At 46.6% G+C, this 57,671-nt stretch carries 45 protein-coding genes (1 of these 45 cut by a window edge); 29 read left to right on the top strand and 16 right to left on the bottom strand.

The genetic code is table 11. The features are described 5' to 3' along the window. The 6 genes from BM607_RS15120 to BM607_RS15095 all read left to right on the top strand — a co-directional run. Nucleotides 1–677, top strand: partial view of a porin gene (locus tag BM607_RS15120; RefSeq protein ID WP_071940101.1) — the 3' portion only. Its footprint begins 604 nt before the window's first position; only the last 677 of its 1,281 coding nucleotides appear in the window; its start codon lies beyond the left edge, outside the window; the stop codon is at nt 675–677. A 12-nt stretch (nt 678–689) separates the two neighbouring features. Continuing rightward, complete coding sequence (locus BM607_RS15115; protein ID WP_071940102.1) at nt 690–1,643, top strand: tripartite tricarboxylate transporter substrate-binding protein; 954 nt, start codon at nt 690–692, stop codon at nt 1,641–1,643. A 10-nt stretch (nt 1,644–1,653) separates the two neighbouring features. Further along, nucleotides 1,654–2,121 carry a tripartite tricarboxylate transporter TctB family protein gene (locus BM607_RS15110; RefSeq protein ID WP_071940103.1) on the top strand — a complete coding sequence of 156 codons (468 nt, stop codon included), beginning with the start codon at nt 1,654–1,656 and terminating at the stop codon, nt 2,119–2,121. A gap of 2 nt (nt 2,122–2,123) precedes the next feature. Then, entirely contained in the window at nt 2,124–3,644 is a 1,521-nt protein-coding gene (locus tag BM607_RS15105) for a tripartite tricarboxylate transporter permease (RefSeq protein WP_071940104.1), read from the top strand. A gap of 15 nt (nt 3,645–3,659) precedes the next feature. Continuing rightward, nucleotides 3,660–5,273, top strand: coding sequence for a sensor histidine kinase (locus BM607_RS15100; RefSeq protein ID WP_006085946.1), 1,614 nt, complete (start codon nt 3,660–3,662; stop codon nt 5,271–5,273). 100 nt (nt 5,274–5,373) lie between these two features. Continuing rightward, on the top strand, nt 5,374–6,054 hold the full coding sequence (locus BM607_RS15095) for a response regulator (RefSeq protein WP_071940105.1): 681 nt from the start codon (nt 5,374–5,376) through the stop codon (nt 6,052–6,054). A 38-nt stretch (nt 6,055–6,092) separates the two neighbouring features. Here the strand turns inward: BM607_RS15095 and BM607_RS15090 are convergent, their stop codons facing one another. Further along, the gene (locus tag BM607_RS15090) at nt 6,093–7,712 is read right to left on the bottom strand and encodes an insulinase family protein (protein ID WP_071940106.1); all 1,620 of its coding nucleotides are present in this window, start codon (nt 7,710–7,712) and stop codon (nt 6,093–6,095) included. After that, complete coding sequence (locus tag BM607_RS15085) at nt 7,709–9,127, bottom strand: pitrilysin family protein (protein WP_071940107.1); 1,419 nt, start codon at nt 9,125–9,127, stop codon at nt 7,709–7,711. The genes BM607_RS15090 and BM607_RS15085 overlap by 4 nt, the downstream gene beginning before the upstream one ends. 216 nt (nt 9,128–9,343) lie before the next feature. On the opposite strand from BM607_RS15085, the gene BM607_RS15080 reads away from it, so the two are divergent. Beyond that, nucleotides 9,344–10,171 (top strand): M14 family metallocarboxypeptidase, encoded by an 828-nt coding sequence (locus BM607_RS15080; RefSeq protein WP_006082905.1) that lies wholly within the window; start codon nt 9,344–9,346, stop codon nt 10,169–10,171. Nucleotides 10,172–10,265: 94 nt separating this feature from the next. Here BM607_RS15080 and BM607_RS15075 read toward each other — a convergent pair whose 3' ends face one another. Then, nucleotides 10,266–11,180 (bottom strand): L,D-transpeptidase family protein, encoded by a 915-nt coding sequence (locus tag BM607_RS15075; protein WP_006082904.1) that lies wholly within the window; start codon nt 11,178–11,180, stop codon nt 10,266–10,268. 920 nt (nt 11,181–12,100) lie between these two features. Here BM607_RS15075 and BM607_RS15070 point away from each other — a divergent pair. After that, complete coding sequence (locus BM607_RS15070; protein WP_006082903.1) at nt 12,101–13,831, top strand: potassium/proton antiporter; 1,731 nt, start codon at nt 12,101–12,103, stop codon at nt 13,829–13,831. 143 nt (nt 13,832–13,974) lie between these two features. On the opposite strand, the gene BM607_RS15065 is transcribed toward BM607_RS15070, so the two are convergent. Then, nucleotides 13,975–14,901, bottom strand: a complete 927-nt coding sequence (locus BM607_RS15065) for an LpxL/LpxP family Kdo(2)-lipid IV(A) lauroyl/palmitoleoyl acyltransferase (RefSeq protein WP_006085939.1) — start codon at nt 14,899–14,901, stop codon at nt 13,975–13,977. 103 nt (nt 14,902–15,004) lie between these two features. Between BM607_RS15065 and hldE the strand changes: the two genes are divergently transcribed. The 4 genes from hldE to BM607_RS15045 all read left to right on the top strand — a co-directional run bounded on the left by hldE (nt 15,005) and on the right by BM607_RS15045 (nt 18,631). After that, nucleotides 15,005–16,435, top strand: coding sequence for a bifunctional D-glycero-beta-D-manno-heptose-7-phosphate kinase/D-glycero-beta-D-manno-heptose 1-phosphate adenylyltransferase HldE (gene hldE / locus BM607_RS15060; protein WP_006085938.1), 1,431 nt, complete (start codon nt 15,005–15,007; stop codon nt 16,433–16,435). After that, nucleotides 16,432–17,259 carry a hypothetical protein gene (locus BM607_RS15055; RefSeq protein WP_012088380.1) on the top strand — a complete coding sequence of 276 codons (828 nt, stop codon included), beginning with the start codon at nt 16,432–16,434 and terminating at the stop codon, nt 17,257–17,259. Before hldE ends, BM607_RS15055 begins: the two co-directional genes overlap by 4 nt. A 151-nt stretch (nt 17,260–17,410) precedes the next feature. After that, entirely contained in the window at nt 17,411–17,890 is a 480-nt protein-coding gene (locus BM607_RS15050) for a TetR family transcriptional regulator (RefSeq protein WP_006082899.1), read from the top strand. A gap of 156 nt (nt 17,891–18,046) precedes the next feature. After that, on the top strand, nt 18,047–18,631 hold the full coding sequence (locus tag BM607_RS15045) for a hypothetical protein (RefSeq protein ID WP_071940108.1): 585 nt from the start codon (nt 18,047–18,049) through the stop codon (nt 18,629–18,631). 197 nt (nt 18,632–18,828) lie between these two features. On the opposite strand, the gene BM607_RS15040 is transcribed toward BM607_RS15045, so the two are convergent. The 3 genes from BM607_RS15040 to BM607_RS15030 form a co-directional block, all read right to left on the bottom strand. Beyond that, entirely contained in the window at nt 18,829–19,209 is a 381-nt protein-coding gene (locus BM607_RS15040; RefSeq protein WP_011847649.1) for a hypothetical protein, read from the bottom strand. Between the two features lie 219 nt (nt 19,210–19,428). Continuing rightward, on the bottom strand, nt 19,429–20,913 hold the full coding sequence (gene pntB, locus BM607_RS15035) for a Re/Si-specific NAD(P)(+) transhydrogenase subunit beta (protein WP_071940109.1): 1,485 nt from the start codon (nt 20,911–20,913) through the stop codon (nt 19,429–19,431). An 11-nt stretch (nt 20,914–20,924) separates the two neighbouring features. Then, the gene (locus tag BM607_RS15030; protein WP_006082895.1) at nt 20,925–22,451 is read right to left on the bottom strand and encodes a Re/Si-specific NAD(P)(+) transhydrogenase subunit alpha; all 1,527 of its coding nucleotides are present in this window, start codon (nt 22,449–22,451) and stop codon (nt 20,925–20,927) included. Between the two features lie 419 nt (nt 22,452–22,870). On the opposite strand from BM607_RS15030, the gene BM607_RS15025 reads away from it, so the two are divergent. The 6 genes from BM607_RS15025 to BM607_RS15000 all read left to right on the top strand — a co-directional run bounded on the left by BM607_RS15025 (nt 22,871) and on the right by BM607_RS15000 (nt 30,861). Beyond that, nucleotides 22,871–24,670 carry an assimilatory sulfite reductase (NADPH) flavoprotein subunit gene (locus tag BM607_RS15025; RefSeq protein ID WP_071940110.1) on the top strand — a complete coding sequence of 600 codons (1,800 nt, stop codon included), beginning with the start codon at nt 22,871–22,873 and terminating at the stop codon, nt 24,668–24,670. Between the two features lie 99 nt (nt 24,671–24,769). Then, entirely contained in the window at nt 24,770–26,467 is a 1,698-nt protein-coding gene (gene cysI, locus BM607_RS15020) for an assimilatory sulfite reductase (NADPH) hemoprotein subunit (RefSeq protein WP_071940111.1), read from the top strand. Next, nucleotides 26,460–27,242 (top strand): phosphoadenylyl-sulfate reductase, encoded by a 783-nt coding sequence (locus BM607_RS15015; protein ID WP_071940112.1) that lies wholly within the window; start codon nt 26,460–26,462, stop codon nt 27,240–27,242. Before cysI ends, BM607_RS15015 begins: the two co-directional genes overlap by 8 nt. Nucleotides 27,243–27,542: 300 nt before the next feature. Further along, nucleotides 27,543–27,686 (top strand): hypothetical protein, encoded by a 144-nt coding sequence (locus BM607_RS15010; protein ID WP_226059344.1) that lies wholly within the window; start codon nt 27,543–27,545, stop codon nt 27,684–27,686. 312 nt (nt 27,687–27,998) lie between these two features. After that, nucleotides 27,999–28,784: a monofunctional biosynthetic peptidoglycan transglycosylase gene (mtgA, locus tag BM607_RS15005; RefSeq protein ID WP_006082890.1), complete on the top strand. Its 786-nt coding sequence runs from the start codon at nt 27,999–28,001 to the stop codon at nt 28,782–28,784. Between the two features lie 340 nt (nt 28,785–29,124). Continuing rightward, nucleotides 29,125–30,861, top strand: coding sequence for a hypothetical protein (locus BM607_RS15000; protein ID WP_071940114.1), 1,737 nt, complete (start codon nt 29,125–29,127; stop codon nt 30,859–30,861). Between the two features lie 88 nt (nt 30,862–30,949). Here the strand turns inward: BM607_RS15000 and BM607_RS14995 are convergent, their stop codons facing one another. Further along, nucleotides 30,950–32,506, bottom strand: coding sequence for a S41 family peptidase (locus BM607_RS14995; protein ID WP_071940115.1), 1,557 nt, complete (start codon nt 32,504–32,506; stop codon nt 30,950–30,952). 193 nt (nt 32,507–32,699) lie between these two features. Further along, complete coding sequence (locus BM607_RS14990; protein ID WP_006082886.1) at nt 32,700–33,584, bottom strand: phospholipase A; 885 nt, start codon at nt 33,582–33,584, stop codon at nt 32,700–32,702. Between the two features lie 445 nt (nt 33,585–34,029). On the opposite strand from BM607_RS14990, the gene cobA reads away from it, so the two are divergent. From cobA to cysC, 5 genes are all read left to right on the top strand, one after another. Then, entirely contained in the window at nt 34,030–34,875 is an 846-nt protein-coding gene (gene cobA / locus BM607_RS14985) for a uroporphyrinogen-III C-methyltransferase (protein WP_071940116.1), read from the top strand. Between the two features lie 118 nt (nt 34,876–34,993). Next, nucleotides 34,994–35,902, top strand: coding sequence for a sulfate adenylyltransferase subunit CysD (gene cysD / locus BM607_RS14980; RefSeq protein WP_012586925.1), 909 nt, complete (start codon nt 34,994–34,996; stop codon nt 35,900–35,902). Between the two features lie 83 nt (nt 35,903–35,985). Then, on the top strand, nt 35,986–37,428 hold the full coding sequence (gene cysN / locus BM607_RS14975; RefSeq protein ID WP_071940117.1) for a sulfate adenylyltransferase subunit CysN: 1,443 nt from the start codon (nt 35,986–35,988) through the stop codon (nt 37,426–37,428). A 3-nt stretch (nt 37,429–37,431) separates the two neighbouring features. After that, nucleotides 37,432–39,156: an SLC13 family permease gene (locus tag BM607_RS14970; protein WP_071940118.1), complete on the top strand. Its 1,725-nt coding sequence runs from the start codon at nt 37,432–37,434 to the stop codon at nt 39,154–39,156. A 64-nt stretch (nt 39,157–39,220) separates the two neighbouring features. After that, nucleotides 39,221–39,838, top strand: coding sequence for an adenylyl-sulfate kinase (cysC, locus tag BM607_RS14965; protein WP_071940119.1), 618 nt, complete (start codon nt 39,221–39,223; stop codon nt 39,836–39,838). Between the two features lie 272 nt (nt 39,839–40,110). On the opposite strand, the gene BM607_RS14960 is transcribed toward cysC, so the two are convergent. The 4 genes from BM607_RS14960 to BM607_RS14945 all read right to left on the bottom strand — a co-directional run bounded on the left by BM607_RS14960 (nt 40,111) and on the right by BM607_RS14945 (nt 46,643). After that, on the bottom strand, nt 40,111–42,009 hold the full coding sequence (locus tag BM607_RS14960) for a sensor histidine kinase (protein WP_071940120.1): 1,899 nt from the start codon (nt 42,007–42,009) through the stop codon (nt 40,111–40,113). After that, nucleotides 42,006–44,240 carry an EAL domain-containing protein gene (locus BM607_RS14955; protein ID WP_071940121.1) on the bottom strand — a complete coding sequence of 745 codons (2,235 nt, stop codon included), beginning with the start codon at nt 44,238–44,240 and terminating at the stop codon, nt 42,006–42,008. Before BM607_RS14955 ends, BM607_RS14960 begins: the two co-directional genes overlap by 4 nt. Before the next feature lie 142 nt (nt 44,241–44,382). After that, the gene (locus BM607_RS14950) at nt 44,383–45,222 is read right to left on the bottom strand and encodes a TIGR03899 family protein (protein ID WP_071940122.1); all 840 of its coding nucleotides are present in this window, start codon (nt 45,220–45,222) and stop codon (nt 44,383–44,385) included. Between the two features lie 212 nt (nt 45,223–45,434). Then, on the bottom strand, nt 45,435–46,643 hold the full coding sequence (locus BM607_RS14945; protein WP_071940123.1) for an MFS transporter: 1,209 nt from the start codon (nt 46,641–46,643) through the stop codon (nt 45,435–45,437). Nucleotides 46,644–46,909: 266 nt separating this feature from the next. Here BM607_RS14945 and BM607_RS14940 point away from each other — a divergent pair, with 266 nt between their 5' ends. The 6 genes from BM607_RS14940 (at nt 46,910) to BM607_RS14915 (ending at nt 54,240) form a co-directional block, all read left to right on the top strand. Next, a complete protein-coding gene (locus BM607_RS14940) occupies nt 46,910–48,316 on the top strand; it encodes a hypothetical protein (protein ID WP_012088395.1) in 1,407 nt (468 codons plus the stop codon). 41 nt (nt 48,317–48,357) lie between these two features. Beyond that, on the top strand, nt 48,358–49,518 hold the full coding sequence (locus BM607_RS14935; RefSeq protein ID WP_006085915.1) for an imelysin family protein: 1,161 nt from the start codon (nt 48,358–48,360) through the stop codon (nt 49,516–49,518). A gap of 155 nt (nt 49,519–49,673) precedes the next feature. Further along, complete coding sequence (locus BM607_RS14930) at nt 49,674–51,299, top strand: di-heme oxidoredictase family protein (protein ID WP_071940124.1); 1,626 nt, start codon at nt 49,674–49,676, stop codon at nt 51,297–51,299. Nucleotides 51,300–51,689: 390 nt separating this feature from the next. Beyond that, on the top strand, nt 51,690–52,211 hold the full coding sequence (hemG, locus tag BM607_RS14925; RefSeq protein ID WP_071940224.1) for a menaquinone-dependent protoporphyrinogen IX dehydrogenase: 522 nt from the start codon (nt 51,690–51,692) through the stop codon (nt 52,209–52,211). 125 nt (nt 52,212–52,336) lie between these two features. Beyond that, on the top strand, nt 52,337–52,864 hold the full coding sequence (locus BM607_RS14920) for a cytochrome b/b6 domain-containing protein (RefSeq protein ID WP_071940125.1): 528 nt from the start codon (nt 52,337–52,339) through the stop codon (nt 52,862–52,864). Between the two features lie 365 nt (nt 52,865–53,229). After that, nucleotides 53,230–54,240 carry a DUF4382 domain-containing protein gene (locus BM607_RS14915; protein WP_071940126.1) on the top strand — a complete coding sequence of 337 codons (1,011 nt, stop codon included), beginning with the start codon at nt 53,230–53,232 and terminating at the stop codon, nt 54,238–54,240. A 108-nt stretch (nt 54,241–54,348) separates the two neighbouring features. Here BM607_RS14915 and BM607_RS14910 read toward each other — a convergent pair whose 3' ends face one another. The 3 genes from BM607_RS14910 to nfsB all read right to left on the bottom strand — a co-directional run bounded on the left by BM607_RS14910 (nt 54,349) and on the right by nfsB (nt 57,103). Beyond that, a complete protein-coding gene (locus tag BM607_RS14910; RefSeq protein ID WP_071940127.1) occupies nt 54,349–55,104 on the bottom strand; it encodes a DsbA family protein in 756 nt (251 codons plus the stop codon). A 353-nt stretch (nt 55,105–55,457) separates the two neighbouring features. Continuing rightward, nucleotides 55,458–56,102, bottom strand: coding sequence for a DNA-J related domain-containing protein (locus tag BM607_RS14905; RefSeq protein ID WP_071940128.1), 645 nt, complete (start codon nt 56,100–56,102; stop codon nt 55,458–55,460). 347 nt (nt 56,103–56,449) lie between these two features. Then, a complete protein-coding gene (gene nfsB, locus BM607_RS14900; RefSeq protein ID WP_071940129.1) occupies nt 56,450–57,103 on the bottom strand; it encodes an oxygen-insensitive NAD(P)H nitroreductase in 654 nt (217 codons plus the stop codon). Between the last annotated feature and the right edge of the window lie 568 nt (nt 57,104–57,671).

Raw genomic sequence — 57,671 nt, 5'->3', positions numbered from 1 at the left:
TTGGTAGCGATGGCAAAGATGAAACCGATGATTTGAACTATGCCCTGAGCTCGCGAGTGACTTGGTCACAGGCCAAAGAACCGGGCCGAGTGCTGCATGCTGGCTTGTGGTACTCAGCGCGTCAAATGGGCGGCGATGACTTGTCAGCCAGCTTTGCTCGCGGCGAACTGCGCGAGACTAATACTCGCCTGATTAACTATGTTGCGGGTGGTGAAACCGCAGCGATTGATCGGCTAAACCAAGCGGGTTTAGAGCTGGCATTTCAACATAAGGCTTTGTTACTACAAGGCGAATACGCTCAGCGTAATTTAACGACTCAAGATCCTCAGTCAGTGCTCGATGGTGAGCGTTATCAGGCGTATTACCTGCAGGCGAGTTATTTCTTAACGGGCGAACAGCGCAGCTATTCCAAGGGCAGCGCGGTGTTTTCCCAGCCTAAGGGCGTAACCGATGCATGGGAATTGGCGGCACGTTTTTCTAGCGTGGATGCAAGCTCCGACTTCCAAGGTACTAAAGCTCAGACCTATACCTTAGGCGTGTCTTACTACTTTAATCCAAAAATCAAAGTGATGGCTAACTACATCCATTCTTCCGTCGATGGCGCTGGCACGATTGCCTTAGTCGGCAATGAAGATGTGGGTGATGCCTTTACTGCCCGTTTGCAATACGTGTTTTAGGAGTAATGAATCATGTTGAAAATGAAATCTTTAGTCATGAGTGCGCTGTTACTTGGTGCCTCTGGCATGGCGAGTGCTGATATCCACTTTATCATTCCTGGCGGTCCAGGCGGTGGTTGGGATACCACGGCTCGCGGCGTCGGTGAAGCCTTAGTGAAGTCGAAAATTGATGGTAATGCCTCTTTTGAGAACCTCTCGGGCGGCGGTGGCGGTCGTGCGATTGCCTCTATGATCAAATCGAAAAACAAACAGGGTGATATTTTACTGGTTAACTCGACTCCGATTGTGCTCCGTGCACTTTCTGGGCAAATCCCGTTTAGTTATCGTGATTTAACGCCGGTTGCTGGCATAGTCGCCGATTACGGTGCCTTTGTGGTGCGTAACGATTCACCGTTGAAAAACTGGGACGATGTGTTGGCGGCCTTTAAGGCGGATCCACAAAGATTCAATATCGCTGGCGGCTCAGCGCGCGGCAGTATGGATCACTTAGTTGCGGCGCAAGCGATTGCGGCGGCGGGCTTAGATGGCGGTCGTTTACGTTATGTTCCATACGATGCGGGTGGTCAAGCTAAGGCTGGCTTACTCTCGGGCGAAGTCGATTTACTGTCGACGGGATTCAGTGAAGCGTTAGAAATTGCAGGCAGTGGTCAAGGGCGGATCCTTGCTATGACTGCACCTGAAATCGTTGCCGAGCATCCAGAGGTTCCGACGATTAAATCTCTCGGTTATGACATGACGTTTACTAACTGGCGCGGTTTTTTTGCGGCACCTGATACGCCTAAAGCCAAAGTTGATGAGTATGTGGCCAAGTTTGCGGCGCTGATTAAGACGCCTGAATGGGAACAAGTGCGTGCCCGTAATGGGTGGATCAATCTGTTTGAACCCCAAGCCGAATTCATTAAGTCATTGGAAGCACAGGAGCAGCAGCTTAAAGCCACTATGTTGCAACTGGGCTTTATTAAGTAAGGAGTGACAGATGTTGAATCGTGATCTGATTGGTTCCTTGCTATTTGTCGCCGTGTTTACCGGATATGGCGTGCTGGCATTGCAAATTCCCTTATTGCCGTTTGAAGAATTTGAAGTCGTGACGTCTTCCACTATGCCGAAGATTTATGCTGCCATGGGGCTGATGTTTAGTCTGTTCTCTCTGGTTGCTGTCTTGCTGAAAGGAAACACGGTTCAACAGCGGGGGGCGCTGCTGACTAAAGCCGCCTTACAACAAACCGCGGCGCTGATTGTGCTGATGGTCTTGTATGCCGCCGGACTCGAACCGTTGGGGTTTGTTGTCGCTACTTTATTGTTTTTGGTCGCTGGATTTTGGTTGATGGGAGAGCGCCGCTTTAAGATTTTGCTGCTCGCCTCTGTGCCCGTGGTGTTGGTGTTCTGGGTGTTGATGACGCAAGTCTTAGGTATCTACTTGGCCTCAGGTTCTCTTTGGAGTTAACTATGTTCGATGCAATGTTTATTGGTCTATCGACCGCGTTTGAATTGCAAAACCTCATGTATGTGGTCTTAGGCTGCTTGGTTGGCACAGTGATCGGTATGCTGCCGGGATTAGGGCCGATCACAGCGATCGCTCTGATGATCCCTGTGACTTACAGCATTGGCCCCAGTTCAGGCATGATCCTAATGGCGGGCGTGTACTACGGCGCTATTTTTGGTGGGTCGACTTCGTCAATTCTGATCAACGCCCCGGGCGTGGCAGGAACGGTTGCGACGTCATTCGATGGTTATCCGATGGCGCAAAAAGGCATGGCAGGTAAAGCATTAGCGATTGCGGCCTATGCTTCGTTTACCGGCGGCACTATCGGCGCCATCATGTTGATGGTCGCGGCGCCATTATTAGCGCAAGTATCACTGAGCTTTCAATCGGGCGATTATGTGGTCTTGATGTTCCTCGGTTTGACGGCCATTGCAGCGTTTTCGAATCGTGGCGATTTCCTCAAGGCCATGATGATGACTCACTTAGGTTTGTTGCTCTCGTCAGTGGGGATCGATCCTTTCTCGGGGATGGAACGCTTCACCTTCGGTCAGCCAGATTTACTCGATGGCATCAGTTTTCTGTTAATCGCCATGGCGACTTTTGCCCTGTCGGAAGCGTTAATGAATGTGATTAAGCCGCCGAAGTCGACCGAAAACATCAACTTTTCAGCGCAGCCTATTGGTAGCACTCGCTTAACCAAAGAGGAAGTGAAAGAGATAGCGCCTGTGATTGGTCGTTCGTCGATTTTCGGTTTCTTGATTGGGGTATTACCGGGCGCAGGCGCAACCATTGCCAGCTTTATGGCCTACGGCACTGAGCGTAATTTATCCCGCGGCGCGAAACGCGAGGAGTTTGGTAAGGGCTCGATTCGCGGTGTTGCGGCGCCTGAGTCGGCTAACAATGCGGCCTGTACTGGCTCATTTGTCCCGTTATTGACCTTAGGTATTCCGGGGTCTGGTACCACGGCTATCATGCTTGGTGCATTGATCGCTTATGGTATTCAACCTGGCCCTATGTTGATGCAAGAGCGTCCAGACGTGTTTTGGTCTGTGATTATCTCTATGTATTTCGGCAATATTATTCTGCTGGTGCTGAATTTACCGCTGATCCCTTATTTTGCCAAAGTGCTGGCTTTGCCTAAGTCGATTTTGACTGTGATGATTTTGTTCTTCAGTTTGATTGGGGTGTATTTGGTCTCGTTTAACACCTTCGATCTGTTCTTGATGATAGGTTTTGCGATTGTCGCTGTCGTGCTACGTTTGCTGGCATTCCCAATGGCGCCGCTGCTACTGGGCTTCATCCTCGGTGATATGATTGAGCGTAACTTCCGCCGTGCTATGATCGCCTCCGATGGTTCTTTGAGCTTCCTGTGGGAACGCCCGCTAACACTGACTATCTTGATTGTGGCGATCGCTATGCTGGCTGTGCCATTGATCGGTTTTATTCGTAGTCATCGTAGTGATAAATTGGCGAAAGCCTCTTAATGTAAAGGTACGCTAATGAGACGCCCTAAGCGCTTAGAAACGTGGTTAATCAGTGGGGTGACTTGCCTGAGTTTGTTGCTGTGCGCCTTATTTGGCGGCATCAGCTATCAAATTTTGAGTCGCAGTATTACTGAGCAATCGGGCGCTAAGGCATTAGGGCTGGCCCATGCGGTCGCGACACGGACCGATGTGATTACGGCTTTGCAGACTGGGCATTCGAGCCCACAATTGCTGGCCGCGATAGAAGGAATACGTCTAGCATCTAAGGCCGATTTTATCGTGGTGGGCGATACTCATAAATACCGTATCGTGCACCCAGATTCAGATAAAATTGGCAAGAAGATGGAGGGCGGTGACAGCCAAGCGGCATTAGAAGGGGAGTCTTATATCTCCGAGGCGCAGGGCAGTTTAGGTCGTTCTATTCGCGGTAAAGTGCCAGTGCTGGACGAGCAAGGTCAAATTATCGGCTTGGTTTCCGTGGGCTTTTTGAGTCAGTCCGTGGGCGCGTTAATCGATAAGCGTATTCCTGAAATCATCATGACAGTCCTAGGAGTGTTATTGATGGGCGTGCTGGTGGCTTTTTGGATGGGGCGGCAAGTACGGGAAATGTTGTTCGGCTTGCAACCTGCGGAAATTGGCCGTTTATTCGTCGAGCAGGACGCGATTCTTAACACAGTGCGAATGGGTGTGGTGGCATTGGATGCCGATGGTCGTATCCGCAAGTTGAATCAAAGGGCGCGGGAGATCTTAGCCTTATCTCCGACCTGCCAACCTAATACTCTGATGTTGAGTGATTTATTGCCGCAGCACGCCGATTTTCTACTGACGAACCAAAACAAAACCATCAGGGGATTCGAGTTATTTGCCAATGAGCAATGGCTGGTGATGTCGCGGGTGCCGTTTCAGGTACGGGATCAAAATGATGGCTTACTACTGACGATGCGCCCCGCCGATGAAATTGAGCGCTTGAGCCAACAACTGGCAAAAGTACAAGAGTTTGCCGAAATGCTCAGAGTGCAAACCCATGATTACTCGAATAAACTCCATACCCTAGGCGCATTATTACAGCTCAAAGCCTACGACAAAGCGGTCGAATTTATTGGCCAAGAAAGCCAAGGTTGGCAGGCTCAAATCCATTTATTACTGTCGCAAATCCATGAGCCGACGATCGCGGGATTACTCTTGGGTAAGTATCACAAGGCGAAAGAGCTCAATATTGAGTTTCAAATCAGCCCTGATAGTCAACTCAGTGATGTGCAAGACGCTATTATGCTTGAGCGGATGGTGTCGATTATGGGCAACCTTATCGATAATGCCATTGAGGCTGTGCACAGGGCGAACAATCATAAGCCCCGCCGCGTGGTCGTAACTTTAGATGAAACTGCCTCTAACCTGATTTTTGATGTGGAAGACAGTGGCGATGGGATTTCTAAAACCGAGTACAGCACGATATTCGATCCAGATTACAGCTCTAAGCAGGGGGCGCAGCATGGTGTGGGCATGTATATCGTTAATACTTACCTGTGTGCCTGCCATGGCAGCTTAGAGTTTGCCGACTCAGATTTAGGTGGCGCGCGTTTTTCTGTGTATATTCCCACTAAACCTTTACCTGAAGTAGGTACCGTTTAATGCATACCGTCATGATTGTTGCGGACCAAGTTGTGTGTGTTGCTGAGTTAACCGCACCGTATTTGTTTCCTGAACTTCTGCCTGAAGTAGGTACTGTTTAATGCATACAGTGATCATCGTCGAGGATGAAGTCGAAGTCGCCCATTTGGTTGCGCAATATTTGTTCTCGACTAATCGTTATAAAGTGATTGGCATGGCTAGCGATATCAGTACTGCGCGATCTTTGTTGGGCGCCATCACGCCGGACCTCTTACTGTTAGATGTGTATTTACCCGACGGTAATGGTTTGAATTTACTGGCAGAATTACGCAGCCAAGGGATCCGTAGCGAAGTGGTATTGCTCACTGCAGCCAAAGAAGTGCAGATTTTAGAAAAAGCCATGCAGCTCGGCGTGTTCGATTTTCTGGTAAAACCTGTACTCTTGAGTCGGTTAGACCAAGCCTTGAGTCGATTCGAGAGCCGCCAGCTCAAACTTTCTGCCACCGAAGAGCTGACTCAATCCGTGGTCGATGCCTTTATGGAAGTGCCGACAGGGACGACCAAGGCTGCTGCTCGTTTGCCAAAGGGGGTCGATCAATTGACCCTACAGAAAATCCGTGAAGTGTTTGATACTAAGCCACAAGATAAACTCACAGCGCAAATGGTGGGTGAGAAGCTAGGCGTTAGCCGTTCTACCGCGCGGCGTTATTTAGAGTTTTTGTTGGAATGTAACGAGTTAGCGGCGGATCAGAGTTATGGTTCCATCGGTCGCCCCGAACGTTGCTATCACAGAGTGCGCTAGTCTTACTATTCAGCTTTTAGCTTTTCTATCTTAAGAATTTAGTCCACCTTGACCCTTTCAAGCTGCCACTCTGGCAGCTTAGAGGTTAAGTCTGGGATTATTCTATCGATATCGCCCCGCAAGATAATCAATGGCTCACCGCTAAACGCCCCGTTGGCTAACTGCTGCAGCCTTTTTGGCGTTAGCGCCTGCAACTCTGCATTCAGCTTTTGCACATCAACTTGAGTTAATCCTGTCGCAAGTTGTTGGAGATATTGGTTTTCACGCTGAATGCTGTTGTCTTGGCTGAGTAAATCCTCACCTATCAAATAGGTTTTAAGTGCATTGATTTCGCCTTGGCTGGCACTTTGGGTTTTAACGAGCGCGAGGTGATCAAGTATGCCCACCACAAACGCGCCCGTATGTTCTATGGCTGTACTGCCGTAAAACTTGATGCTGCTGGACAGCGGCGCATTGGCACACTGGCCGTAAATGCCATAGGTGAGACCGCGTTTTTCCCGCAAATCATAATAGAGTCTACCCGAAAAACTGCGCCCCATCAGCGCGGATAAACTGCGACAGCTTAAGGTGACTTCCTGTGAACTGAGTTGATTCGTCTCGGACATATCGCCTAATTCACTATCAACGGTATGACCTATGGCATGATTTATGGAATGGTCTATGCGATAGTCTATGCGATAGCCTAGGCGGACTTGGGTCTGCACACTGCCCGGCGCATCGATAAGGAAAATCTTCTTGGTTTGCTTAGGTGTGGTTGTTTCTAGCTTATCTGCTTGCGGTGACGACTTAGGAAAGGATGTCGTCAACAGAGGCCACAGTTTTATGCTGGCTTGAAGATCAAATTCGGCGTTTTTAGCCTGCATATTGGGTAGAAACAGATGCCATTGTGCTTGCGATGCCGCCTGCTGCTGGATCTGTTGCAGCTGCTTTAGGCTGAGCGTATCGAACAGTGCATCATTATTGAGTACTTTATTGTAGGGATGTTCAGGTCCGAGCAGTTTTTCGCGCCACTGTTTATCTATCTCGGCGCCACTAAAGGCATTTAAGTGCTTATTGAGCTTGAGTTGGCGGCGAATATTATCAATATCGACGGGAGCGGTTGTCGCATCAATAAAGGTATTGGGCTGCCAAAATTGCACTAGCAAACCGTAGATATGATTAACATCGTCAGGGCAGGTGAGGCTTAGATTTATGCTATGTAAGCTAACGCGAATACTGAAGGTCTCAAGGCAGGGATCTGCGAGGCTAATCGCCAGTGCGCGGGCTTTCTCTTGCAAGGCAATCTGTAAAATATCGGGATTATTGAAGGGAGTCTGCGGACTTATCACCGCTAAACTGACCCTGTTGCTTAGACTGTTACTGCTTAGATCATAAGTGCTTTGCACTGAAGCAAGTCTATGTAACTGATAGGGTAAATCCAACTCGGTATGAACTTCATCGCTAAACATTGGATCCGTTGCGGGGATGATGACACCGCTTTCGGGTAAATGATTGTCTAGTGGATAGGGTATTTCAAAGCTGGCTAAGCTTGGCGGTTCAGTCGGCGTAAAGACTATTTGTGTTTGCTGGCAGGCGCTCAGTAATAACGCCACAACGCAGCACATTAAGCCTTGTAGTTGTTTAGGTCGTCCATGAGCTACAGGAGTTAGATTCATCATAATACCGCATCCTCTAGGCTGTTACTCATATCACTAGGTAGCCATTCCAGCAGTGTTTTTCCCCAGCGAATATACCAAGGTGGCAGTAGGTCGACCCGTACATAGTTTTGAGTAAAATACTGCGCTGCAACTCTTTGGATATCGCCTGCCGTGACTGCGTTAATCCGCTGCCACTGTGCGCTAAAGGGATGGTCTTTATCTTGAACTGAGGTCGCCGAAAGCTGCGTGGCTAGTGCTTGGGTGTCACTGAGTTGTTGTAATCGATTGTTTAACCACACTTGTTTAAGTGCGCACAGGCTGGTTTCATCCAGAGTCTCTTGCTGTGTTTGTGCGACAAGTCCCAGCACTTTTTCCACTAAGGCATCGAGTGAAGTGCGAGCTCGCGGAACCAAGACAATATTGGCAATCCCATGATTTTCTAACTCAAAGGGCAGGGAATAACTGAGCATTTGCGCAGGATTATGCTGGCTCATTCTAGTAATTGCACTGGCGGTATTTTGAAATAAATAGCCTTCGAGCAGTTGAATCGCTGCCGCATCGGGATGATCTTTACCTACGGTATGCCAAGCGAGCAGTAATCCAGGCCAAGGTCCGCGCTCATCGACTAACTCAGCATGCACTTGTTTAGGCTGGATGTTCAGCTCAGTGAATCTAGGCTCTGTCGTCGCAGGTTTAGGCCAAGTCGCAAAATCTTGCTCGATCCATTGCAGGGTTTGTGGACTTAACTTACCGACAAGGGAAAGCTGCATCGCGTCGGGGCGATAATAAGCACGGTGAAAAGCGGTTAGGCTTTCAGGTGTGGCTTGCAAGATATCTTCACGACTACCAATAATACCGTGGCCGTAGGGCGTGCCTTGCACTTGGTCGAGTAAGAACGCCATCGCGCTGCGGACATAGGGCTGATTATCTATGGTTTGGGCCATTTCCTGCAGTACGGTTTCCTGCTGATTTTTAACGGTTGTGGCATTAAGGCTTGGACGGATAAAGCGGTCGGCTTCGAGATACAGCCCCAGTTCTAATGCTGGGCTTGGCAGCGTCACATAGTAATTGGTGTAGTCAAAATGTGTGCTGGCATTAAAACGTGCACCTAAGGCACTGAGCTGCTGGGCATAGGTATCGCTGGGGGCATTTTCGCTGCCCTTAAATAACATGTGCTCAAACAGATGGGCATAACCGCTCTGACCTTGGGCTTCGTTGCGGGCGCCTAAATTAAATTGGCTGGCGATTGTAACTGTCTGTTTATCAGCCATGGGCAGTAAGCGCACCGTCAGGCCATTTTCGAGAGTGTAGGTTTTTAGGTTCGCTTCGAGCGCGTATAAGGCTTGTGCATCCTGCTCGGCGCGACATTGTGCCAGCAGCGAATTGCTAAAAGCACTGGTCGCAAGGGCGATAAAAAAGACGATGTGAGTTCTCATAAGTGCATCCTGCCGAGCATATTTTTGAATTCGTTAAATAACTCATCGAAGCTGAATGCCGTTACCAAGTGGCGATTAACCCATCAACAGGTATCGATACCGATTGCGATGTTGTTAGCAACTGCTCGGATTTCATCGAAATCAGTTGAATAGCATTCAGTTTTTAAAAAGAACTGCTATGATGGCACAGTTCTTTTTCTGGCATAAGTACAAGATATGGTAAGCAGATCCCCGTTCGAATCCTTTCAGTGGAAAAGCGATATTTTTAACTGTGAAAGCACTGATATTGATAATTTTTATCTGCTGCTTGAGCAGGAAATGACCCGTTTGGGCATGGTTGAGAAGAATTTGGGTGAAGTCGGTAAATACAAGGTTAGCTTGTATCAGTCTCCCGCCGCTAAGTCAGGCTTACCTTCTTTATTGATCAGCGCAGGATTTCATGGCGAAGAATCTGCAGGCCCTTGGGGTTTGCTGCATTTTTTGAGTGAAGCGTCAGCAGACCTATTTGAACGGGTGAACTTGAGTTTATTGCCCCTCGTTAATCCAACCGGATTCAGCCGCGGCCATAGATTTAACAAATACGGTGAAAATCCAAATCGCGGTTTTGTATTTGAGAATGGTAAACCTAAAGCCAACGAACATACGTCGGTGGAAGGTAAGTTGTTGTTAGATCATGCGCAGTTACTGATTGCCGCTTGCCGTGACGGTATTTTAACTTGCCACGAAGATGTCTTGAGCCGTGAAGCCTATGTGTATTCTTTTGAGCCAAGCCAAGTGCCAGGACGCTTTAGCCTAGATTTGCGCGATACCTTAGGCGGTTATTTCCCGATTGCTGTGGATGGCGAGATTGATGCGTGTCCTGTGAAGGATGGCTTGATCTTCAATCACTTCGATACGTCGTTTGAAGCGTGTTTAGTGCGAAGTGGTGCCCGTGTCGGTGCTTGTACCGAAACGCCAGCGCTGCAAAACTTCGACCAACGCGTATTGGCAAACAGTGCTGCTATGACTCACTTCTTAGCCCTATGTGCACCTTTATGTGATTGATCTTGTTATTCTATTAGGTGTTTAATCATCTAATAAATGACAAAAAAATACCCGCTGATAGCGGGTATTTTTTTAGGTGATATTTACCAGTGAATTATTGATTAATTCGCATCGGTACACCAGTACGTTCATCGAGCAGCTTTTTGATCACAGAAGAATTAGTGTCAGCTTTAGCGATAAACTTGGCGATATCTCTAGGTAATGAAATCGCGACTGGCTCATTGGATTCAAACTCAGCCACAGTGCGAGACAGAGGTTGATGCACTGCTAAGTAGCGCTTACCGTCTGGCTCTTCGGTTGCTTTAATCGGCTGGTTCACGAATTGTACGCGGGTGCCCACTGGGACATTCTTGAACAAGTGCTCGATATCTTCATGGCGTAAACGCACACAACCTTGGCTCACACGTAAACCGATACCGAAACTCGCGTTAGTACCGTGAATCGCATACAAGTTGCCTATATACAGTGCATACAGTCCCATAGGGTTGTCTGGACCCGCTGGCCATACTGCTGGCAGGATTTCACCCTTAGCAGCATATTCTTTACGAATGCGTGGCGTCGGTGTCCAAGTTGGATTGGCACGCTTACGTTGTACTGAGGTCACCCAGTTTTCTGGCGTGTCTTTACCAATCTGGCCAATACCAATAGGCAGGACTTCAACTGTCTTTTTGCCTTTTGGATAGTAGTACAAACGCATTTCGGCCACGTTGATCACTATGCCTTCACGGGGAGCGTTAGGCAGGATCAGTTGTAATGGAATTAACAGTTGGCTACCTGGCTTTGGCAGAAATGGATCTACACCTGGGTTAGCTTCGAGTAAGTTACTGAGACCGAGCTGGTATTTGGCAGCAATATCTTCGAGAGTGTGTTTACCCTCTGGAACCGTATAATACTGGTTCTCGCCAATTAGCCTGCTTTGGGCGGCTGGTAAAGGATATTCCGTTGCTAAAGCGGACAGACTAGGGAAAACCAAAGTCAATAATAAAGCTGTGGTGCGAAGCATACTCATAAGCGGATACTACGATTCCTGTTAATAAAAAAGCGTGTTTAACGCAGCTTTCTCTCTTAAAACGAGAGCGGCAATTTGACGAGCAAAATGCACTGGCGCGCGAAGCTCGCATCCTTCCTTATTTTGGACATTATTTCAACTGAAATATGATCCGTACAGCGTATTTATCGCTTAATTTTTGTTTTAACGGTTTTCATCGGCGACTAAGATTGTCAGTATTTCGGCTTATCGTTAAAACCTGTGTCTGTACAATTGCCCTATGTGCTGCAAATCCCTGATCTAAGCAGCTGTGTTGCAACGCTTCTATGGTGATCGCTCAGTCTAAAATGTTGGCGTTATGCATAGTGTCTTCTTTGATGGCGAATTAAGGGTGGCTGAATTGATTGGTTTTGCGAAAACAGCGTTTGCGAGATTTTTTAAAGTACTTTTCTAACGGGGTGATGCTCAACCTGACAAAGTCCGCCTAGCTGAGCCGATTGTCGGATAAATGGAGTGAAAACAATCGGCTTGAGGGTGATGTTCGAATATTCGCCGTTTCAGTCGACATTGTTTTGTCTGGTACTGAATTCACTATGATAACCCTAGTTTATACAGGTTTATGAGCTTAATTTTGCTTGAATGATTTAAGTTTACGTTTAGTTTGTTATTTTTAACTGTCTGATATTTATTTATTTTAATTTTTATAAGTCGTGTGAAAATGTTCTGCGGTTCTTTAGGTTTTACGTTAGCCTTTATCTCAAGGTTAATGCAAAGTTACATTTATGGCGTTTTCTATGTAGATGATTGAAATTTAATATTTAACGCTCCAATAATTCGCTATTTTTGTGCTAATATAAAATCATAAAATTGTAAGTTGAGTCATTTTTAACCTCGGTGATTTGTCTATCGTTTAACTAAACAACCTGTATAAGGAGGCGTTTGTGGATGCAAATTCCATCAATAGTTTTTTTCTGATTGGCGCCTTGCTAACTGCAGTGAGTGTTTTACTCAGTCCCATGTCTTCCCGTTTGGGTATCCCGATTCTTTTAATCTTCCTCGCCGTGGGTATTTTGGCCGGTGAAGATGGCCCTGGCGGCATACTGTTTGATGATTATTCCACCGCTTATTTAGTCAGTAACTTAGCGCTTGCTATCATCTTACTCGATGGTGGTATGCGTACCCGTGTCGCCAGTTTTAGGGTGGCACTGTGGCCTGCATTATCGCTAGCGACCTTTGGCGTTGCTATTACAACCAGTATCACTGGCATGATGGCCGCATGGCTGTTTGACTTGCATTGGTTGCAAGGTTTGCTGGTGGGCGCGATTGTGGGCTCGACCGATGCCGCCGCGGTATTCTCCTTATTGAAAGGGCGCAGTCTCAACGAGCGGGTTGGGGCAACCTTAGAAATCGAGTCCGGTAGTAACGACCCTATGGCGGTGTTTTTAACCGTGACGCTGATTGCGATTCTCGCCAATGTGGACACTGAGATGTCCTTCAGCTTTATGTTTATCAGCTTTATTAAGCAATTTGGTCTGGGTATTTGCTTAGGTTTAGGCGGCGGCTGGATGCTGTGGAAGCTGGTTAATTTGAGCAAATTAGCCGACGGCCTGTACTCTATTTTAGTCTTAAGCGGTGGTCTGATTATTTATGCTGCGTCTAACAAACTCGGCGGCAGTGGCATTTTATCGATTTACTTAGTCGGGCTTTTCCTCGGCAATAAGCCGACCCGTGGTCGCCATGCGATTTTAAACGTACTGGATGGCATGACTTGGGTCAGCCAAATCGGCATGTTCTTGGTATTAGGCTTATTGCTTACCCCTTCTGATTTAGTCGATATCCTGATCCCAGGTTTTGCACTGGCATTCGGGATGATTCTATTCGCCCGTCCTGTCGCTGTGTGGATCAGTCTATTGCCCTTTAAGAGCTTCAGCAGTCGCGACCGCTGGTTTATTTCGTGGGTAGGACTACGCGGTGCTGTACCTATCATCTTGGCGGTGTTCCCTATGATGGCGGGCTTACCGGGCGCTCAGTTGTACTTCAACTTAGCCTTCTTCGTCGTATTAGTATCGTTACTGGTTCAAGGTGCGTCTTTGACCACTGCGGCGCGTTTAGCTAAGGTGGAACTGCCCCCAAAGCCGTTGCCCGTTTCGCGTTCGGGAGTTGAAATTTACCCGAGCAGCGAATGGGAAGTGTTTGTCTATCGTTTGAGTGAAAGTAAGTGGTGTATTGGTGAGCCGCTAAAACGCTTAGCTATGCCTGATGGAACACGGATTGCGGCGGTATTTAGGAATGACACTTTACTGCATCCGTCGGGCAGTACTCGCCTCGAAGCGGGAGATATACTCTGTGTGCTGGGTCAGGAGAAAAGTTTAGAAGCCTTGAGTAACCTCTTTAGCCAAGCGCCTGAAAATAAAGAAGTGCAACGTTTCTTCGGTGATTTCTTTATTGAAACAGACGTTAAGCTTGCGGATCTCGCACCAATTTATGGCTTGAGCTTAGATAATCTCGCCGATGATATGACGGTCGCCGATCTGGTGGTGTCACAGCTTGGCGCCAATCCTGTGCTGGGCGATCAGTTCCAATGGCAGTCGTTGCATTGGGTGGTGGCGGGGCTGTATGAAGGCAAAGTTACTAACGTCGGTATTCGTTTACCGACCGAGCATTCGCTGTAATCTCATGCGCTAGATGCTTCTTGCCATAGAGAGTTGTCATAGATAGTTGAAGTTGAAAGTTGTCATCGACAATTGTAATCGAAAGTCGCCATAAAAAATGCCAGCTTATTTGCTGGCATTTTTGTATTCAAAGCTAATTGAGCTTATTGATATAACGACTTGTCCGTTGGATCTGGGCGGGTTTTAAAGCGGCGATGCAACCACATATATTGGGCGCGGTTTTTATCTATGATGGATTCGATAATCTTGTTACCGCGAATGGCATCGGCTAATTCATCTTCGCCGGGGAAATTATCCAGCGGTGGCATCACTTCAATCCGATAGCCCTCATCACCTTCGGTACGTTCCACAAAAAAGGGCAAGACTTTGGCTTTGCCGAGTTTGGCTAACGTGGTGGCCCCCGTAATTGTTGCCGCATCTGGCATAGCATAAAACGGGATAAATACCGCGCTTGATCGGCCAAAGTCTTGATCGGCCGTGTACCAAATCACATCGGGATTACGTAGGCAGCGCACCATTTGGCGCAAGTCGCGTTTAGAAACGAGACCTTTATTCGAGCGTAAACGGCCTTTAACTTGGAGGTATTCCATCACAGGATTGTTGTGTGGGCGATAAACCCCCACGCCGGGTTGGAATTGGCCGAAGATACGTGCGCCCATTTCCAGCGGTAAACAATGCACTGCAAACAGGATAACGCCGTGGCCAGCATCGAGGGTGTCTTGCACGTGTTCTTTGCCTGTGATGCTCATGTGTTGCTGCACTTTTTCATCGGACCACCACCATGCATTGATGGTATCGAAAATGGCTTTGCCCGTTTCTTCAAAGTTACGCGTGAGTAGTGCTTCTCGCTGTGCTTCTGACATTTCAGGGAAACAGAGGCTCAAATTACGGCGCGCCGTATGAGTACGACTGCCTGCAAATTTCATCACTAAGCGACCTAAACCTTTACCCAGTTTCATCTGCCAAGAGAGCGGTAGAAGCTGAGTTAAGCGCATTAAAAATACGCCAAACCACATGGGCCAATGCTTAGGATGATATAAAGAAGATGAAAACTCGGCTTTCTCGACCACAAAAATACTCACTACTTTTGAAAATTACTGCTTATTCTAACTCAATTTTTACTGAAAATTAGGTACAATCACGGTTTAATTTCTGCATAAAGATAAGAGCACTATGAAGGTTTCTCTGCCAGCATTTGAAAAAGCCAGAGTGTTAGTCGTCGGCGATGTGATGTTAGACCGCTATTGGGTTGGCCCAACGGGACGTATCTCCCCCGAAGCCCCCGTACCTGTGGTGAAGATTAATCAAGTCGAAGACAGACCCGGCGGCGCGGCCAACGTGGCGCTCAATATCGCGACCTTAGGTGGTCAAGTCCAACTTGCTGGGCTCGTCGGTCAAGACGATACCGCCCATGCCTTAACGCTTGGCGTGCAAACCTTAGGGGTTGAACCCCAATGGTTAACCATTGCAGACAAGCCAACCATCACTAAGTTACGGGTGTTATCACGTAACCAGCAGTTGATCCGCCTCGATTTCGAAGAAGCTTTTGACAAGGCCGATAGTGTGCGTTTGCTCAAGCAATCTGAGGCTTTACTCGATTCCGTCGATGTGGTGGTGTTGTCAGATTATGCGAAGGGCGCTATCGATCAGCCGCGAGATTTCATTGCGCTTGCCCGTGCTAAAGGTGTGATGGTGTTAGTCGATCCTAAGGGCAGTGACTTTGGCCGTTATCAGGGCGCGTCGTTGATCACCCCGAATATGAGCGAGTTTGAAGCCGTTGTTGGTACGGTAACCTCTGAAGCGGATCTGCTGGAAAAAGCTCGTGGCTTACTCAAGCAACATCATTTTGATGCCATCTTAGTCACCCGCTCTGAAAAGGGCATGACCTTAGTGACGGCTAACGCGCCCGAGCTGCACATTCCTACCGTTGCCCGTGAAGTCTATGACGTGACGGGTGCTGGCGATACTGTAATTTCTGCCTTAGCAACCTCATTAGCCGCGGGCGCCGATTTACCGCAGGCTTGCGCAATTGCGAACACCGCCGCTGGCGTAGTGGTTGGTAAACTTGGCACTTCTACCGTGAGCCGCATTGAGCTTATTGAAGCTTTGGCTTTGCATCATGGAGAATCGGGTTTTGGGGTGGTGAGTGAAGATCAGCTCGCCTATGCCTTAGAGCAGGCCAAACTGCGCGGTGAACGTGTGGTGATGACCAATGGTTGCTTTGATATTTTGCATGCGGGCCACGTGAGTTACCTCAAACAAGCCAAAGCCTTAGGCGATCGTTTGATTGTTGCAGTAAACGATGATGCCTCGGTTAAACGCCTTAAGGGTGATGGTCGTCCGGTCAATCAGGTTGATCGCCGTATGGCCGTGCTCGCTGGCTTAGCCTCTGTCGATTGGGTGGTGCCTTTTAGTGAAGATACGCCGCAGCGCATTATCACTCGACTGCTGCCAAATCTACTGGTTAAAGGCGGCGACTATAAGCTTGAAGATATCGCGGGCGGCGCTGAAGTGATTGCTGCCGGAGGTCAAGTACAAGTGCTGGGCTTTGAGGATGGTATTTCAACCACGGCCATTATTCAAAATATCATGGCTAATCAGTGAGCTTAGTTGCTCTGGTATTCGCATCTAGCTTGTCTTGGACGCCCATCGCCGATAAGCAGGCTTTGATTTGCCCTTTACCAGAGCTTGGCACTTGCTTGGCATTATTGCCTAAGCAAGTGTTGGCGCAGCTGCCCGCCACGTTAGATCAATTTAAGCGCGATTTAGGCCAGCGAGGCGCCATGGTTATGCCCGTCGATGACAATAAGATTGCAGGCCTAGTCTTAGTCAACGAGCTGCAGACGCCGCAAGTGCAGTTAGCCAGTGTCGATCTCGTGACCTATCAATTACCTTTGCTCGAACAGCCGCAATTAACCCTATGGCATGAGCTCGGTCATTTGGAGAACCTTGCCCTGCAAGGCACAGTGTTACCGATTCAATTAAGCGCATATCAGCATGAATGGCTAGCCGATATCTATCTGGTTTGGCGTATCGCGCGGGAGCGGGGTGATTTTGCCTTGGCGTGGCAGCAATACCATAGACGCAACCTCGATGCGTTAACAAGTCCGCAATACTTGTCGCATTGGAGTTCGCCCATGCTGATACAAGTGTTGCATCACTACGAAGTGGCTCAAGTGGCGAGATTCACCGATTATCGGGATTTTCTGGCGGATTTTTATCCTAAAGCTAAGCAATTAGAGCCGAGGTTATTAGGCGAGTATTCGAGCTTAATGCAACGGACTTTTGGCGCGAGTGTGTTGCAACCCCTTCCTGAATATCTATTTTGGCGAAAAGCCGATCTTGGGCACTATCTACAACCTACCTTCGTTTTACTCATGGGTGAGGAAAAAGCGCATAACTGGTTGGTACAAAATTCAATGTTATGATGGTGTTAACGGAATCGGCGTTTAGGCCTGTTTTAAACTGAACCCTAGCTGAACAAAAGCGAAATACGCTGGTTGCAGCCGAGTGAACAGCAGTAATCCCTGAGCGGCTTTGGTAAGCTTTCCCCCTAAAAAAAAGAGGGGAGACTTTACTATGGCTAAGCGCTCGCGAGTACAAACTGAGCAAACCATAAATCAGATTATGGATGAAGCGTTAAGACAAATTTTGACTATCGGCTTTGAGACTATGTCTTATACTACGTTATCTGAAGCAACGGGTATTAGCCGCACAGGTATTAGTCACCATTTTCCACGCAAGAGCGATTTTCTCGTTCGTTTAGATAGCCGTATCGGCAATCTATTTGTTGCGGCTCTGGATTTTTCTAGCCAAGAGGCATTAGAAACATCGTGGATGCAGGCAATGCAGGAAGAACATTACCGCGCAGTATTGAGACTGTTCTTTAGTCTTTGTGGTGGTGCCAACAATGAAATTACCCTATTTCGAGCGGTGAGCACAGCACGTCAGCAAGCGATTGCTGAGTTAGGTTTAGCGGGCGATCGCACGATCAACCACTTATTAGGCCGTACTGCTGTGATGTTATTGTCCAATTTCGATGTGGCAAAAGCAGCATAATAGACTGACCAATTAATATAAAAATGGAGCCTGATGGCTCCTTTTTTATAGGTAAAAATCGTGATTTTTACTGAGGAAACTCATTCTTTAGTCGTGTAAGATATGCCCTTTATTGCGTTATACCGCCTTTTACTCTTGATTTGACAGGATAAACATATGGACATGACATCCAGCTCTAATGCCGCCGAGGCTCCCAAACGTAACATCAAGCTCGATAATACAGAGCTCATCAAAACCAGTTTTTGGGTGAGTCAGATCTTTATGATCATTGCGACGGTTGTCGGGGTGTATTTGGCCGCTCAGGAAGGTTTATCGCAGGCGATTAAGTTCGATAACTTAAGTAATATGCAAAACAACTATCATCTGCGCCATGCGCTCTATGATGAAGTGAGTGACAACGTGGCGACTTTGAGCCGTTATGTCGACACGGTTGAAACAGTGAGCGGTAATAGTTTAGTGAAAATGCACCCGCAAATGGGACTGTTTGTTTGGGAGAATATGCGCTATTCAGCCAATGCCCTAGAGACGCCGAGCCACATCTTGTCCGATATTCGTCGTTTTTATTTAGAGTCTGAGCAGATCATTAGCGATATTGAAACTCGCCACTACAGTGTTTCCTACGGTAAGGGCCTGCTGCAAAATGTACTGAGTAAGATCCAAGAAGATACTTTGCCGAAGCTTAAAACGAATTATGAAACCCTGTCAAAAGAGCTTAGCGATAACGACATTACCGTAGACTAACGTATCTTGGCTTAGCTCCTCCCTAAACATCAGGGGTCATTCTTATCCCTGATGTTTGAATTCATTGATGAATTCAGTGTTGCAGACACCACCTCTGCATGATCTGTTTTAGTACCCCATTATTTTATGGCACTTAAGCTAATGATGAATTTAACCAGCCTTTCTCCGTCGGCATTTGTCATCAAAACCTTGTTGAGTTAGCTTAATTCCTGTCGATAGGCTTGAGTTAATTTTTGCTGCTGTAAATAGATGCGAATCGCCAAGAAGGTTAATGTGGCAGCAATAGCAGCGCTGATGATGTGGTGAGAGACTAAGTGACTTATCAGGAATGTGGGTAAGTCTTCTAAGCTGTCGATAAGGAAAAGCTTAGTGATTAAGCCGATATAGACCAGAAGATGCAAAGCCGCGCCAGTGATGAAAAGGCGTCTAAATTTACCAATCAGTTTGATATCTAATTTGAAATTAATCCAGCGACAAAACAGATATCCACTGAGGCCGATGGCAATCGATATCCAGCCAAGCCCGAGTAATGAGGTTTTGATTAATACGCCAGACAGGATAAACAGTCCAAGTAGCATTCACTCTTTCCTTCAAATAGCGTTAGATTCTACTTCGTATTTTTGCCGGCGAAAACGATGGGGATTGTGGGAAAAAAACCTCACATCCTATGGGTTCGGAGACTAGCTTAAAAGGCTTAAAAAAATGTGAAATGAAAAGGGAGCCAGCGGCTCCCTTTTTATCATTGAAACAGTGTGTTTCGCCTAAACGATTGCCACTCTGTAAAGGTTACATCAGACTCAAAGCGCTTTTAAAATCGCTTCGACACTGGCCTTCGCATCCCCAAATAGCATTTGGGTATTATCTTTGAAGAACAGTGGGTTTTGCACGCCGGCATAACCTGTGTTCATCGAGCGTTTAAAGCCGATAACGTTTTGCGCTTTCCACACTTCGAGCACTGGCATGCCTGCGATTGGGCTACCTGGATCTTCCATTGCCGCAGGGTTAACCGTGTCGTTCGCACCAATTACTAGTACTACGTCAGTGTCGTTAAAGTCGTCGTTGATTTCGTCCATTTCAAGCACGATATCGTAGGGGACTTTCGCTTCAGCTAGCAGTACGTTCATATGACCGGGTAAACGGCCTGCAACTGGGTGGATGCCGAAACGGACTTTCACGCCAAGATCGCGCAGTCTTTTGGTGATTTCAGCGACAGGATATTGCGCCTGTGCCACAGCCATGCCGTAACCTGGGGTGATGATGACAGAGGTGGCATTTTTCAGCATATCCGCCACATCTTCAGCGTTGGTTTCACGGTATTCGCCCATTTCTTCATCGGCAGTCGAGGCCACACCATCTGTGCCAAAGCCACCAGCTATTACAGAAATAAACGAGCGATTCATCGCCTTACACATTATGTAAGACAGAATTGCACCCGATGAACCCACTAATGCGCCAACGACAATCAAGAGGTCGTTTGACAACATAAAGCCCGCTGCCGCCGCTGCCCAACCTGAGTAGGAGTTAAGCATAGACACCACCACTGGCATATCTGCGCCGCCAATCGATGCGACTAAATGCCAGCCAAAGGCGAAGGCAATCAAGGTCATCAATAGCAGTGCTGGCATAGTGCCGCCAGTTTGGACGAAGTACACTAACAGGGCAAAAGACACGAGCACTGCCACTAGGTTTAACTTGTGGCGATGCGGCAGCATCAAAGGTTTAGATGAAATCACGCCGCGTAACTTGCAAAAGGCCACGATAGAACCTGTGAAGGTGACCGCACCGATGAAGATCCCGAGGAAAACTTCGACCAAGTGAATGTTAAGCATGGCGCCAGTGAGATGTTCTTTGCTGGTGGCTTTGGCCGCTTCACTTAGAGCATCGTGCACTGCGGCGAGGGTCGTATTAATATCGCCACCGACAGCTACGACAACTTGCGACACTTCTTGTGGGTGTAAGTCGATAAAGCTGTTAAAGCCAACCAATACCGCGGCCATACCAACAAAACTGTGCAAGATGGCAACCAGTTCAGGCATTTCAGTCATTTCGACTTTTAATGCTAAACGGATACCAATCGCGCCGCCAATCACCATGGCGATTAAGATCCACGCAATACCGTTAGTATCAGGGTTGAAAATGGTAGCCAGTAGGGCGATTGCCATACCTAAGATACCGAATAAATTGCCGTGTTTTGCCGTCTCTTGCTTCGACAGTCCCGCGAGACTGAAGATGAAGAGAATGGCGGCAATAATGTAAGCTGCTGTTACCAGTCCTTGAGACACGTTAAACCCCCTTAATCCTTACGGAACATCTTCAGCATGCGCTGAGTGACGGTGAAGCCACCGAAGATGTTAATACTGGCGATCAGCACGGCGATAAACGCCAGTACAGTGACCAAAGTTGAACCCTGACCGATTTGCAGTAGGGCGCCGACCACGATAATGCCCGAAATCGCGTTAGTGACTGACATCAAAGGCGTATGCAGTGAGTGGGATACGTTCCACACCACATAATAACCCACGACGCAGGACAGCAAGAATACCGTGAAATGGGACAGAAACTCTGGCGGTGCAACCGATGCCACGGCTGCAAATCCGGCAACGCCTAAGGCGGCGAGCACGTATTTGAGCTTAGATGGCGCTTTCGGGGTGGTGTCTTTAGGCGCGATTTTCGCGGCTGGTTTTGCTGGCGCCGCAGAAACCGAAATCGGTGGTGGCGGGAAGGTCACTTCACCTTCTTTAATCACAGTCATGTTGCGCATGACCACATCATCGAAGTTGATGCTGGCAGTACCGTCTTTCTCTTTACACATTAACTTCATCAGATTGACTAAGTTAGTGCCGTAAAGCTGTGACGATTGCGCGGGCAGACGACCGGGTAGATCGGTATAACCAATCACTTTTACGCCGTTCGGGGTGACAAACAGCTCGCCCGATTGCGTGTATTCGCAGTTACCGCCAGTTGCAGCGGCCAAATCGACGATCACTGAGCCGCTCTTCATGCTATCGACCATAGCTTTGGTGATGAGCTTAGGCGCAGGACGGCCGGGGATCAGCGCAGTAGTGATGATGATATCGACTTCTTTGGCTTGCTCAGCAAACAGCGCCATTTCGGCAGCAATAAATTCATCCGACATGGTTTTAGCATAACCATCGGATGAGCCACCTTCTTCGTTACCAAAATCGAGTTTAAGGAACTGGCCGCCCATAGATTCGATTTGCTCGGCCACTTCTAAGCGCGTATCGAAGGCGCGTACTATGGCGCCAAGCGAACCCGCAGTACCAATGGCAGCAAGACCTGCCACACCAGCACCAATCACTAACACTTTAGCGGGCGGCACTTTACCGGCAGCGGTAATTTGACCGGTAAAGAAACGGCCAAATTGATGCGCGGCTTCAACAACGGCACGATAACCGCCAATGTTGGCCATAGAGGAAAGGGCATCAAGTGACTGGGCACGGGAGATGCGTGGCACCATGTCCATCGCCATCACGTTGATCTTGCGTTTAGATAACTTCTCAACCAGCTCAGGGTTTTGTGCGGGCCAAATAAAGCTGACGACAGTTGCTCCGTCTTTGATTTGTTCGATTTCGGCGTCGCTTGGCGCATTGACCTTAAAAATCAGATCGGCTTGCCAAACGTCAGTTGTCACCTTCGCGCCTGCAGCTTCAAAGGCTGCATCATCGAAACTTGACAGTTGACCCGCATTGGCCTCAATAACAACTTCAAAGCCGAGTTTTTTAAGCTGCTCGACGGTGGCTGGAGTCGCGGCGACCCTAGTTTCACCGGCGAGACTTTCTCTCGGTATTCCAATCTGCATGACTACTCCCTGATGGTTTATATAATCGTTCCGCCTGCTGTGCTTCCTTCATCGTACTCAACTGCAAAATCTGTCATCGCCAGCGATTACTCGGCTGGTGATTCGAGTCAGTTCGGGCATTCAATCTAGGATGGACACTTTTTGTTTTAAAAACAAACTATTCTGTGGGCAACAGAAATTTCTGTTCGACAGGCTCATGACCATTGTGGCAATACTTTAGCTTGGCACAAGTGCATATTTCTCAAGCAGGCCGTTTCTGCACTGGTCGGATCAAAAACTTTTAACCAGTGCACACTTTTGTAGCTTAAATTTTGCACTTTGTATATTCCAAAATGGAATTAAAAATCCGATTTTATTCTTTTTTGCTTTTCTTAAACCGCGATAAGCTTGTGGACATTACACTGTCATAGGGCCGTCTCATGTTGTTAAAAGAACTTTCATCGCTGGCTTCGCCATTGTCTCAAGGACAAGTCGAGAAGCTAAAACAACTCACTTCAGAGTTAAGTGCTGTGCAACTGGCTTGGGTGAGTGGCTATCTTGCTGCCACCGCCAATGCTGGCCAACTAGCTCCCGCCGCGCAGGCGCAAACTGCTCAAACAGTGACGATTCTCTATGGCAGCCAAACGGGTAATGGCCGTGGTGTCGCCAAAGCGCTCGCCGATAAAGCACAGGCGCAAGGTTATGCGGTCAATCTGGCTTCAATGGGCGAATACAATGTTCGCCAACTGAAACAAGAAACTGTGCTCTTGCTGGTGGTCAGCACCCATGGTGAAGGTGAAGCGCCGGATGACGCGATTGAATTACATAAGTTTTTAGCATCTAAACGTGCGCCTAAGTTAGACAATCTACATTACTCAGTGCTTGCGCTGGGGGACTCAAGCTATGAATTCTTCTGCCAAACCGGTAAAGACTTTAGTACTCGTTTAGCGCTACTGGGTGCTAAGTCATTGTTACCTTTAGTTGAATGCGATGTGGACTATGAAGCCGCCGCCGGTCAGTGGCACGCCGATGTGTTAGAGGCCGTTAAGCCGCTTATCGAAACCTCGTTCGCCAGTGTGGTATCTATCGGTACCGCTAAAACGATTTGCGAAAGCGAGTTTACTAAGCAAAACCCCTATAGCGCTGAAGTGCTAGCGAGCCAAAAAATTACCGGCCGCGGTTCAGACCGAGATGTGCGTCATGTTGAAATTGACCTTGGCGATTCAGGCTTAAGCTATCAAGCGGGCGATGCCCTCGGTGTTTGGTTTAGCAATAATGAAGTGTTAGTCGATGAAGTCCTCGTGGGTCTGTCGTTGGCCGCCGATGAGTTAGTGACCCTAGGCACAGAATCTTTGACCCTTAAGCAAGCTTTGCTTGAGAAGAAAGAGCTGACTCAGTTGTATCCTGGATTAGTCAAAGCGTGGGCCGAACTGAGCGGCAGCGCTGAACTGCTGGCATTGAGCGAAGATAAAGAACAAGTTCGTCATTTTATTCTTAAGCATCAATTTGCGGATTTAGTCGCCCAGTATCCGTTAACAAATAGCGCTGTCACGTTAAGCGCGGCAAGATTGCTTGAGTTACTGCGCCCATTAACCCCAAGACTTTACTCTATCGCCTCAAGCCAAAGTGAAGTGGAAACCGAAGTCCATTTAACCGTAGCGTTAGTGGAGGATGAGCGTCACGGCGCGGCCCGTTTTGGCGGCGCGTCACACTTCTTAGCCTCTGCGCAGGAAGGCACTCAGGTTAAGGTTTATGTTGAGTCGAACAAGCATTTCCGTTTACCCGAGAATCCAGACACACCAGTTATTATGGTTGGCCCAGGCACAGGTGTTGCGCCGTTTCGTGCCTTTATGCAGGAGCGCGTGGCCCAAGGGCTCCAAGGTGATAGCTGGTTATTCTTCGGCAATCCACACTTTGAGCAGGATTTCTTGTATCAAACTGAGTGGCAACAGTATTTGAAAAATGGCGATTTAAGCCGTATCGACGTGGCGTTCTCGCGCGATCAAGCCCATAAAGTTTATGTGCAGCACCGTATTAAAGAACAAGGCCAAGCCCTGTGGCAATGGTTGCAAAACGGCGCGCATCTGTACATTTGTGGTGATGCTGAACGTATGGCCAAAGATGTTCACCAAGCCTTGATTGAGGTGGCTGTCGAAGTCGGTGGTTTGAATACCGAAGCGGCCGAAGCCTATTTTGAAACATTGCGCAGCGATAAGCGTTACCAAAAAGACGTGTATTAATCTCAACCGTTGCGCATATAAGAAACGCATAAGAATAGCCAAAGCTGCACACGTGATGACCTGTGCAGTCAGCGAACCGAATTTGAAGAGGCAGTTGCCATGAGTGAGCAAAAGTTAGCGTTAAACGAATACCTAAAGACCGACAGTGATTACCTGCGCGGTACGATTAAAGAAGGCTTAGATTCTGCGGTAACCGGCAGTTTCAGTGACGGCGATCAGCAGTTGATCAAATTCCACGGCTTCTATCAGCAAGATGACCGTGATTTACGTAACGAACGTAAAGAGCAAAAACTTGAGCCTCTATATAGCTTTATGTTGCGTGCTCGTGTACCTGGTGGTATCTGTTCACCGCAGCAATGGTTAGGTGTAGATAAAATTGCGTCGACCTTAACCAGCTCAAACAGCATTCGTTTAACGACCCGTCAAACCTTCCAATACCACGGTATTCCTAAGCGTAACTTGAAGACCATTATTCAAGACTTAGATCGTGAAGCACTGGATTCAATTGCCGCTTGTGGTGACGTTAACCGTAACGTGATGTGTAATCCTAATCCGGTGGAATCGAAGCTGCATGAGCAGGCCTATGCGGTGGCGAAACAACTGTCAGATCATCTGCTGCCACACACGCGTGCCTATGCCGAAATTTGGTTAGATGAAGAAAAGTTACTCTCAACCGAAGATGAAACCGTTGAACCTGTGTATGGCAAAACTTATCTGCCACGTAAGTTCAAAATGGCGGTTGCGGTTCCTCCCGATAACGATGTTGACGTTTACACTAACGATTTAGGCTTTATTGCTGTTGCTGAAAACGGCGAGCTGGTTGGCTTTAATTTAACGGCGGGCGGCGGCATGGGCTCGACCCATGGCGAAGTTGAAACCTTCCCACGTCTGGCTGACGACTTTGGTTTTATCAAAACTGAAGACGTGATGAAGTTTGCCGAAGCTGTCATGACAGTGCAACGCGACTGGGGTAATCGTGTTAACCGTAAACGTTCACGCCTTAAATACACTATCGTCGACCATGGCTATGAGAAATTTAAAGCCGAAGTCGAACTGCGTGCTGGAGTGAAGTTTGAGCCTAAGCGTGATGTAGTGATTGGCGATCGCGGCGATCGTTATGGTTGGGTTGAAGGTGTTGATGGTAAATGGCATTTAACCTTATTTATCGAAAGCGGCCGCATTAAAGATTTACCGGGCCAAACCCTGCAAACGGGACTGCGTGAAATAGCTAAGATCCACAAAGGCGATTTCCGCATGACCTCGAATCAAAACATGATCATTGCAGGTGTCGCGGCAGAAGATAAAGCCACGATTGAAGGCTTAGCCCGCAAACACGGACTACTGGGCCAAGTGTTGACGCAAACCCGCGGTCATTCGATTGCCTGTGTGGCCTTGCCGACGTGTCCATTAGCAATGGCGGAAGCTGAGCGTTACTTCCCTGAGTTTATCGATCATATCGATGCGCTGCAGGCAAAACACGGCATCAGCGAGCAAGCGATTGTGGTGCGGATGACGGGTTGTCCAAACGGTTGTGCACGTCCATTTGCCGCTGAAATTGGCCTTGTGGGCAAAGCGCCAGATCGTTACAACTTGTACTTAGGCGCAAGCTTTGAAGGGACTCGTCTGAACAAGATGCACAGAGAAAATATCCAAGAGGCGGAAATTCTCGCCGAATTGGATACCCTGTTTGGCCGCTACGCCGTCGAGCGTGATGCAGGCGAAACCTTTGGTAACTTCACCGTCCGTGTGGGCGTTGTGAAGGCGGTGATTGATGCCGCTAAGGATTTTCATGGCTGATCTTGAGCAAGAAAACAGTGATACAGTGCCGACTGTGGTCAGCACGGCCGAGTTAACGGCGCTATTGAGTGCGCCCAAGGCCGAGCAAACGATAGAGCTTGAGCGCATAAATCAGTTCTTAGCCGGATTGAGCGCACAAGAGCGAGTGTTATGGGGCTTAACTTATTTGCCCGGTAATCATGCACTGTCATCAAGCTTTGGTATTCAAGCCGCAGTGATGCTGCATATGGTGAGCCAGGCACAGGCGAATATTCCGGTTATCCTCACGGATACAGGGTATTTGTTCCCTGAAACCTATCAGTTTATCGATGAGCTGACACAGCGTTTATCACTGAATGTAAAAGTATATCAAGCGCCGATGACAGCCGCATGGCAAGAGGCACGTTTTGGTAAGTTGTGGGAACAAGGGTTAGACGGGTTAGAGCAATACAACCGTTTAAACAAAGTTGAGCCTATGCAACGCGCCTTAGCCGAGCTTGACGTCGGCACTTGGTTTGCTGGGCTGAGACGCAGCCAAGCCAGCACCCGTGAGGCGCTGCCGATACTGGCGATTCATGGCACTCGCTTTAAGTTACTGCCGATTATCGAGTGGTCGAATAAAGATGTGCACCTATATTTGACTCAATTTGACTTGCCGTACCACCCACTTTGGGACCAAGGCTATGTTTCTGTTGGTGATACCCATTCGAGTAAACCACTTGAATTAGGGATGACAGAGGAAGAAACTCGCTTTAATGGGCTGAAACGTGAGTGTGGCCTGCATTACGATATCTAGTTATCTTATTGATTTAAAGTATTAAACGCCTCAATTGCCATTGGGGCGTTTTTTATCTCGGTAAGAAAGGTCTTATCTTTGGTTGAATTTAATACTCTGGATTGACGATAAAGCGAATCGATGTGATTTAAGCGTCATTTCACTGAGATATATTGATATTCATAGGGTTAGTGTTAGTGGCTCTTTAAAGTATAAAAATGTTGTACATTTTTACTCACAGAGTTATGCACATTGGTTAAGCCTGAACTATATTTTGAAGTTCCCGTAGATGGTTTTGAGAGATTTTACTGTGAAATTGACATGATTCATGTCTTTTCCGAGGTTAAGTGGTTGTATATCGGTATTTATGGGCTGGGTTTGCTGTGTATTGATATCATTCGACTGGATGCAGTGAAAGCGTTGAAAACCGGACTCGCAGCTGCGAGTATCAAGCAGTTTGATTGACTTGCTAGCCCTCGTTAATCAGCCATCATTACCTCGGTCAGCTGTCGTCAAAGCTGCCGAGGTCAAGTTAAGTCAAGCCCTCGCCATCTTCAATAGTGATTTGTTATTGTGGTTATTTCTCTGCCTATCTTTGATTCTCGAGTAAGATATCCTTGGTGTTTCCTCTATTGTCGTAGCATGATCGACCCGCAACTCCCTTAACGCTTTAGGCGGTTTTCTAATAAGCCTTGGGTGTTGCAAAGAATGCCTAATGGATTGGCTTGACTGGATATCATAAACGAGAGATGAGAGTGCGCGGATGAGATGGTGTAAATGACGGCCCCTTTATATGCGATGCGAGATCATGTTAGGCGTCCTAGTGCCAATAAGTCGAGTAGTCCTGCTCCTCAGAGGCGTAAGCGTGGCTTTCGTCGTTTATTGTCTTGGCTATTCAAGGGATTAGTATGGGCATTAATTTGCTCAATCTTATTGGTTATTCTACTCAGATTCGTTAATCCACCCATGTGGACCTGGCGGATTGAGCGCGCCTTATTTCCACCCGCACCTATGGGGGAAGTCATGCATCAGTGGCGCGATTTAGCGCACATTTCTCCTGAGCTACAATTGGCGGTGATCGCCGCAGAAGATCAACGTTTTGCCGAGCATACGGGATTCGATTTAGCCGCGATAAGTTCGGCGCTGAAATACAATCAGAAAGGCACTAAAGTTCGCGGAGCCAGCACCTTAAGTCAACAGGCGGCGAAAAACCTGTTTATGTGGTCTAGCCGCAGTTTCTTTCGTAAGGGATTAGAAGCTTGGTTTACCTTAATGATGGAACTGACTTGGGATAAGTCGCGCATCCTTGAAGTGTATTTAAATATCGTCGAATTTGGCCCAGGTATTTACGGCGCCGAAGCGGCATCAAAGCATTATTTTGGAAAGTCTGCGGCAAAACTAACCCAATATGAGGCCTCATTACTCGCAGCCATCTTACCCAATCCTTGGCGTTATAAAGTGTCACCTCCGTCGTCCTATGTGCAGCAGCGTTCCGCGTGGATCCGCAAACAAATGCGCCAGTTAGGTGATGTCACGCTTAAAAAAGTCCACGAAGCGGGATGAAGTTCTGGCGTGTGAGTTTGGCCCAGATGAATTTATGTGTCATTGGGCACTTTGTTTAATCGTCGACGACCTAAAGATCTTTTATTACTGAATTGAAATAAGATTGGAACCCTGTTGAATTAAGGTTAACGCTGATGCGTTTTAACGGTTTGATTCCCTATCCTGTTCGCTTCTGTATCGGTTTAATGTTAAATTATCGGGCAAAATTTATACCTTAGTTTTCTGATTTTGCATTATCTGCGTAAGGGATATGTAAGAGCGGATAAATATTCAAATACCTAGGGATTACTTTAGGTATTGATTTCATAAAATTGAATTGTCATTAAATGGAGTTTCTTAAATGAAAAAGATTGTGATTGCCGCGGCAATTATTGCAGCTGGTGCGGGTGGTTATTGGTATACGCAGAATGGTACTGGCTCTAGTGCTTCTGCAAATCCTTTGCTCGACTATGTGCCTGCTGATACGCCGATTTTTTCGGGTCAGCTTAAACCCTTCCCGTTAAAAACGTATTTACAGTCTATTTCTGGAAATTATCAGCAATATCCAAGTAATGCACTTGCTGAATCCGGTGAGCTGGATAGCCCTATGGGCAAGTTCTTCATCAGCATTTATCAGCAGTATATGGATGGCATTAAAGAGCCTGCTTTACTGTTGAAAACTTTTGGTTTTCCCGATGAAGTTAAGTCGTATTTTTATACTCTAGGTGCTTTACCTGTATTTAAGATTGATGTTAATCAGACGGATGCTTTTTGGGCTGCATTAGATAAAGCCGAAAAAGACAGTGGTGTGACCCACGAAATGCGTAAAGTGGGTGATGTTGATTATCGCGCTTATGCATTATCGGATGAAAATTCAACTGAGAAAGTTGAACTGTTATTTGCCCAAAAAGATGGCATTTTAACGATTACTTTCAGTACCTCTATTACCGAGCCAGAGTTATTAGAAATGGCATTCGGTATTAAGAAGGCACCGCACTCATTGGCTGCTTCTGGCATACTAGACGATATTATTAAGACCCATGGTTTTAAAGAAGACAGCATCGGCTTTATTAACCATGTTGAAATCGTGAAGGCGTTGACTTCAGCCGATAGCAATATGTTATCTAAGCAATTGACAAAGTTTTTTGCTAATGAAAGCGTTGGTGAAGATTCATTAGCTCAAATTAGAACACCTGAATGTCGCACCGAATTAACTGCCATTGCTGCTAACTGGCCGCGTTCAGTTGCTGGGGTAACCGCGTTTTCTGTGACAGAAAAAGAAAGCCATATGGCGGTCTCATTTGTGGTCGAAACTAAGAATCAACCGATTCTTGCGGCCATGCAAAAGATGCGTGGCTTTATTCCTGCACATCTGGCGGATATCGACAGCACTATCTTCTCTATGGGCATAGGCTTAGATGTCAACGAAGTTGCACCTTCATTAACGGCTATTTGGGATGATCTGCAAAAGCCGCAATTGACCTGTGCGCCACTGGCCGAGTTGCAAGCTGAGTTGAGCCAACAGAGCCCAGCTATGCTAGGCATGTTCACTGGTATGGCGAACGGTGTGAAAGGCATGAGCGTTTCATTGCTCGACTTTAAAATGAGCACACAAGATCAAGAGCCTAAGTTAGAAAGCTTAGATGCGTTAGTGAGCCTCAGCGCCGAAAACCCGTCTATGTTGTTCAATATGGTGAAACCTTTCGCGCCTATGTTGGCCGAAGTGCAATTAGCCGATAACGGCGATGCCACTGATTTATCACCCATATTGATGTTACCTCCTGAGTTAGGTATTAAGCCTATGCTCGCGATTAAAGGTCAGCATTTAGTGGTGTATAGTGGTGACAAAGGTTTGGCTTTGGCGAACAAATTAGCGGGCGAGAAACTGTCTGCGAATGGCATGTATAGCTTATCTGCTGACTACGGCAAGATGTTCACTCCAATGCTGACGTTGTTAGAAATGAGCGGCGAGCCAATCCCTGAAGAAATGAAAATGCTTAAAGATTACAACATGCGAGTTCAAATGAGCTTTGATGTGAATAAGCAAGGTTTGGTTATAGGTTCAGTTGTCAATTCTAAAGCGACTGAAAAGAAATAATTCTAGAATCCATTCTTTAGCTAACTGATATCAGTTAACGAATCAATGTTTGAAATGAGCCAGCAGATTGCTGGCTCTTTTTTTTGATTTAATTCAGCTTAGCTTGAGCCAACTTAGTGGGTTGTGATGTTTGAATGAGCTGAGTTTTTGGCTTAGCCGAACGCACTAAACTCACTAGTCCTTGCCATTGAATATCACTGTTTTGCGGGAGCCAAATATCGGGCTCAGTCCCAGCACCTGACAAGAGTTTTCCCTGGGCATCATAGGTTAACGAACTACTGAATCTTATGTCTAACCCACTGTTTGGCAGTTTGAAATGGTACTGACGAGCAAAGTCACCCGAGGTTTTTTCACCAATCAAATTCGCCCTAGACCAAGATTTAGTGCGATAGGCAATCCACTCACATTCTTGGCGGCATTTGGGGCTCACGAGCAGCGCTAAGCGATTTCGCCCTTCAGGAGTCACCGTAGGTTTAGTGCGAACGTACCAAGAGCTGAATTTATCTTCATCGACTGAGGGTAAGTTGCGGGTGAGGGATTTTAGTCGAGGAACACTGTATTCGAGCGTATCTAAAGGCTTAAAGTTGAGTGGCTGTAGATAGTCATTTCTCAGTTCCGGTGAGCGGCGATAGTGTGCAAATCCCATCACATTCGGCGCTAAAGTGTTATTTAAATCAGCATCTTGATATCGCGATAATAGGGTCAATAACTTTGGGCTAAAACCACTAGCATCACGTAAGTCAATGATCAGTAGGGGATGCGTCATGCCCTTGAGCAGTTCTTGCTGTAGATCTCTATTTAATTCAAAGGCGTACAGATCACTGATTTTCAGTTTGACCGTAGTATTGTTAACCGTCTCTAATTGATATGGAACGTCTTGAAATTCGGAGCGCTCAAACTGAGACAACTGATTAATGAATTCTAAAACACTCATATCTTGTGTCTTATCTTCTTGATTACTTGCCGCTAATTGCGCCTGCGGTTCGTGGCTTGGCAGGGCGAGAGTCACCTGCTGGTTTTGCAGATCATCATTAATCAGCGTAATGAGCACATAGGGCTTGATGCTGAGCCCTAAGTCTTCACGCAGCAGGTTCAGTTTTTTCAGCCAAGGTAACTGCATTTCTTGGCTCTGTTTTGCAGGCTCAGGTAAATAGGCTTGGCTGGCCGCCACCCATTTACTCATGGGCAAACCGTCGATATGAGTCACAAAGGGAAAGTCGTTGTTGATTGGACTATTACTGCTATCTAAGGCTAACCACTGGTCGTTGAGTGGCCGTAAGGTTAACGGGAGATCGCCGCTTTGATCATCGAAGTCATGCACTTGAGCGCCGGGATCTTTGAGGCTATTGAGCAGTTTAGTTATTTCAGCGGCAAAGCGGTCATTGGGAGTCATATCTTGATACTGCTCGACAATCAGGCTCGCCATATACTTGAGTTGCGGACTGGCTTTATCGGGCGTTAACGCATAAAACGCCGAGTGTTGCTCGATTTGATCCAATAAGGCATAGAGATCTTGGCGTACCTCTTGCGCATTAAGCATAGGTGCAGTGTTATCTTTTGGCACAGCAAAAAACGCGAGCTTAAGTAAGCTCGCGAAAATAATGACACTGAGTAGCATGACTATGCTGCGGTAGCTAAAACTCATATTCCTCCATGATGTTAAGGCGCGGCTTCAGGGCACAAAAAGGTGTGCGACTATCGGCTTAAATGCCATTAGGATCAATGTAAATCGTCCCGCTGAGCCATAAACTCAGGTCCATCTGAGCAATTTAGCAGCAGGTTTTGTAGATTAGCAGCAAATTATGGCTGATTTTTGTACTATGTCACTTTTATATTTGCTACAGAATATCGTTGAGCGAAATCCCGATACCAATACGTTGGTTGTGATAGTTGTAATCGATTAGGCTCTCGCCATAACCATTAAAGTATTGAGTATAAAGGCGTAAGTTACCGACGATAGGATAACTCCAGGTTAGTTCTGCTGAGCCTCTGTCGATATCTTCTAGGTTTGTTTTAAGGGTTAAGGTGAATCTATGCTCATCGATACCATAGACACCAATAAACTCAGCTCTTCCTATGTAGTCATCAATATTGGGATTATCGTCACCGCGGGCTTGATGCGGATCTGTTTTTTCATCCTCAGGAATACGCCACCAGACTTTGGTTGAGAAGGCGAGTGGACCGGCATCAAAAATCATAGTGGCATAGAGTCGATTCCAGCTGCGAGAAAGCGGTCCTGATTTACCATTCGATTGATGCACAGCACCAACGCCCCAAAAGGAATTGGTCACACTGCCGATTTTCCAATCGTTATTAAACAGCATAAAGACTTCAGGCTCGTGATTGGTTTCACGAAACGGAGATGAGGTGTCTTTGTTATAAACCTGCCAATAGGATTGATTGGTATAGGCAAAGAATAAATGACCATTATCACCAAAGACATTGTACCAAATAGGGAATTTAAAACTGATTTGAAACTTAGCCTCGAACTCATCCAAAGTGTAGGGATTGATGAGGGCATCTTCAGCGAACGGTGCCATGTTGGGATCTGGGCTATAGGTCGCAGGTAAAATGTAATTCACTTTATGGGGTGTAATCACAAAAGGCAGTTCTGCCGTGGCAAGTTCATCTTTGACTCTTCCTTCTACTAATGATTCTTCGGCATTTATACTCGTACAAGCTAATAGCCCAGCCATTGCAATACCTGAATAAAGTCGTTTCATCGGCCCTCCTTGATGTGCTTATTTGTGTATTTGTCAGTCGTACTCAACAAAGATAGTTATGCCCAGCTTACCATTAGAAAGTGAATTTATGGTTATGTAAAAATTCTGCGTCATTTGGTGACAATTTATCTTGTTAGTGAGGTTTTCGCCCTGTTAGGGCTGGTTTGGGTAGAATTTTTGGCAATAACATAGTGCCAGAATCACACACTTAGCTGAGCGGTGTTCGTTTTATACAACAGATGAATCCATATTAAGTTATTTAAATTCAACTGGTTATTGGTATTTTGTGGCGTTTTTGATTTTGAAACTCAATATTTTTCCACTTTAAATCGACGTCAGTGATTTCTTTTATATCTAAATGATATAAAAACTAATAATTATCTATTTATTATGGAATATAAGACGCGCTATATTTCTACAGACTAAAGTGATCTTGGGGATGCTGATGGAAATTTTATCTTTACCGGGCCAAGCGGCCAAAGGCAAAGTCTGGCTGGTGGGTGCAGGTCCTGGTGACGTTGAGTTATTGACGTTAAAGGCATGGCGCATCCTTAAAACCGCAGATGCTGTGCTATACGACGCTTTAGTCAGTCAAGATATCCTCGATCTTATTCCAAAAGACGCTGAAAAGATTGCCGTAGGTAAACGTGCGGGTAAGCATAGCGCCGCACAGGACGAGATTAATCAGTTACTCGTTACTAAAGCCTACACCCGTAAAAATGTGGTGCGTCTTAAGGGCGGCGATCCTTTTATTTTCGGTCGCGGTGGCGAAGAGTTACAAACCTTAGTCGAAGCGGGGGTTGAGTTTGAAGTCGTCCCCGGCATCACCGCCGCCAGCGGCACATCGGCCTATGCGGGAATTCCCCTGACCCACAGAGACCATGCCCAAGGTGTCACTTTTATCACTGGCCATTGTCAGTTAGAGAGTCGCCCTATGGACTGGCAAGGTTATGCAAATCCTAACAATACCTTAGTCGTGTATATGGGGATTCTTAACGCCGGCATTATTCGCCAAGGTTTAGTCGATGCGGGCCGAAGCCCTGACACTCCCGTTGCGATAGTGTCAAAGGCGACCACTAAAGAACAACGTCGTTTTATCGGCCGTTTAGGTGAGCTTGAACAGCTTACCGCCGATCCTGAATTACAAATGCCAGCCTTGATGATCATAGGTGAAGTGGTTGCGCTGAGTGACACTTTGCATTGGTTCAACCCTGAAGCGGTTGAATCGAGTCATGCCAGTGATGAGCAGATTCAATCGGTTAGAGTCTCGGCCGCCGCGTCGATAAGCTAAGCCGCAAACAGTTAAAGATACTTAGCAGTTAAAGGTGCTAAGTAGTTAAATATATTAAGAAAATTAAGCTAACCCATGCTGTGGTAACGCAGCGAATTTAAGGTAAACGGAGAATAGTATGGCCGGGCGTGAATTAAGCCACTTACAACAACTGGAAGCCGAGAGCATCCAGATCATTCGTGAAGTTGCAGCCGAATTCGATAATCCTGTGATGTTGTATTCCATCGGGAAAGATTCTTCCGTTATGTTGCACTTAGCGCGTAAAGCCTTTTATCCAGGCAAGATCCCATTCCCGTTGCTGCATGTTGATACGGGTTGGAAATTCAAAGAGATGATCGCGTTTCGTGATGCCCAGGCAAAGAAATTTGGCTTCGAGTTACTGACGCACATCAACCCAGAAGGGTTGGCGCAGGGGATTAACCCTTTCGACCATGGCAGTGCGAAACACACTGACATCATGAAAACCCAAGGTTTAAAGCAAGCACTTAACCAATACGGTTTTGATGCCGCTTTCGGTGGGGCTCGCCGCGATGAAGAAAAATCTCGCGCCAAAGAACGGGTGTATTCGTTCCGCGACCGTCACCACAGATGGGACCCTAAAAACCAACGTCCAGAACTGTGGCGCACCTATAATGGCGCAGTGAACAAGGGCGAAAGTATTCGCGTATTCCCGTTATCTAACTGGACTGAGCTGGATATTTGGCAATATATCTATCAAGAAAACATTGAGTTAGTGCCTTTGTATTTTGCTGCTAAACGTCAAGTGGTTGAGCGCGGCGGTCAGTTAATCATGGCCGATGACGAGCGGATGAAGTTAGCCGAAGGCGAGCAGTTTAAAGAAGAATTGGTGCGTTTTAGAACCTTAGGTTGCTACCCACTTACGGCCGCCATGCATTCTGAGGCCGACAGCCTAGAGAAGATTATTGAAGAAATGCTGTTAACCCGTTCAAGCGAACGTCAGGGCCGATTGATCGACTCAGATCAAAGTGCCTCGATGGAGCAGAAGAAGCGTCAAGGCTACTTCTAATCTCGGCAAGGTTAGCCCTATTTCGCGAAGGTGGCGCAAGTAAAGCGCGACCTTCAGCCAAGCAGATCAAGAGTGAGAATAAGATGGACAAAGCGGTCAATAAAACCAATCTCATGGCGGCAGAAATTACCCTCCATGGTGTGAAAGAATATCTAGCCCTGCAGCAACACAAAGGCTTACTGCGCTTTTTAACCTGTGGCAGTGTGGATGACGGCAAAAGTACCTTAATCGGCCGCCTGTTACACGACAGCGCCCAGATCTATGAAGATCAATTGGCGAGCCTAAAGAGCGACAGCGCTAAGATGGGTACCACAGGTGAAGCTATCGACTTAGCTTTACTGGTCGATGGTCTGCAAGCCGAGCGCGAGCAGGGCATCACTATCGATGTGGCTTACCGTTACTTTTCAAGTGATAAGCGTAAGTTCATCATCGCCGATACACCAGGGCATGAGCAGTACACGCGTAACATGGCAACGGGTGCATCGACCTGTGATTTGGCGGTGATTTTAGTCGATGCCCGCTACGGCGTGCAGACTCAGACTAAACGCCATGCGTTTATCGCGTCATTACTGGGGATTCGTCACTTCGTTGTTGCCGTGAACAAGATGGATTTGCTTGGGTTTGACGAGCAAGTCTTCAATCGCATTCGTGCCGATTTTACGGATTTCGTCAAAGATTTCGGTAACCTCGATATCCACTTTGTGCCGTTATCGGCGCTTAATGGTGACAACGTGGTTGAGCGCAGTACGCAAAGCGACTGGTATCAAGGTGGTACTTTGCTTGAACTGCTAGAAACTATTGATACGCAACGTGAACTCAGCTCATTGCCAGTACGTTTTCCTGTGCAATATGTGTCGCGTCCTAACTTAGATTTTCGCGGTTTTGCGGGTACTTTAGCCTCTGGCATTATCAATGTCGGTGACGAGTTAGTCGCTTTGCCATCGGGTAAACGCAGCAAGGTTGAACGTATTGTGACCTTCGATGGCGACATACAAGAAGCGGTTGCTGGCCAAGCTGTGACCATCACGCTGGAAGATGAAATTGATATTTCCCGTGGCGATTTACTGGCAAGACCGGATTCTGCACCTGCCGTCGCTAACGTGATCAGCGCCGACATAGTGTGGATGGATGAAAAGCCATTGCAACTCGGCCAGTTATACGACATCAAAGTGGCCGGTAAGAAGACGCAAGCCTCTGTGACTGGCATCGATTATGTGGTTGATGTTAATACTTTAGCGCGCAGCGCGACGGATACGCTTGGGTTAAACGCTATTGCTCGCGTTACCTTAGAGCTGACCGAAGACATAGTGTTCGATGCGTATTCATTAGTGCGTGATACCGGCGGAATGATCTTAATCGATCGCCTGAGCAATGCGACGGTTGCCGCAGTGATGGTGGTATCGGGTCAGCATGTTAACAAACAAACAGCATCACAATTTAGTGCCTTTGAAGTTGAGTTTAATGCCTTAGTGCGTAAACACTACCCACATTGGCAAGCGATAGATATCTCTAAGCTTGGAGCTTAATTTGTGAGTGACTTGTGGCTGTTAGCGATTATTTTGTTAGGTCTAGTGGCTGGCTTAATTAGCGGCCGTATCAATCCAGCGGTATTGTTTTTATTTGCATTTTTGCTGTGTTATTTGCTTGGCATGGTTGCGCTCGATACCGCATTAACAAGCTTTACAAATATTGGCTTAGTCACACTTGTTCTGTTGGTATTGGCCGCGACGGCGTTAGAAAAAACCTCCCTGCTGGGGAAGTTGAGTCAAGTCATAGGCAATAGTTCTTTGCCTATGACAATGGCAAAGCTTGGGCTATCGACCGCCTTGCTGTCGTCCTTTACCAATAACACTGCGGTGGTGGCGTCGCTTATCGGGGTTGTGCGTCGCAATCAAGCACACGCACCCGCTAAGTTATTATTGCCGTTAAATTATGCGGCAATTTTAGGTGGCACACTGACCCTGATTGGTACCTCGACCAACTTGATTGTGAACTCCTTTGTGGAAAACGCCGGCTTACCCGCCTTAGGTTTCTTCGAGTTCACGCCGGTCGCGGTTGTGATCGTCGTCGCTGGTATGTTGTTATTGATCTTACTAGCGAACATTCTGCCCGACAGACGGGAAGAGTCGGGTGAAGAGGCGCTGCCTTACTTGCTCGAAGCCCATGTGGCAAAAGGCTCGTCCTTAGTGGGTCGCAGTGTGGTGGATAACAAACTCAGGGCGCTTAAAAAGTTATATCTGGTTGAACTAGAACGCAGCGGCATTTGTATTTGCCCTGTTCCGCCTCAGTTAGTGCTGCAGGCGGACGACGTGCTGCGCTTCAGTGGCGCGGTGGAATCGGTTGAGCTATTGCATCAATTCGATGGTTTAGATTGGTTTGGTAAGCATCAAGCCAAGGGACAAAATTTAGTTGAAGCTGTGCTCGCGCCATCATCCCGTTTAGTCGGCAGTTCGTTGAAAGAGTCGCGTTTTCGTGAGCAGTTCGATGCGGCCGTGATGGCAATTCGCCGCGGAAATCATCCGCTGAAGGGAGGGCTTGGCGACATTATTCTGCAACCCGGTGATGTGTTGTTATTGACGCCAGGCGATGGTTTCAGCAATAGCGCAAAATTGAGTTCAGAATTTGCGGCGATCAGCGGCTTAGATTTAAATGTGCGGTTAGACAGTCGCCGTGGTCGTTGGGTATTGCTCGGCTTTGCGGTCACGATCGTTTTGAGTGTCACTGGTGTATTGCCATTAGCTAAAGGTTTAGTACTCCTGCTGCTGAGTTATTTTGTTATTGGCGCTGTTACTTTGGCAGAGCTTAAACGCCGTTTTCCATTGGAACTAGTGGTGATAGTGGGGAGTGCGTTAGGGCTCGCGAACTTGATGATGAGCACTGGCCTTGCGGACAGTTTAGCCCAAGGATTACTCTCGGTTATTAATGGTTATGGGGTGTTTGGCGCTTTTGTCGGTGTGTATTTTATGACCTTGTTGTTGACTGAATTAGTCACCAACAACGCTGCCGCAGCGCTGGCTTTCCCTATCGCCTACGCGATTGCGCTTAATTACGGTGTCGATGCAAGACCCTTTATTTTGGCCGTGGTCTTTGGTGCCAGCGCGAGCTTTATTTCACCCTACGGCTATCAAACCAATTTGATGGTGTTTAATGCGGGTAATTATCGCTTCAGTGACTTCGTCCGCCTAGGATTGCCGTTATCTGTGCTGTATTCCCTGATAGTGATATTTATGGTGCCGATCATCTTTCCTTTTTAGTGATTAGCTTGAGTTTATTGCCCTTATGTTAGCCGTTTAACAACATGGGGATTGAGGAGTTTTTATGACAAATATCGTGTGGCATCAACATCCTGTAGATCAAGCCGCCAGAGCCGAACAGAAAGGCCAAAATCCAGTATTACTCTGGTTTACCGGACTGTCTGGCGCGGGCAAGTCGACACTGGCTGGCGCATTAGAGCGGGCGTTATTTGAGGCGGGATTCCACACTTATTTACTTGATGGCGATAATATGCGCCATGGCCTATGTAAAGACTTAGGGTTTACGGTTGAAGACCGTGACGAGAACCTGCGCCGTGTCGGCGAAGTGGCCAAATTAATGGTGGATGCTGGGCTTGTGGTGTTATCGGCCTTTATTTCCCCGACTCGTGAGGAGCGCGATAGCATTCGTGCCCGTTTCCCTGCCAGTCAGTTCATTGAAGTGCACGTGTCGACGCCATTAAGTGTGTGCGAGCAGCGTGATCCTAAGGGGTTATATGTGAAAGCACGCAGTGGTGAAATCAGTAATTTCACGGGGATTTCATCACCCTATGAAGCGCCATTAGCGGCAGAATTGACCATAGATACCAGCAAAGGCGATTTAGCGACTCAAGTGCGCGCCTTAATCGATTATCTGACGGCAATCAATGTTATCAATGCCGATAAGGCTAAAGCGCTCGCCTAGTGTTATATACCTAGCCATATCAAATCATGCCTTAGTGGATGATTGAATGGTCATAAAAAACAGGAGCCTTGGGCTCCTGTTTTGTTTTGGGCGCAATGCGTTCACTATGTTCAATGCTGACATTCAAGCAACATGGTTCAAGCGCTATGCTCAAACACTATGTTCAAACACTATATTCAAACACCATAGTTCAAGCATCATGTTTAGACATCAAGTTTTAGCATCACATTCGGCCAGCATATTGGCTATCTATCGCCGTTGCGTATAATCGGTTAATTCAGGTTCAGCTCGGCGGTTTCTGGGGCTGTTACTGGAATTGCCAGACTGAAAACGCTGCCTTTACCTAACGTACTGCTGACCGTAATTTTCCCGCCAAGAAGTTGGCTGACAAGTTGATAGGTTAAGTGTAAACCCAGCCCAGTTCCACCATTTCCCCTACGAGTAGTAAAGAAGGGATCGAAGATTTGTTTCATCGTTTCCTCGCTCATCCCTATGCCATTGTCTGAGACTGTGATTTCGACCATCTGATCTTCTATCATCTGTGCCGAGATTTTTATTTGGCCATTAACCCTCCCTTCGAAAGCATGGGTTATCGCATTGGTGACGAGGTTTTCAAGGGATTGTCCAAGTGCGCCTGGGTAGCTGTTCAGTTCGATATCGGCATCAACGTCGATTTCGAGCTCATGGGATTGCTTCTTCATCCGCAGCCATGAGGTATGTAGCATGTCCTGAACGAGGCTCGTGAGCTTAAAACTACGGCGCTCCTCCCTTGTTCTATCGACGGCTAAGCGTTTGAAGCTACTGACTAAGGTCGCAGCTCTGCTTAAGTTGGCTTGCACTATCTCCGCGCCTTCATGGAAGTGAATAAAGTAACTGTCGACATCAGATCGCTTAAGACCCGTTTCGAAAGCGTTTTGCAGCTTAGTGCATTCATTTTTCATGCTCGATAACGTGACCTGTGCTGCGCCGACTGGGGTATTGAGTTCATGGGCGACGCCCGCCACCATCATGCCTAAGGATGATAGTTTTCCCGTCTCGATTAGTTGTTGCTGAGTGTCGTGTAAGTGCTGTAACGATTCGGCTAACGCGGCATTGGATTGGGTGAGTTTTTGCTGTTGCTCGGTTAACTCTTGATTCAACTTGTCCCGTTCTCGCATGGACTTTGCAGCGCGCCAACAGATCCCACCGCCGAGTAACAGTAATAAAATCCCTAGACTGAGCGCTTCTAGCAGGCTGCGTTGATTAATCTTTGAGAGTTGATCATTGGGGACCCGTATCACAAGTTTCCAATCTTGGTCTGAAGTGTTGGTGGCATCTTGTACATTTTCATAATCCCAGAGCCCTTCGGGGGTGATAAAGGCGCCTTCGCTATCTTGGGTAATCTGTTGCCAAGCATCGGGATTGAGCTTGGCTAAGGTTAATTCGGGGCGATTAAACATAAATGCCCAGGTGAGTTCGGGATTGGATGAGAGTAGCCAGTAACCCTCTTTATTCAGCAGTGAAAGCTCTACATTGCTGTTAGCCGTAATTTTGGCAATGGCGTCTAACATTGATTGGGCTAGAAAATTGAGGGCAATAAAGCCTTGGCGCTCGCCCGAAGGTAAAAACACGGGAGTGGTGACTCTTAATACGGGCTTGATTGGATTTTCTATTTCTCCCTTTTCGACATTCAAATCTAAGGGCGAAAAGTAAAAACTATTAGGGGCTAAGCTTAAACTCTGGATGGCGTAATATCGCTTAGCCTTCAATTGCAATAATGGTTTAGCAACTATGTGTGGGAGATTCTGGACAAGATTGACTCTGACTTTTTCTAAGGCGTTATTATCGAGCCAACGTACTTGATCGTAGTTTTGTGATGCGGCACTAAAGCTCTCGAAGAAATGTTCGACCTGAGTGAGATCTTGCTCATTTCCCGCCGCCGCATCGAGGAGTGTTTGATATTTAGCAAGAAATAGGGCGTCGCGCTTAATATTACCAATATGGTAGGCAATGGTTTTAGCGGCATCACCTAAAAGGGTGTTCGCCTCTTGGTATAAGGGCACCATGGCATCTTCATGGCGCTTTTGATAAAGCAAAGTGGTGAGTATGGGCACCAACAATAACCACGGCAGCATGAATCTGAGCCAGTAGCCCCAGAAGGTAGGCTGAGTCAATTGCGATGGCGCTGTCATAGTGGTGTTTTTTGGTAGTTTTTAAGCCAAGTTAATAACTCCGGTAGTGGCATGGGCTTAGCATAAAAGTAGCCTTGGGCATCGTGGCAGCCGCGGTCGCTAAGCCATTTCGCTTGCTCTTTAGTCTCGACGCCTTCGGCAATCACATTCATGTGGAAGCGTTGTCCTAACAAGATAATGCTATCGACTATCGCAGCGGCGCCATCATCTGAGGTGACATTGTCGATAAAGGATTTATCAATCTTAATGCGGTCGAAGGTCAGTTTGCTGAGATAGGCTAATGAGGAAAATCCGGTACCAAAATCGTCAATTGCGATTCTAATGCCTTTTGAGCGTAACTCATTTAATTGCTTGCGGATGATCTCAAAATTTTGCATCGCAATCGATTCGGTGACTTCGATTTCTATCTGCTTGGGCGGGACTTTAGCGTCGGCAATGTGCTGCTTTAAAATATCGACGATGTTTTCCTGCTCAAATTGCATGGCCGATAAATTCACTCCCATACATAAATTGGTATAACCCGCTTCATTGAGTGCGCAGAGTGCTTGGCAAGATTGCACGAATAGTTGCTCACCGAGTTGGGTAATCAAACCTGTCGCCTCGGCAATGGGGATAAAATCCAACGGCGGCACATTTTGACCATTAGGTAAGGTCCAGCGAGCCAGCGCTTCAACCCCGACGACTTCACCTGTTTTAATACAGACTTGCGGCTGCAGTGCAATATGGATGTCATTACAGGTAATACTGTGTTGCAGCGATTGTAAGAGTTCGAAGTGATAGGCCACATTATCGTCATTGGCTTGTTGGTAAGTCACGTGCTGCCGAATACCCAGTTTTTTTACGGTTTTGAGGGCGGTATTCACCTGAGTAATGGCATCAACCGCAGTGCCATCAGCTAATTCTAGTGGCAGTGTGACTGTGCTGATATTGACCGTGATCTTCGATTTCCCCTGTTGATAGGGTTGAATAAAGAGTCGGCTAATAATGTCGGCGGTGACTAAGGTTTTAGGGCCGAGCACGGCAAATTTATCATCCTTGAGGCGGGTGACTAATACACAAGCATCAAAGTGTTCGCGTAAACAACAGGCGACATGTTTGAGCATCTCGTTGCCTTGGGACGAGCCAAATACGCGATTAAAATCGGAAAACTTATCGATATCTATGAGCAATAAGTTGAATTTTTCGCGAATGTCTTCCGCCAGCACGCCTTCTAAGGTGCGGAGTAATACGTTGAGATTAGGGATTTTGACGAGCGGATCTTCAAAAGCAATCTTGTCTAGTTGGCTCATGAGCGACACGCTATGCAGGCCGCCACAAATGTTCATGCTAAACACACGGATCAGTTCAGTTTCCGTGATATCCAGTGGTCTACCCGTCGCTAAATAGACAGCATAGTCGGCGCCAGCGAGTTCGTCGGGGAAGAAGAGGCAAGTAAAGTCATTTTCAATACGAGACTGCCTGCGGCTCAGGCAAAGTTCAAGTTGTGCTCGGATATGTTGCTGCTCAAGCTGTTGTAACGAATGGCCAAAATACGGTTCAAACTCACACGAAGCGGCAATGATTTGGTGGGAAATACCCTGTTCGGTTAATTCATTTGTCGATTTCACGCACACAATGCCGCCATGGGGCAGGTTCAATAAGGTCGATAACTGGCGCAACATCTTGCCGGAAAGCTCTTTGATATTGCGTGAGGTGTAGAGTGCGCCGCTGGACTCGGCAATCAGTTGCAAGCCACGCTTAGCATTGGCAATACTGCTAATTTGTTGATATGAACGCAGACTCGTAGTGAGGATAGTTTGCAGCCTATCGGCCGATAACTCAGATTTAGTCCAATAGTCGTTGATGTCGTAATCACGCATCACGTCGAAAATAGGGGCCATGCCTGGCTGACCTGTAAGCAGAATAATGCGGATTTTTTCGTTGCCGAGTACTTCCCTAATACCACGCACCAAACGTAGCCCTGCATCTTCGGTTTCCATCACCACATCGACTAAGGCGATCGCAAAATCATTTTCCTTCGCTAATACTTGGCAAGCTTCTGCATAACTAAATGCTTGGGTGAGCTCAATTTTGCAGCCGAGAACGGTGAGGGTAGATAACGCAAAGGCGGTTGAACGTTGGAAGTTTGAGTCATCGTCCACCGCGAGTATTTTGACTGTTTTTTGATTTTCGAGGTGTTGTGGTGAAGACTGTTCGTCTAAAAAAAAGACATCTTGTTCTTGGCTAATCATTCTCTCCATCCTTGAGATGCCATTCGCATCCTTATTCACTCAGCAAATAAAACGAGCATTTTTTATACATAGAGTATTTGCGACAGATGGGGTTTATTCAAGCAAATATTTTTATTAGTCAATAATATAAGCGATTATGTCGCTACTCGATCTTAAAATCCTTAGCGAACAAGAGTTGCAGGGCCTTGAGGTATTCTTGATCCGGCTTAGGTTGCACGAGTTGGGCCAGTTCATCACCAATCGGCGTGAAGCGGTAATAACTAAAAAGCAGATTGCCGCTCCTAGGCGTGAGCTTCATTTGTATGCCTTGCAGGGCAAATTGAATCGGTGTTTTGTTGTTAAGTAAGCCTGTTTCGAACTCGCTGCTGTGTAGTATTCCCGCATCGACTAAGGTCAGAATGCTCGAGTAGGGTAGGCCAAACTGGGATAAGCCTAAATTGACTGAGGTCGTTTTACGGAAATACTGGCCAATACCACCGGATAAGCGATAGCCGCTGATGAGTTTTAGGCGCTGTTCGCTATTGACCTTAGCCGCCATGCCGAGGGCTTTTTCAAGGATTTGTGCTTCCCTGTGCGTCAGTTGCTTGAGTAGCGCTAAGGTGCGCAGACTGAAGTTGCCGGGATTCACTATCTCGCTCGATAATATCCGTGCCCACAAGTCTTGCATTCTGCGGTTATGGATTTGCTCCGCCATCAAAAAGAATTGATGACTCCAATCGGGATCGAGATCGACTCCAGTCACATCAGATGGCGTATAACTGAGGGCTAAGGCAAAAATGGTTTCAACATTGGCTTGATACTGGCTCGATAACTTGCGGGCTCTATGTTGGGCGCGTTCGGCGATGGAAGCATTCGCAGGGCGATATTCTTGCTCACTGGCTAAGCCTAATTGACGGCCGAGTAGCAGGGCTTTTTTGCGAGCAGATGCCTCGGATGTTGACTCGCCTTCTTCTGCCAACATTAAAATATCTGAATCCTTCATCGCGTTAATCCTTGAGCCTGCATTGGTGGGGAGGTGAGAGCAAAGCGCTCACCTTTATCTGTTTAACTTGTTTGCCTAGCTTTAGCATTTAACTTGAATATCTTGTTTGAATAGCTCGCTTGTTTGCCTAGCTTAGATGGCGATCGCTTTAGCGTTCAGGTCTAGACTCTACATTGAGCTTAGCTTATTCCTTGGCCCGTTATTATGCCGCTTTATTCGATCGCTTTAGCGATGGATTTCGCTTTTTTGCTCGTCCAAGACCATAAGGTTTCATTACCCGGTTCAGGATGGCGCGGTACATTGAGCGCCAGAATTAACGAACATACGGCAAAGCCTGCGCCTATGTAAAATACCAAGGCGGGATCGGTTAACCATAATAAGCCTAAAAGCACAGGAATAATCACTGCGGCAATGTGATTAATGGTGAAACTGACCGACATAGTGGCGGCAATATCTTTGCTGTCGGCGATTTTTTGAAAATAGGTTTTCATCGCGATAGCCATCGCAAACAGTAAATGGTCGATCACATACAGCGCTGCCGCCATGTGTGCTTGCTCGACTAAGGCGTAACTGATGAAGACTATGATGAGTCCGACGTATTCCACTGTCAGCGCATTACGCTCACCAATTCGGCCAATAAACCGCCCAATCGCAGGCGCAAACAGCAGATTGACGACATAGTTTATTAAGAACAGCGCGGTAATTTCACTCACGCTATAACCAAACTTTTCGACCATCATAAAGCCCGCAAACACCATAAAAATTTGCCGTCTCGCACCCGAGAAAAAGGTCAGCAGGTAATAGAGCCAATAGCGCTTACGCAGAATGATTTTCTTATGTTGTACTTCCGTGGTCTCAAATTTAGGGTAATACCAAGTCATGGTCAGCACCATGACCAGACCTAACGCACCAATAATCAGATACATGTGTTGATAGTCTAACTTCAACCAGGTCATCACTAACCAAATACTGGCATAGCCCACTAAGGCTGCGGCCGAGCGCCACGCCAGTGCTTTACCCATAAAACCCGCCGCATCTTTTTTATCGACCCACTGCAGCGTCAGTGATTGGTTGATGGTTTCAAAATAGTGAAACCCGACGGACATCAACACAGTCGTCAGATACAAGCCGATGACTTGAGGAAAGAAACCTGTCACCGCCACGCCGATACAAAGCAAGGCCAGCGAGAGTAGGGCGAAGGCTTGTTCTCGAATGAGTAAAAGCACAAAAATGGCGGTGAAAGCCAAGAAACCTGGGATCTCGCGCAGGCTTTGTAACATGCCGATTTCAGCACCGGTGAACTGGGCTTTTTCAATCACGAAGTTATTGAGCAGTGCCTGCCAAACGGCAAACACAAGCGACATCACAAAGGTCATCCACAGCAAGAGTGCTTTAGGATCTTTGGTTTGAATGGATTTCATGGATATGGACTCAGGCGATAAGTGTGCAAATGCTAATGCTTTTTTGGCTAATAGGCTAGATCACTTAACGCTTAAAGAGTGTGTGGTTTATGAATCAATATAGCGATTTCTTTGAATAAAAATACGGGCATCAGATCCGGTATACAATCAGATACTAATGTAATTTGTTTGTAAATTTAATTGTAAATTCTAATGCAAATCATTCTCAATTGATCTATTTTGTTCGCGCATTTACGGGGAAGCTGTTACACAGCGCGGAGAAAGAAATGAGAGCAGAGTTAAAGTTGAGTTCATTGGCCATCATGGTCACTGCGTTCATAGGTAGTGTTAATTGCACTGCACAGGCAGCGACGGACCCTGCGATTTTAGAGCAGGCTATCGAAAGGCAAGAGGCTCAATTACAAGAATTAAAGCAGCAGTTATCAGAATTAGCTGCGCAACAGAAACAGCAGCAAGTTCAGCAGACAGACTATCAAGCTAAGACCAGTGTCGCGGTAGATCGTGTTGAAACCGCCGCCGATAAACTTAGCAAGTTTTCATTTGAATCCTACGGTACCGCCGTTTATACCAGTGATGAGTACTTTGATAACGTCCAAGACACCACACCAGAGCGCCGTAATCGTTTCGATTTAGAACGTGTTGTAACTGAGTTCGGCTATCAATTTACCGATGCTTGGAGCATGGAAGTCGAGATAGAGTATGAGCATGGTGGCACAGGCGTCGCTTTAGAATACGATGGTTTTGATGAGTTCGGTGAATTTGAAACAGAAGTCGAAGCTGGCGGAGAGGTGATGATCGAAAAGGCTGAGCTGCGTTATCGTCCGTCTAAAGCCTTTGGTATTAAATTTGGTAATATCCATGTTCCTATTGGCTTGACCAGTATGCTGCACAAACCAAATCAATATCTTACCGTGATGCGTCATCGAAGCGAAGCCGCCATGATCCCCGCCGTTTGGAATGAAAACGGTATCGGTATATATGGTGAAATGGCTGATTTCCACTATCAGGCCCAAATTATCAGTGGTCTCAATTCAGAATATTTTAGAACCTATGATTGGGCAGCGTCGGGTCATCAAAAACGATTCGAGCATGTTAATGGCGACGATTTAGCATTTGCAGGACGTTTAGATTACGGCAACTTTAAGAAAGGTTCCGCCGTTGGTGTCGCTTACTACTATGGCAATACCAGTGGTAATCGTCACAAGAGTAATAAAATCAATGTGGATGGCACAGTTAGCATAGTGTCCGTCGCAGCGGCTTATGTTGAAGGTCCTTGGATCTTACGCGGTCAGTATCTCTACGGTACCTTGAGCGACAGCGATGCCATTACTCAAGCAAATAAAACAACGCCAGGCTTAAGGCCCGGTAACTTCGCACAGTTAGGATCGCAGTCACAGGCTTTCTTTGTTGAAGCTGGCATCGATTTGAATCATTTCACCTCTCTTCCGTTAACCGTATTTGCCAACATAGATTATTCCAATCCTTTGATGGAAGTCGAAACTGGCACAGCGACTCAGCGTTTTGAAAATACTTGGACCAGTGTCGGTATTAACTATTTCCCTATCCCACAGATAGTGATTAAAGCGGAAGCAGGCTTACAACAAGTGGCTGTCGCGAGCATTCCAGATACTAATTTCTTCGCCCTTGGCGTGGGTTATCAATTTTCGCTCTAGTCACATTCACTTTTGATGGAACAAATAGGACATTAAGCACTATGACATTACGTAAAACGGCAATAGCCATCGCCCTTATGAGTACCTTAGCTGCCTGTGGTGGTTCTGGATCGGATGATTCAACGCCCACAACACCAACTACACCGGATAATCGCTTTAGTTACGCCGCCACTGAGATGATCATTAACTTGACCGATGACGTTATCGTGGCTGGTTATGCGGACTTAGCCGCGAAAGCGGAAGCACTTTTACTGGCGACTCAGAAGCTAACTAACTCAACAGCACAAGCGGATTTAGACGCAGCTCAAGCTGCGTGGAAAGCGGCACGTTTACCTTGGGAACAAGGTGAATCACATATTTTTGGCCCAGTTGACTCACTTAGCATCGATCCACATCTTGATAGCTGGCCACTCAATACGACCGATCTACAAACACAGCTAAATACTAACTCAGGTTTTGATGCTGAGACGATTAAGGGCTGGAACGATGATGTACAAGGTTTTCATACCATTGAATTTTTATTATTCGGCGATGGTGTGAATGGTAATACTAAACCTATCAGTCAGTTAACAGCAAAAGAACGTGAGTATCTCATTGCACTGGCCGAAGTGTTCCGTGATTACACTAAGCAGCTCGACGATGCTTGGCAGATAAACCACAATCCGCAAGATGCTGCCGCTAAACCCTACGCTGAGTTGCTGAAGAATCCCGGTGTAGCAGGCAATACTATTTACTCATCGCAATTGGCTGTAGTTGAAGAGTTGATCAATGGCATGATTGCGATTGTCGATGAGGTCGGTAACGGTAAGATTGCTGATCCCTTTGGTGATTCCCTTGCCACCGCCGATACTTCAAAGGTGGAGTCGCAATATTCTTGGAACTCATTAGATGACTTTGCCAATAACATCATTGGTGTACGAAATGTATATCAAGGAGAGTTTACCGGTAACAGTGATCGTCAGGGCATCATTAACTTCGTGGCCGCTGCCGATGCGAACTTAGCGACACGTGTTAGCAGTGAAATCGATGATGCCATTATCAAGATCCGCGCTATTGCCGGCAGCAATCAACAGCCTTTCCGCCAAGCGATTAAAGATGATGCGGGAAGAGCGCGAATTCAAGTGGCTGTGGATGCCTTGACTAAGCTGAAAACCACACTTGAGTCTGATGTCATACCATTACTTTCTCGTTGGAAATCTTAATTTCATATTCAGAGCAATGCTAAGGCGATAGAGGTTCTTGGCATTGTCATGAAATGACGCTAAACGACGGAACCCGTTTGGTGAGTTATGTCTTAAGCAGCAAGGATGCAATTGCATAGTTGCTGCTTTGTCATTTTATTTGTGTGAGATTTTTGATGAATAACAGACACGTTTTATTACCTGCATTTTTCATTGGCTGTTTACAGCTGAGCGCCTGTGGTGGCAGTGGCGATGCACAAGATGTTGATACACCCATACCTGAACCCATTGTTTATCCTGAATATACGGATATCACTGCCAGCGGCGGCGCAACGACAACCTTTGATGCAGGCAATTCAGGACATGGTTTCTCTACACCATCGGTAAATCTAACAGCGACTGAACTTGCGCTGCACATGGCGGGCGATAAGTTTTTTGAGACTTCTTTTACCACGGCGCCAAACGCTGAACACCCTGAGTTAGATGGTTTAGGCCCCGTATTTAATAACGCTAACTGCAATGCATGCCATCAACGTGATGGACGCAACTCGACTCCACAAGTCAGTGCAGGTCAGGCACGAGTCAAACTGGGATCAGATGCGGGCATCTTTTTGCGGATAAGTAAGGCTGCCAATGACGTCTGTATTAAAGGCGATGTGAGTAATGATTATTGTGCACCCATTCCAGTACCTGATTTCGGCGGACAACTGTTTCATCGAGGCGTACTGCAAGCACGTGGTGATTGGCAACAGAATCAGTTTATTGGGCAAGCGGATGTTTACTTATCCTATGATACAAAATCAGTGACTTACCCAGACGGTACTGAAGTCTTATTGAAGAAGCCGCTATTTGAAGTGGAAAACCCCTATGATGCGCCAGGAGAAACTAAGCAAAGCCCCAATTTGACCTCAAATCTTTTGCAAGACGATGTGTTAATGGGATGGCGTAATGGAATGCCAGTATTTGGCTTAGGTTTGCTCGAAGCGATTGCGCAGGAGGATATTTTGCAACATGTCGATGAAAATGATGCCAATCATGATGGGATTTCTGCAAGGGCAAACTATGTTTTTGATGCTGTGAAGGCACAAGCGGGTGATCAGGAACCTGTGTCTTTAGGCCGTTTTGGTTGGAAGGCGAATACCCCAAGTGTGCGTGTACAATCCCTAGGTGCACTGCGTGGCGATATTGGCATAACCAATCCTTTATTCCCCGATGAAAGTATCAAAGGTACGGCGCTACATGATGCTTATCTCACTCGAACAGGTTTTATTGATACAGGGGAAGATGAAAATGGTGCGCCTGAAGTCGGAGCTGAGTTCAGTGATGCTGTTGTTTTTTATGCTGAAACCTTGGCCGTTCCTGCAAGGCGGAATGTCGCTCAACCGAATGTAAGAGAGGGGGCGAGATTATTCACTCAACTTAATTGTACCGCTTGTCATGTGCCCTCTTATACCACTAAAACGAGTGGCGACATTGGTGGACGAGCCATGAGTGATAGCTTAAAAGGACAGAAGATATATCCCTTCACTGATTTATTATTACACGATATGGGCGAAGGGCTCGCCGATGGCCGACCAGACTTTTTAGCCTCGGGAAGCGAATGGCGTACAAGGCCACTATGGGGTATAGGTTTAACTCAGACGGTTAATCCTCAAGCCGGTTTCTTACATGATGGACGAGCCGCAACTCTAGAAGAAGCGATATTGTGGCATGGTGGTGAAGCTGAAAAGAGTCAAATTGCCTTTATGAATTTATCTAAAAATGAACGTGAGCAAGTCATTGCATTTTTAATGTCTTTGTAAAGCGTGACAGGATGATTTGTCGATTCATCCTGTTTACTGTATTTCAGTATGGGCAAACCTCAGGGTTTGCCTTTTTTTGTGAGCTTGCTAAAACTACCGCATATACCTGAGTGGTTTGGGGCTAAGCCCGTGATCTATTTCATGTAAATTGCAGGGTAAATCACCTAATATGAAATATCTTAATGGTTATTTTACGTTTGCATATCCAGTTAAACCCCACTGGAATGCCAATGACTCTGAGTGTCTATCGCTGCTTTTTGTGTATTTAGTCTGTGCGTTGTGATGTCACTTGATGTGCAAAACGGGCATAGAGAGTCGAAATTAAGCCGCCAGTAACAGTATTTTTTAGGCCGCTTATGGTTATTTTACTTGGGATTAATCGAGGCTAAATTGAAAAGAATTCTCATCATTTATTCTAGTGTTCACGGCCAGACCCAAAAGATTGCAACTAAGCTCGCGCAGCAGTTAACGGCCTTGGACAATGACGTGGTTACCGCTGATATTAAGGCCGCTCCCGCGCTCAATGAGTTCGATAAAATCATCATAGGCGCCAGTATTCGCCATGGTAAACATAATCCTAGCTTGTACGAATTTATCGAAAAGCATCAAGCCGTGTTGACGGATAAGGTCAGTGGTTTTTTCTCCGTTAGCTTAGTGGCGCGTAAACCCGAGAAAAACACGCCAGAAACTAATCCTTATATGCAGGCATTCTTAAGTAAAACCACTTGGCGGCCACAGTTATTACGAGTTTTTGGTGGTAACTTGAACTATCAAGGCTATAACGCCTTAGATAGAAATATTATCCGTTTCATCATGTGGCTAACTAAAGGACCTACGGATCCTGTTACGAATGTGGAATACACGGATTGGCAGAAAGTGGCTGATTTTGGTGAGCAGATCCATCGCGCCTAATTTTGGCATTAAATCGCGGCGCCGCGTTTTGCCCCTAGCCCACTTTATTCGCGCTCATTAAGCCGTCACGAATGCATTCATCGCAAAGGGCAAGGACAAAGGAAGCATTAAGTAGGATAAAAAATATGATGAGTAAACTCAGCTCCTTGTTCCGAGTCATGATGGAGTATCTGCATGTGTGGATTGTGATATCGAGCAGTTTACTTGTCTGTGCCAGCCCATGGATTTTTATGGGCCGACGGATACCCGATAACGCCGGTTTTTGGGATTATTTGCATGTGTATCTAGGTTTAGCGTGCGCAGTGCTGGGGGTATTGTTCTTATTCAGCAATACCTTACATAGCAAATGGCACCAATACTTTGGCTGGCTAGTTGGCGATTGGGCACAGTTAAAACAGGATATAGTTGGACTCACAAAAGGCAAATTCCCCGTCGCAGGCGGCAAAGGGTTATTTAGTGCCATCGAAGGTATAGGTATGCTACTGCTGGTGGCGACTGGGATTACGGGTGTCGTTTGGTTGTTATTTCAAGGCACACCCACAGCGCTGGCGTGGCGCGGTTATCATCAAATTTTTGCGCAGGCTTTTATCGGTTTCTTGATCGTACATCTAGTCTTGGCAGCGAGCCATATTCTCGATTTTATTAGGCAATAAAGGTTGTTTTGTCGGTTGGCGTTTACTTGTTAATGCGTTTTATCACGCAATTTTTATTTTTCCGCTGTATTTCCTATATCGCAGTTTGAGCTAGTGCTGTTTATCTAGCTGTTAACTAAGCCGATTTCCCCAAAATTGAATTCACCTGTTTTTAGTGTTCAGTGTGTTCATCGACAGTATGGCAACTTGTTCCAAGCTTAAATCTACATGCGTATGTTATGCGCAGCTTAACTATTTTCTGGAAGGATTTCCTACTGTGTTCTTAAAGGATTGACTATGGAACCATGTCATAGCGATCGCCAATGAGAACATTTTTATGATGTTAATCATCATATAATCAGCTGTTAATATAAGAAAGGTGTCCAATGAATATCTCAAAAAATGCACTTACGATGACACTGGTCGGTTTACTATTTGGTTGCGGTGGAGGCTCTGATTCTGAGACACCATCTCCCCAAATGGCGACCTTCAATTTGGGGGTTTCCGATAATCCTGCAGATGCCCAGTCGGTAAAAATCGCTTTTAAACAAGTCGTTTTAAAAAATAATAGTGGCAGTTATTCCTTTAATGTAATGCCAAATGGCGAACACAAAGTTGTCGATTTACTCGAATTTCAAGGTAGTGCAGTTGAAACCTTAGTCAGTGGACAATCCATTGCGGTAGGTGAATACCAAATGTGTATCTATATAAAAAACAGCACAGTAGCCAACGGTGACAGTTCTCACGTACAAACGATGGACGGCGCTATGCATGGATTAGTCACAAACAGTAATGGCTCATGTGGTGGCGTAGGCGCGGAAGATTCGGATACAGGAAGACTCTTTTTTAATCAGAAGTTCACTATTGCAGCGGGTGTGAATAGCTTTGTGGCAGAGTTTGATTTGCATAAAGGAATGCAAGATCCCCATGGACATATGGCGTATTGGACTTTAAAACCTACCTCAGTGCAGATGCATAACCAAGCGGATGTAGGATCAATAAAAGGTGTTGTCGGAGCCAGTGTTATGGAAGGTTGTGAAGTGGCAGCGGGTGGTTCTGAATTCGCTCCCGCCGTATATCTCTATCCGAGCAATACATCACTCTTGCAGATGGCAGATTTTAGAGCCACTGCAGATACAGCCACTGAGATAGCTCCGATAGCAGCGGCTCGAGTCCATGAGTCCACAGATGCTAATGGCCAAGTCGTCGGCCATCACTATGAGTTTGGTTTTGTGGTCGCCGGTGATTACAGTTTAGGTTATACCTGCTTAGCTCAAAATGATGATCCAGATTTGAGCAACAGTGCAGATGATGTTAGTTCCCCTTTCTTCATTTATGCGGATGAGCAGGCTGTTACCGTGATGGCGAAGGGCGTTACTGAACATCATTTCCCATAACACTGAGTCCTTTACTCCGCTATTGTCATTGGTAAATCAGTAAATGAAAAAACCAGCAAATCTGCTGGTTTTTTATTTTTAAGCGCCTAGATCTTATACGGGCGATTGTTAGCTAAGACGTTGCTGACGTGTCACCCCTATCGCGGCGGCGAAGACTAAAAATAACCAGCCTAGGCTGCCACCTGATGAGGTTTTAGCGGCTGCGGCATCTTTCTCAACGGCAAGATAGTTAATTAACCCAATTAGCTCATCTAAGGTTTTGATGCTGTTTAAGTTTACTGCGTATTTATCGTTCACGATAAAGGCGGGGACGCTGTCGATTTTGAATTCATTTTGCTGAGTGCGCCACAGGGCCAGCTTTTCATCGGTGCTTTTGCTATCGGCTAATTCGTCGTATTTAGCGGCATCGACACCAAATTGGGCGAAGACTTTTTTGATGTCATCACGGTTGTTAATTTGCGGCTCGTGTTGATGGCCTGGTGCACTGTGATCGTGGCCGTTTGCGCCCTCTGTGCCTTGGATTGCGGTAAACATGGCATGGGTTAATGCGTCTTTGTTATCAAGGCTTTGGATCACGGCCAAAGAGCGCATCACTTCGGTGCCAATGTCGCTATTCATAAAGTCGACATGCTTATTGTCGAAACTTATCTGTTTGTTGAGGTTTGCCTTGATATCGGGCAAATAATTGGTTTCCATGTTGAAGCAGTTATGGCAATAAAATGAATAGAATTCAGTGAGTTTAGGTTCACTGCTAGGCGCTTTTGCCGAGATTTGAGTGTAATGTGTGCCTTCAACAAAATTGGCGGCAAAGCTGCTCAAGGGCGCAATCGCTAAGGTAACAGCCAAGGCTAATTGTTTAATCATAGTTTCCTCAAATTCGGTGGGATTGAATTCACTGTGTCAGTCGTTGTTATTGTCGACATTCAACGGCCAACATAAGCGATAGAGTGAGCTTCAACCTAGGAGTTAAGCTAGCCAAAATGCCAGCGTTGACGCATAGGTTCAGGTTAAATGGAAAGGCTTAATTATGACTGAATTGGCCCGTCACGACTGGGCTAAATCTGTGATCCCAATGGAAGTTTTGTCTTAGATTTACTTTAGCGTCGCCTTGGCGTCGCAATAGTGCAGACAGGATCACACCGCTAAAGCGATAGGTGTCGATAGGTAACGATTCGATAGGTGTTGATTAATGGCAAGTACTATCGCTGGTGAAATGCTTAGGCAATGTCCCTAAGTGACTGCCACGCTTCACACACTTCGCGAAACCGAGCCGCATCACCTTCGGGTCTGTCTGGGTGCCACTTGAGCGCTAAACGGCGCCATTGCTTGCGGATATCGCGGGCGGTGGCGCTCTCGTCTAATTCGAAAACTCGCAGTGCATTGCCCTTGTTCATCAGATTGATATTTAAGCCAATATAGCTCTTATAATTGCTCCAGAAAGCCTCAAGTAATTCACGCACCACGTTTTCGCTGGTGTCGTAGTTATTCCAATCGAGATAATACTCACGTAGGGAAGTATCTTGCATAATCAGAAGGTTAACGTTTGATGGGACTAAGCGGAAGATTTGGATTTCCATGGCTTTGACTTGCAGCCATTGCTTTGGCAGTAATATTTCCTGCAGTTCAAACAAGGCGTTCATCAGCAGGAAGTTACGTTTGAATAAATCGTTACCCGGATTTTCATCAAGCTGGTGGATCAGCCCTTGAGTTTGTAATTCTGTGGCTAAGTGATGGATTTTCCAACTTTGGTTCGAGGCTTGTAAAACCGTGAGTAACGGCCAAATCAGTGGGTTATCGCCCTTTGTGTTTGCAACTCGAATCGATTGAGGTTCTTCAGTGAGCGAGGGTTTGGCAAATAACATACTGACTGTCCCATCCTAAATTGTGAGTGTGACCAATGCGCCGATAAAACCGCTGGGCTGCAAAAAAGATGACTCGAAACTACGATAAACGATGATCCGCATAACCTATGCCGTTCTGGACTGTGCAGCAAATCATGCCATAGAGGCAAAGTGTAGGCAAAGATGAATTTTAGAGCAATACAGTGGTGGTTTACTCCTACTTTAGATGGCTTCTTGTGCAAATAAGCCGTTAATAGCAGGCAGGTTTTAGGATATTGTCGGCGAAGAGCGCTACGGTGCAAAAAATTATGCCCTTGTTTATATCACATTAAATCAAGGGCATGTTTATTATTCACTTAAGATGAGGGCTAGATTTCAGTAAAAATCACCTCTTGCTCTAAGCGAGATTTAGGCAATTTAGCGTTGAAATCATCCTCTGCGTGATAACCCATGGCGACAACTACGCAGGCGCATAGACCTTGCTCTCTTAAGCCTAAGACTTGATTAATTTTAGTGGCATCAAAACCTTCAATCGGACAAGTATCGATATCTAACACGCTTGCGCCGAGCATTAAGGTGCCGAGCGCTAAATAGACCTGTTTCTCCATCCAATGTTGGGCATCTTTCATCTCAAATTTATGCATGTTGGCGAAGAAAGAGCGGCCATTATGCTGGGCTTGTTTTGCTTCCTCATTAGCTAAGCGGCCATCTTTTTCTTCTTGTTCAAGGATTTGCAGCAAATACGCTTCATCTAATTGAGTGCGAGTGCAGAGCACCACCACATGGGAAGCATTGAGGATTTTTTGGGTATTAAAGGCATAATTCTCGGTTGCTTGGGCGATTAAAGCTTTACCTTCGGCCGTGCTTGCTAGTACAAAATGCCAAGGCTGTGAGTTAACTGACGAAGGGCTGAATTGTAGCAGGGTTTTGATGTCTGCAATTTTTTCCGCTGGAATCGTCTTTGTTGGATCAAAGGCTTTAGTGGTGTAACGTTTTTTGGCGAAGAAACTTAAATCACTCATGTAACAGCTCCAAATCATCAGGAATACAAATTCAATGGCAGCATTTTAAGCAGGTTCAAGTAAAAAACAATGTGATCAAGACAGGTATTAGTTTCAAAAAAAATTTGAAACTGTATGCCGATGCAACGCTAAAAAGGAGTAAAACGCTAAGTCGTTTAATTGAGATTTTGGATAGGGAATCGGTGTCTTTACCGTTGAAGCTCGATTTTAATTGTAGGGAAATTATAGATAAATATCAGGGACAGATGCTGGCAGCAAAGATTAGGGCAAAGCTTTAGCTGCCTTAGTTGAATGGCTATTAACCCTCCAAAGCCGAGGTAAAGGAACCTTTAGTCATCCTGAATTTATTGTCACTTTTTTGCCCCAAAGCAAGATAACTTTGTTGTCAGTTGTGCAGCATTCATTGTCATTGTTTCCCCTGTGACTCGCCGCCTATTTCTTTTAAAAGAAGCATCCCTGAGGGCTCGACGGCGACATCCATGTCGCCAACGGTCACTGGTACAACAATACCAATCTTAACTAAGTCCCTAATTCACAAGTCCATCCTAAAAAGCTTTTGCCCCAAAGT

It is taken from the genome of Shewanella sp. SACH (genome assembly GCF_001887095.2).
GTDB classification, from domain to species: domain Bacteria; phylum Pseudomonadota; class Gammaproteobacteria; order Enterobacterales; family Shewanellaceae; genus Shewanella; species Shewanella baltica.
Note: the sequence above shows the minus strand (reverse complement) of the source record. Positions and strands in the feature narration are given on the sequence as shown.

What these genes read in the sequence shown, in the direction of transcription:
- BM607_RS15115 (WP_071940102.1), top strand. Translation starts at nt 690, where the DNA reads ATGTTGAAAATGAAATCTTTAGTCATGAGTGCGCTGTTACTTGGTGCC.
- BM607_RS15110 (WP_071940103.1), top strand. Translation starts at nt 1,654, where the DNA reads ATGTTGAATCGTGATCTGATTGGTTCCTTGCTATTTGTCGCCGTGTTT.
- BM607_RS15105 (WP_071940104.1), top strand. Translation starts at nt 2,124, where the DNA reads ATGTTCGATGCAATGTTTATTGGTCTATCGACCGCGTTTGAATTGCAA.
- BM607_RS15100 (WP_006085946.1), top strand. Translation starts at nt 3,660, where the DNA reads ATGAGACGCCCTAAGCGCTTAGAAACGTGGTTAATCAGTGGGGTGACT.
- BM607_RS15095 (WP_071940105.1), top strand. Translation starts at nt 5,374, where the DNA reads ATGCATACAGTGATCATCGTCGAGGATGAAGTCGAAGTCGCCCATTTG.
- BM607_RS15090 (WP_071940106.1), bottom strand. Translation starts at nt 7,712, where the DNA reads ATGATGAATCTAACTCCTGTAGCTCATGGACGACCTAAACAACTACAA.
- BM607_RS15085 (WP_071940107.1), bottom strand. Translation starts at nt 9,127, where the DNA reads ATGAGAACTCACATCGTCTTTTTTATCGCCCTTGCGACCAGTGCTTTT.
- BM607_RS15080 (WP_006082905.1), top strand. Translation starts at nt 9,344, where the DNA reads ATGGTAAGCAGATCCCCGTTCGAATCCTTTCAGTGGAAAAGCGATATT.
- BM607_RS15075 (WP_006082904.1), bottom strand. Translation starts at nt 11,180, where the DNA reads ATGAGTATGCTTCGCACCACAGCTTTATTATTGACTTTGGTTTTCCCT.
- hldE (WP_006085938.1), top strand. Translation starts at nt 15,005, where the DNA reads ATGAAGGTTTCTCTGCCAGCATTTGAAAAAGCCAGAGTGTTAGTCGTC.
- BM607_RS15050 (WP_006082899.1), top strand. Translation starts at nt 17,411, where the DNA reads ATGGCTAAGCGCTCGCGAGTACAAACTGAGCAAACCATAAATCAGATT.
- BM607_RS15045 (WP_071940108.1), top strand. Translation starts at nt 18,047, where the DNA reads ATGGACATGACATCCAGCTCTAATGCCGCCGAGGCTCCCAAACGTAAC.
- BM607_RS15040 (WP_011847649.1), bottom strand. Translation starts at nt 19,209, where the DNA reads ATGCTACTTGGACTGTTTATCCTGTCTGGCGTATTAATCAAAACCTCA.
- BM607_RS15030 (WP_006082895.1), bottom strand. Translation starts at nt 22,451, where the DNA reads ATGCAGATTGGAATACCGAGAGAAAGTCTCGCCGGTGAAACTAGGGTC.
- BM607_RS15025 (WP_071940110.1), top strand. Translation starts at nt 22,871, where the DNA reads ATGTTGTTAAAAGAACTTTCATCGCTGGCTTCGCCATTGTCTCAAGGA.
- cysI (WP_071940111.1), top strand. Translation starts at nt 24,770, where the DNA reads ATGAGTGAGCAAAAGTTAGCGTTAAACGAATACCTAAAGACCGACAGT.
- BM607_RS15015 (WP_071940112.1), top strand. Translation starts at nt 26,460, where the DNA reads ATGGCTGATCTTGAGCAAGAAAACAGTGATACAGTGCCGACTGTGGTC.
- BM607_RS15010 (WP_226059344.1), top strand. Translation starts at nt 27,543, where the DNA reads ATGATTCATGTCTTTTCCGAGGTTAAGTGGTTGTATATCGGTATTTAT.
- mtgA (WP_006082890.1), top strand. Translation starts at nt 27,999, where the DNA reads ATGACGGCCCCTTTATATGCGATGCGAGATCATGTTAGGCGTCCTAGT.
- BM607_RS15000 (WP_071940114.1), top strand. Translation starts at nt 29,125, where the DNA reads ATGAAAAAGATTGTGATTGCCGCGGCAATTATTGCAGCTGGTGCGGGT.
- BM607_RS14995 (WP_071940115.1), bottom strand. Translation starts at nt 32,506, where the DNA reads ATGAGTTTTAGCTACCGCAGCATAGTCATGCTACTCAGTGTCATTATT.
- BM607_RS14990 (WP_006082886.1), bottom strand. Translation starts at nt 33,584, where the DNA reads ATGAAACGACTTTATTCAGGTATTGCAATGGCTGGGCTATTAGCTTGT.
- cobA (WP_071940116.1), top strand. Translation starts at nt 34,030, where the DNA reads ATGGAAATTTTATCTTTACCGGGCCAAGCGGCCAAAGGCAAAGTCTGG.
- cysD (WP_012586925.1), top strand. Translation starts at nt 34,994, where the DNA reads ATGGCCGGGCGTGAATTAAGCCACTTACAACAACTGGAAGCCGAGAGC.
- cysN (WP_071940117.1), top strand. Translation starts at nt 35,986, where the DNA reads ATGGACAAAGCGGTCAATAAAACCAATCTCATGGCGGCAGAAATTACC.
- cysC (WP_071940119.1), top strand. Translation starts at nt 39,221, where the DNA reads ATGACAAATATCGTGTGGCATCAACATCCTGTAGATCAAGCCGCCAGA.
- BM607_RS14960 (WP_071940120.1), bottom strand. Translation starts at nt 42,009, where the DNA reads ATGACAGCGCCATCGCAATTGACTCAGCCTACCTTCTGGGGCTACTGG.
- BM607_RS14955 (WP_071940121.1), bottom strand. Translation starts at nt 44,240, where the DNA reads ATGATTAGCCAAGAACAAGATGTCTTTTTTTTAGACGAACAGTCTTCA.
- BM607_RS14950 (WP_071940122.1), bottom strand. Translation starts at nt 45,222, where the DNA reads ATGAAGGATTCAGATATTTTAATGTTGGCAGAAGAAGGCGAGTCAACA.
- BM607_RS14945 (WP_071940123.1), bottom strand. Translation starts at nt 46,643, where the DNA reads ATGAAATCCATTCAAACCAAAGATCCTAAAGCACTCTTGCTGTGGATG.
- BM607_RS14940 (WP_012088395.1), top strand. Translation starts at nt 46,910, where the DNA reads ATGAGAGCAGAGTTAAAGTTGAGTTCATTGGCCATCATGGTCACTGCG.
- BM607_RS14935 (WP_006085915.1), top strand. Translation starts at nt 48,358, where the DNA reads ATGACATTACGTAAAACGGCAATAGCCATCGCCCTTATGAGTACCTTA.
- BM607_RS14930 (WP_071940124.1), top strand. Translation starts at nt 49,674, where the DNA reads ATGAATAACAGACACGTTTTATTACCTGCATTTTTCATTGGCTGTTTA.
- BM607_RS14920 (WP_071940125.1), top strand. Translation starts at nt 52,337, where the DNA reads ATGATGAGTAAACTCAGCTCCTTGTTCCGAGTCATGATGGAGTATCTG.
- BM607_RS14915 (WP_071940126.1), top strand. Translation starts at nt 53,230, where the DNA reads ATGAATATCTCAAAAAATGCACTTACGATGACACTGGTCGGTTTACTA.
- BM607_RS14910 (WP_071940127.1), bottom strand. Translation starts at nt 55,104, where the DNA reads ATGATTAAACAATTAGCCTTGGCTGTTACCTTAGCGATTGCGCCCTTG.
- BM607_RS14905 (WP_071940128.1), bottom strand. Translation starts at nt 56,102, where the DNA reads ATGTTATTTGCCAAACCCTCGCTCACTGAAGAACCTCAATCGATTCGA.
- nfsB (WP_071940129.1), bottom strand. Translation starts at nt 57,103, where the DNA reads ATGAGTGATTTAAGTTTCTTCGCCAAAAAACGTTACACCACTAAAGCC.